The following is a 55,719-nucleotide window of genomic DNA, read 5'->3' as shown; positions in this document are numbered from 1 at the left end:
TGCACGGCGATTATCGACACCGTCTCGCCCACCAAACAGAGTGTTGTAAGTCAGCACAGTCAGTTTCACGGATTTCCCCTTTAAGTGTGGCTAGCGATTTTCATCCTGGGCCTCGAATACCCGTTGAGCGTAGGTATCGAGGAGCGATTCACAGGTCAGTAGCCGTTGCTCTGCCTCGTGGAACAAGGTGGCGCCGTAGAAATCGAGTTTTCGAATTTTTTCGAGCCATGCCTGCAACTTCTTCAGATCCACGTCGTTTTCTTCCAACTCGGCATAGGTGAAGTGCTCGGCGGCCGTTTCCTTTGCAATTTCAGCTTCGAAATCAGTGCACTTATCCAAAAGCTCCTGGTACTCCTCGTCTCTGTCTGCCTTGAAACGACCCACGACTTTTTCTTCTTGGGAACGATCAAGCGCAATAGTTTCCAAAATGACCGACTCGCCCGCCATCTCCGCAATATCGTTTTCCAGCATCTTCAGCCGTCGGACGTGGTCGTCACTTTTAGGCAGAAGGCATACCCCGTTTTGGAGATAGACAGCTCCCATACCCTTGAGTTTTCGCCACAATCCGATGCGTTTTTTGGCAGGCTCGGATGGGACCTTGTACGTAAGCAGTAACCAATTTTGTGTCTTCATTGCTCAATCCTAATGTTACGACCGTTACATTTCAAGTGTCGAATCAATGACTTTATAGTGCACCAAATTGACATTTCAGGCTAGCTCGCTAGCTCAAGGCCGCTCATGCGAGCGCAACGGTTACTGTTGGGGAGCATGAGCGTGGGTCGGCAGGGGGGCCTTGAGATGAACGGATCCATGTCGATAGCGAGAGAACTCTCGCGCGCTCGCCGAGATCCATAAAGGCTTTGGTCATTTCACATATCCTTCACGCGTAGTGAATCAAACTAAAAAAGCCGTAACAAACTACCACTGAAGTCCGCCGCAAAAACAAGGGCAGTTCATGATTGAAAAAACAAACCTTTTGATTACGCTACTGATCAGTTTTGCAGTGATCCTGACAATGCGAATAATATTTCAACATATAACTGCATACACAATTAAAAAAGGAAAAATATTAATTCAATCAGCTTATACAGCAGTCAACAAACAAAAAACCATACAACCTTTCCATCGCGTTCATTACATCGCCAGGAGACTAAACCCCAACCAGTTCTGCGGACTGCCGATAACAATTTTATTTTTTTTGGCGGCCATAATTGTTGCCTTGATGGTGGCGCTACTAAGTGCGCTGCTGCTCAGCGACAGCCTCGCAACTCTTGACCAGACGGTAAACTCTTTTTTCGCCCCCTTTCGCTCTCCATTGCTTGTTAAATTATTCGTAGAAGTGACCTCCCTTGGTACTATTGCAGTAATGGGCTTGACGGTATTTGTTTCGTCCGCATTGCTTTGGTCATTTAATCGTCGCCAAGCACTGCTCCCATTCTGGACAACATTCATGGGCGCGGAGATTACTACTTGGATCATCAAGTATGCTGTTGACCGCTCCAGACCATCATTCTTGGATGGCATCACTGAGTTGAACCCCTCTTTCCCAAGTGGACACGCAACTGCGGCAACTGCGGTTGTCGGTTTTATTGGATATATAATAGCCCGGGATTTACCGAATTTTAAACAACGATATGAAGCCAGTTTCTGGTCGGCAGTTTTAATCGGCGCCATCTGTTTCAGTCGAATATTTTTGAGCCTTCATTACCTGAGCGACGTTGTCGCCGGATTTTTAACCGGCTGTTTTTGGCTTTTGATAGGCTGCGTTATTTTTGAAATGAAGCGCGCGCAACAAACTCGAGCGTTGGCGTAACCAGCCCTATGAACATCTCATAGGAGCGCGCTTTGAACTGGTCAAGTAACACGGACACCGATTATGGTGTTTATGCCGCTTTTTCCTCCGGGATCTGAGATACAGATGGGTAGTGCCGCCACACCCATATGAACAAGGGAATTGCGAGCAGTTGGGTGACCACGCAAAACGCGATGGTTCCAGTGATTGATCGATCGTAGAGAAATCCGATCACCGCACTGCCGATAAACCAGAAAATGCCGTAGCCAGCGGTAAAAAGCCCGAAGGCAGCGGCGCGATGCTCGCTTGGCACCAGCGGTGTGACCGCCGCAGGAATGATCGACTCGTGCACCCCCATGCCCATCCCCCAGATCGCTGCGCCCAATAGCGCCAACTTGAAGCTTCCGAGAAACACGAGCGGAGCAAATAACGAGGCGAACAACGTGAGCACAACCAGCACTCGAAACCCAAAGCGGTCAAATAACCGACCAAATAGCAGCGACGAGCCACCGCTGACCGCCATTGCCACTGAGTAGAAAATGGCGATCCACTGCGAGGGCATCGCATCGGTGTGGGCGAAGTGATAAGCCAGCAGCGGGTAGTCTGCAAAGCCCATCGCCACGAGGCAGGCACCCATCAAATAAATCCAAAAAGTACGCGAAAAGCCCCTATTTCTAGCGTCCTGAGCTAAGCCTTCGTCCAGTTCCTGCGGCCGAGGGTAGATCAGTCGAGCAATCAGCACGAAAATCAAATTGAGTGCTGCGGGCACGAGCAGCACAGCAAAGGCCATTCGATAGCTACCGTAATGGGTCAGTACGATAGCCATCAGTAACGGGCCGAACATGGCGCCGAACTGGTCACACGCCTCATGGATGCCAAACGTCCACCCATAACCACCAATATGTTTGGCCGCATACGAGAGCATTACATCACGCGGCGGCATTCGAATCGCGCGGCCAATCCGCTCAAGGATTATAAACACGGCAGCGCTCTGCCAATTATGAGTCAGCGCCAGCATAGGCACTGCGGACATCTGAATCACATAACCGGTGATTGCCGTGGGCCAAAATCGGCCCGTTGCGTCGGCAAATCGTCCCGAGAAATAGCGCAGCCCATACCCGGCCAACTCGCCGAAACCAGTTACTACGCCGACCACAAAAGCGCTCGCCTGCATCGAGGCCAGAAACGGACCCAGGATGCTTCGCGAGCCCTCGTGCGTAAGGTCGGCGAAAAAGCTAAGTACGCCGATCAGCAGCACGAACCGCATCGCAAGGCGACTGCCAAGCTCTTTACGTTTCGCAAAAGTTTGGTTGGGTATAGCCATGGCGACTCACCTTTTTGATCATCAGCCGGACCCAATGGCCTTGGCTGACAATTTCTCAGACAAAAATGAATGAGTGACAACTTCAATAAATTCGATCTTCCATCAAGAGGTTTATTAAGTGCACTGCGATAATGCCCATTAAGGGTACCAACAGCACACCGATGATTAATTCGGGTAGTTCCCAAAAAACTGAGGCGTATTCGCCTTTCGAGGTCATGCTCAATAACTGCGACATCTTTTGCGAAAAAGCCAGAACGCCCAGGCAATAACAAGTCAAAGCCTCAAATCGAGTACTTCGATGAGGTATTAGGCGGCTGATCAAGAAGCTCATGACGATGCTAGCGAGAAAAAGCCCCACCAAGCCAGGCATCGAGCTGGTGCATAGACATCCGACTACAGAGCCAAGGGTGAGACTGGTCACATAAACTTTCATGACCAGCCTCCGCATAGCTCGGTCGCCCTAACTGTGAGCAAGGAGGACGACAATTCAAAGCTACTCAGAATCATTGCCCACCGTCTCCACACCTGACACACACGCGAGGGCACCACCCAATACATTTGCTTTGCATGCTTCCTCACTAATCATCTGTGTCAGAACCAATGCCCCCTCCACAGAACTGAGGGTATACCAACCCGTTTTGGTCACGTTTTGGCCTGTTCCGGCGATCCATAACATCGCGAATGCCCAGAGTAGTAACCCTACGAGTAGTCGCTGGTGTTCGCGGGCCCAATCGTTAACCGTAGGTTCAGGACGAAGGTATCGAACTCTTAACATGACGTGTCTCCTGTTGTTGTTTTATGAGATTGCGCATATTTACCACTTATCACGATGCCGCTCCGATGCGTCCGTACTCGACCGGAACTTTGACGTACGCCACATCGACATGCTCTTGTGCCAGGGCAGTCAGGAGTCTTTGGCAGCCTTTCTCGTCCATCGAAACGGTGACAGCAATAGGCTGATCAGCAAGCTCAAAAAAATGCGCTGAATGGAAGTGTCCTGCCTGATCAAAACCCTCTGCCCCCGTTACCAATGTGCCGCCCAGTGCACCTTGCTGCTTGGCAAAATCCAGTAGCCACTCGCCCATCGGTTTATGTTGGTGCCGGGCGTTTTGCTCAGTGAAAAACGTAAGTTGATAGCCTTTCATGGGTACTTCCTTTCGACGATTACGAATTAGAGAAGTGAGGCGGCTCTCGCAGCAGCGACTAGCGTTCCCTGCGGCTGGATTGCTCTTTAATCCAAAATTAATTCGCCCTGCTCAAGCGGCAACTCGCACAGCAACAGCACCGCTCTGACCTTGCGTAACTCTTCGGCGTGCTCATGCATGAACGCGCGCAGACGCTCCTCCGTGTCCAACAATTCCAGACATTGCGGATGGCGCATCGAACTCACTTCGGGGTGGTGGTGCGACAGACGTTGGCCCGGAAGGTAACCAGCGCTGATTGACCGCAGCATGGCCTGCTTGATATTTGCACGTCGGGCGACATTCAAAAGATGGTGGGCCAGTACCGGAGGGCTGAGGCGATGCCAGAACCGCGTAACCTTGGCGCGGCTCGCAGCAGGAAAGTACAGATGCAGCGCGGTAATGTGTTTCTTCGATGCTTTAATGGTCATTGTGCTTCGTCCAGGACGGTGATTTCTTGTTCGGTTTTCGGTGGGTTGTTCTTACGGAACTGCTTGATATCCGCCAGACGTAACTCTTCTGGCAGCTCGCGACGGTGCTTGCTGTGACCTAGTCGCTGCGCGTGGTAGATGCCGGTGTGTCCGGAGAAGAGATAGCTCGCTATGCATGCAATCGAGGCGAGGGGGCCGATTTCCGGCCCGAAGAGTTCCATGGCCATGACAGTGGTTGCCAATGGCGTGTTAGCAGCACCCGCGAACACTGCTACGAAACCAATTCCTGCCAGCATCGGAAATGGCAGATGTAACAGCGGTGCCAAGGCATTCCCCAGCGTTGCGCCGATATAGAAGAGAGGGGTTACTTCACCACCCTTGAAACCAGTCCCCAGCGAAGTGACGGTAAACACCAGCTTGCCGAGAAAGTCCCATGGAGCCATGGGCACCTCGAATGACTGAACAATGCTTGGAATGCCCAACCCAATGTATTGGTAAGTCCCAAGCGCCCATACAGCAGTCGCGATGACGACCCCGCCTGCAAAAGGACGTAAGGGTGGGTAGGTGATCCAGCGTTTAACAAATGCACTGAGCTTTTGCGTAGCTGTTGCGAAAATCAAACCGGTAAGGCCAAAGATGATGCCGGCAGCCACCACCGCCATTACGCTCCAGAACGCTACTGGTACAACCTCACCAATCGCATAGTGGGTGTGAAGCACTCCCCAAGCCTGACCTACCTGGTCGGCCACGATTGCGGCAACCACACACGGAAACAATGCGTCGTAACGCATACGTCCAATCGCAAGCACCTCCAGCCCAAAGAGCGCACCGGCCAATGGCGTTCCAAACACCGAAGCAAAACCAGCGGCAATACCCGCCATCAATATTATTCGGCGATCTTCACGGCGCATACGGAACAGGTGCGTGAGCTGATCTGCAAGCGCCCCCCCCATCTGCACTGCCGTCCCCTCACGACCGACTGAGGCACCAAACAAGTGGGATACGACCGTACCGCCCAATATCAGCGGGACCATGCGCAATGGCACAACCTTCTTGGGATCGTGAATCTCATCGATGATCAGGTTGTTGCCGGCGTCGACGGTTTTACCCATCAAGTGATACACAAGGCCGACGGCGAAACCTGCTATTGGAAGCAGCCAAATCGCCCAGCGATGAGTCTCACGCCAGTTGGTCGCATGATCCAAAGCAAACAGAAAGAAAGCTGAAGCGGTGCCAGCCAGGAAAGCAATCAGGCCTGCGAGGACAAGCCACTTGCCAATATAGGGCAGAAGTTCGAGTTGTTCAGGACGTCGGAATCGAGACATTGGGTCAGCCACACGAAGAAATCGGGGCCTGACCAAAAACAAGGAATGTGAACGCGAGCGCCTACAGACCTGGTCTATGATCAGGTGTCTGTAGGCATCATCAGCTGCGGCAAGCGCAGCGGTTCATGGAGGAATGCCATCTCCAGCGTGGCCGATCATACCTAGTAACAATTTCAAAGTAAAATGGCTTGATTACCGCCCATCTCACCTCTCGTTGTCGTTGCAGGTACGCCGTGCAGACTATTTCGGTACGTAGGCTGCAACCGACTTGCGAATTTCCTCCCGCGCTTCATCAGCGCTACCCCAACGCCCCATCTTCACCCACTTGCCCGGTTCCAGAGCTTTGTAGTTTTCGAAAAAGTGCTGAATCTGAGCCAGTAGCAATGAGGGCAAATCACTGCACTCCTTCACATCGTGGTAGAGGGAGCTGAGCTTGTCGTGAGGGACTGCAATGACTTTTGCGTCTGGGCCTGCTTCATCGGTCATGTACATCACGCCCACTGGACGGCTTCGGATGACTACCCCCGGAGAAACTGGATAAGGGGTGATTACCAGCACGTCCAGAGGATCACCGTCTTCACTGAGTGTGTTAGGGATAAAGCCGTAGTTGGCGGGATAGAACATCGGCGTGCTGAGAAAACGGTCGACGAACATCTGTCCGCTGGGCTTATCCACCTCATATTTGATTGGGGAGTGGTTTGCCGGAATCTCGATGACGGTGAAAAAGTCATCAGGAATCCCTTTGCCCGCAGGAACGTCGGCATAGCTCATATTCACTTCTCCATTTTCATCAGGATGGGTTGTTGGATTTGTCAGCTTTTTTGCCAATGGTGCCCAGCTCAATCGGTGCCTTTATGTAGAACAAGGAAATATCCTCAGCCTCCAGGCGCTCGAACAAGCGAACACATTCTTCTTGCGTGATGGCTAAACGAATTTCGGTTGGCTGGTCAGCAAGCTCAAAGAAGTGAGCTGAGTGAAGTCGACCGGTATGCCCAAAGCCTTCGATAGCGGTTGAAAGCGTGGCGCCACGCAGCCCCATCTGCTTCGCTAGGTCGATGATCCAGTCGCCGAGCATTTTTCCTTGATAGCGTCGATTCTGCTGAGTAAAAAAAATCACCAGAAAACCATTCATGATCAATCTCCTTTAGCGTGCGCTAAACAGTTGATACGAGAGAAGCCCTGCGGCCGTCATAGCCAAAGAGCCCATGACATGGAGCGCGATGGCTCCAATTGCCCAGCTGAACCGGCCCTCTTGAATCAATTCGACGGTTTCTGCTGAGAACGTAGAGAACGTGGTGAGACCGCCACAAAAGCCGGTGATGATCAGCAGTCGCCATTCGGGACTGAGTGATGGTGTCGCAGACAGAAAAGCGATGGCGAGGCCAATGATGTAGCCCCCGATCATATTAGCGATCAAGGTACCTGGAGGGACCGTTGGAAATAGGGTGTTGAGTTTCACGCCAAGCAACCAGCGCAGCCAAGCACCCAGGGAAGCCCCAATGGCTATGACTAGTAATGATTTCATCATCAACGCAAGTCTCCATGCCGTCTGTACAGGCCGGGAGATGCTGATTTGAGTACAAAGCGGGATGGTTGCTGATAGCTTTTCACAGTCTGTCCTTGCTTGAAGGACAGGTGTGCACGCCTACGCACCCTGTCCAGGGTTTACGTAGGCATCATCAGCGCAGAGGCGGTTATAAGGAGGAATGCCATCTCCTGCCCAGATCGTATAGCAGCAAGGTTGATTGTTTCAAGGGATTGTAGTTCAGCTTGTTGTAGCTTCCATGGCTTTTGCATCGGCACTGTCTTGGTGGACGTAACGTCAGGCCTTCATTGACGAATTGCCATAGGTGCTCACTGGCCCCCGAGTTTTACGCGTTTCAAGCAGATACTTACTGATCTTTGGTGTTCAGAGGCTGTCGTTACGTTAATTATGGGGCTCCTCCATCATCCAAATAAGCCTAGTGACCCTTCCGCAACTCTGATCAACCCGGCGTGTTGATCTACCTGCGTTGGTTGCGCCTCAGAAATTCCAGTGCCCACAAGCCATCACTCGGCTGTGGAGATTGGGTAGTAGTCAGAGCGGTTTCACCGCCGATCAAGAAATGGCGTGATTCTGCAAGATGGGAATGATGCAACGACAAGTTCGCTGGTCACTTCGAATGCAAATGACTGGTCAAGTCGAATGCAAACAGGTGGTCAGTTGCTATGCAAACGGTTGGTCAATTGATTGCAATTACACACCGAGGATCTTCCAGAGGATCTGGCCGTTCTGAATTATGTTCAGGGCGCCAGTTCGCATTTTGCATGGGCTAAAAATAGTGAGAGCGAAGTCGCCTTCGACGGCTCGACTCAGATTTCGATACGCCGGCCAACTCCTCAAATAGAGGGTGAAATATCCTTTTTAGGGGATATAGAGAGAAAAGGTCTCTACGAACTGGATATCTCTTCAAACTTTCGAACAGAGATTCTTGCTTATTATTGAATTCCGGCACCGCATGATGATTGCTAGTTCCTTCAGATCAACCAGAGCAGCCTTGAAGGGTGGAGACTGAAATGACGATGCCGTTTGAACGGACCAGATCTGTCGCACAGACCTATGATTTCTTAACGAAACTTTCTCGCGACACAGAAGTGCCCGAACGCGTTAGACAAAATGCTCAGTTTCTTTTACGCCACTTTCCTACCAAGCGCGATGTTCTCCAGGCTGGCCGGATAGAAGAGCAAGCGAAAAATCTAGGGATAGGTGCAATCGGTACCGTTTTTTGCTCCTCAACTGAAGACTGGTAACCTCGCCTTCAAACGCGGTGCTGGGTCAATACAGAACGCCGTCTTTCGCGCTCCGTAATCAAGGGAATGAAATGGACAGTGAAACGGACAGATTGCATTGCATGGCAACCCGGGCACCAAAATCGAGTAATCACGGCGGAGCGGTGATCACCGTATTTTTGACAATTTTTTGTGATTGACGTCTCAAACAGCAAAATTCCGGAATTTGATCGCAAGGTGTTGGAGGTACTGCGCGAACCTCTGGAATCCGGATATATCGTGATCGCCAGAGCCAAGGATCGCGTGCGATTCCCCGCGCGTTTCCAGCTGGTAGCAGCTTTTGTGAGCGAATACTCAGATCAGGGAGATAGAAATCACAGCCATCCCCGAACAATGCCTTCTCTCACTTTGAAACGACACCTGACGAGCGTTAGGGTCGCAGGGGGGGGAACAACCAAATCAAGGCGCGTACAACCAGCAACGCCACAGCTTAGGATGCGCCGGAGGCCATGCGCCAACCCATCAGATTTTCGAGCAATGTACCTGCCGGTGCGCCCGCTATGTTTCCCCTCGACACACCTGAAAATATTATGGACGCTGCTTTACCCGCTGCCTCGGGACGTAACCTTGGCCCTAGCGAACCGCCGATGGTCCAGAAGCCACTGACTGCAATGCCGAGAAACATTCCCCCCAGTAACAACACACTAAAACTGGTTACGCAGGCCACCAGAAGGTTAGACATAACGAGCAGGCTCAGTAGAAACCAGAGGACATGGTGTCGATCAAACCGACCTGTAACACCAATAGTCAGGAGCACGGCAAACGCTGCCAACACACCTTGAATGGTCCCCTTCAAGCCAAGTTGACCTTCACAGACCGAAAGATCTTTTGCGAATTCGGTAAAAGCCCAACCGGTAGGAACTCCGCCGTTACCAGTGCGATTGCACAGATACCGATGGCGGCTACTGCTGCCCAGGTTGCGGGGTTATTTCCAACTGCTCTCTTGGGATTGCGATTGCTCAGTGACAATGGCTTGGGTCATATGTGTAATTACATAGACATGGCCACCCTATTGCATTCGGCCTGATCATTTACATCGGATTTGACCATCAAGCTGCGTGGGCATGGCCGGCAGAGAACGGCAATAAAGCGGACGCTCGGAAGCGACTGCTATCGGCCATAAGCTGACGCTCAACCTCACGCCCTTGGAGATCGGATTTATAGCTCAATCAGCAAGGCCAAGCTTTCTGCTAAACCAGTAATAATCTGTATAGTCAAATGCGCCTCCAAACAATTCATCTATTCTCGCTTTGATGATTGTGTAATCATGACGAGCGCGACCTCTATCGTGGCATTGAGAGTTTTTTTCAATTTGTCCGGCCAGATATTTAATGGAGTTTTTATTAAATAGCTTTATGTACTGAGGGATCGATACTTGAAAGCGCGAATCCGCCTGATCATAGTTTGCGCTGACTCCATAGTAAGTTGAGGCAATCATACAGAACTTCTCTTGCCACTCTTCAGAATCGGAGAGTTTAAGTATGTAATCAAATTGGTATGAACTGAAAACCGGCTTGTCTTTTACAATCCACTCCTGTAGATCATCGCCATGCTTGAAAATATTCTCCTTTACAAACCATCCTGCAGTTTTACCTATAGGGTCGCTCTCTATATAATGTTCAACTTTTAGACGAGCAGCGTCGCTTAAAATCGGGAACAATTCGTGATTTTCAGAAAGGAAGAATATAAGATATTGCAAAGGGCTACCAGCGCTAGCCAGATTACTAAAGAAATCAACATCTCCTCGTATTGCTTCAGGAAGCAAAGCTTTATTTCTGGTAGCTATCACCTCAAGCACATGAAGGTTGATTAGTCTGTTAGTTTCACACTGCTCATTTTCAACTCTAAACACGATCTTCCATAGCGAGCGAAATATATTTAACTCAACTGGCACGGTAGTTCTATCAAAATACCGATTCACAACATATTTTTTTACTTTTGATCTGTCATTAAGTATTTCGCGAGATTCTGAAATATCATCAAGTAATTCTTGAAGAATATGCTGGGTATAGAAAGGAGGCTTGATTAAAACATCGGTCAAAGTATTTCGAATTAATGCTCTAACAGTTTCTTTGTTGGGTGAATGCAGCTCACGCTCCCTGTTCAAAACAGGATGCGCTGAAAGGTGCCTTTGCTTTTGCAGATATCTTAAATTTTCGTATTCGGAACTATCCAGCAAATTTGTTTTATCATTTACCTCATCAATCAACTTCAGCTCCCAAGCGGCAGATTTCTGATCTAGCTCTTGAATCTTACTGACCTCATCTAATATCGCCTTCGCTGACCCATCATCATACAGATCGATCAGATTTTGTAACTTATAAACAATGTCGCATATCGCTACCGACCAAAGCATCACGACTGCCGATCTATAATTTCCGTTTTGATATGAAGACAAAACCTCTCTGAAATACTCTTTTGTCCTGCCATAATGAATACTGTCTGACATTTTTTCTAACGAGAACTCGTCCATAAAATTTCCGCCTAGTAGTTTGATATCGTGGCGCATTAAATTACAGCACTTAGAATGCGCCAATAGAATTGAAGCAGGCTCCTTCCACTTCGTAGTTCTTGCATCCGCAAAGTCTCTCGCAAGCGCCTGCTATCGGCCAAAGGTATACCTCCAAATGAATCTACGAAACTACGAGTGACTCATGGATCTATGTCACGAGTAGCACATCACTACTGGAGCGGGATTGCTGGGTAAGTATTTCTTTTTAGCCCAATCAAATGCGGACGTCACTGGAGGCCAAAGACCCTGAATAACCATCAGCAATGCGAAAGTCAAAAATGCTCGCAATAGAAAAACATGGGTCATTTTTATACAGGTAACTTTTTCGTTCACCAACGGATAATTCAAGTGGATGGCAAGTGTGATTTCCTTGATGAGTATCGTTGGTGATTCGGAGCTACCTGCGAGGCGGACCAAATCACTCGAGTGAATTTGGTTAAATTGAGATACCCTCAGCGTATGAAATGCCCATAGGCCGGCGTTGACCAAGTAACAGACGGCCAATGCAAATATCAGTAGGGACGCACCCGAAAATATTGCGCTCGCCTTATCGTTCCAGATACTGGGGATAAGAGATGTCAAAACCGGCACAAGCGCAGTGATCGCGGCAAAGTAGATTCCAGCTTTTGTGTCAGCGCTTCTGCGGCGTTCAGCTTCTGCATCATAAAGACGACGTGCCTCATCAAGCGCAACAGCGGCGCCTGGTCTCCAATTATCCTGCTGAATGGAGGCCCGAAGCTTGCTCTCAGAATCGCTTAGGGCTTGGGCCTCCGCGACAGTTTGCTTTTCGAGAATGGGCCAAACAAACTCGCGAATTCTGTTCATCCGAAGGATATCTCTTCCAGCTCGTCAACAATGGCTTTGGAAATCGGATAACCCGTCAAGTTCTCTATCCACGCCCATTGCCCGTTCGGGTTGACCTCCAAAAACCAAAGCTTGCCCTCTTGGTCGCGCACAAAATCGATGGCACCAAATTTCAGCCCTAGCGCCCTAACGAGAGCAATACAGCGACGACTAATCGATTCCTCGAGCTCAATCCTCTCATGTTTCAAATCGGTTCGAGTGCCCTGACGCCAATCTACTTCAGTCTCTGCATTGGTCTGCGACCAAATTGCAGTCGCGAAAATGTTGGTACCGACCACCGTTACCCGCACATCGTAACGTTTAAGAATTTCCTTTTGAACAATGAAGGGAGCTAGAGCGACAGCTTCAGCATCGCTCTCACTCAGCTCATCGATGCGATGAGTGAACATTACGCGCTCGTTATCGCCAGAAAGAACGGCTTCTCGCAAAGGTTTTCCAATCGATCGGTGCTGATTTGTCAGCTTCTTCACCAACGTCCAATCATTAGTAACGAAGCCTTCTGGTATTTCGAAACCCAGTTCGTGAGCGAGGATTAATTGTCGAGGTTTGTCTTCAGCTAAAAATATCTGCGTAGGGCTACTAAACCAGACATCTTCAAGACGCATATACAAGCTTTTGAGAAAACTACCCCACTCGGACTCCACGTATCTCTTCTCGGCTTGATCCTTCACGGAATCCAAGGCATTAGGTGCTCCAGGACGGCGGAAGTAGGCTGCTGTGACCTCGTCTCCTCGAATCTCGTGGTCGCCGATGCGAATCGACCATTTTCTACGCTCTCGTCCCGACATGGTACTGATTGAATGCGGCAAGAGTTCAGTGTTGAGCCGGTAAAACGGTATCTCGCGGCGCCTTAGTTCGGCGACCACATAGTCCATCGTTATATCCCGTCGATTGGTAACCAATAAAATCATCGTCATTCCTTTGGCTAATCGTTGAAATACTGAGACTCCAAGCCAGACGCCGGATCGCCGTTATCATCTTTTTCCACCTGCACATTGGTCTTGGTAACGAGCTCCAAAAACTGGTTAAAATCGTTCGCAGCATCGTCTTTTTCGACAACGGTGTCTGTCTTGGTCACAAGTTCCAACAGATGGCTCATTGCAGAGTCAACATCATCACTTTCTGCCCGTACCTCAGTTATAGTTTTCAGCTCGTCCAGCGAATAAAGACCTTCGTCATCCTGCTCCGCGTTCACTTTGGTCTTCGTCATAAGCTCGGCTAAAGCAAAATGGTCAATAATGGGAACAGGGCCAGCTTCTGAATCTACGACCCACATCGCCATTTCGGTTGAGTAGTAACCGGGCAATCTGTCCTCGCCCGTTCTTGCAATCGCAAATCGCGCCAAAAATGGCATAGCCTCGTCAGATAATACTTTTTTCGCCACGCCCATCTTTTGCTCTCCCTGCTCAATGCTACTGTCTAATAGCCGTAACTGACGATACTGCTTTGACATCACGAAGTCGACTCACTAGCTATACGAAGCTGAGGTTCCTCCCGACCACTTTGCATCACTCCTAATTTTTTAGCACACGGAATGTCAGCTTCTGGCCGAAAGCGGACGCTTGGCACAAAGTGGCAGGCGTTGCTGAATGATTTCGCCATGAAAAGGCCCGGCCCCCCGATCAAGCTTCGTACACAACGCGAAGAGAGTGTGCGATGGGTGCAGGATTACGGTTTCCTTTTTCACAAGCGACCTGCGTACAGTGGCCTGCAGGGATCAGGGGCTAGGGGGGCGTCATGCCAACGCAAAAATTATCCATTTACGATTTGCAGGTGAACGTTTCCATTCGCGGTGACGGATCACCGCTGCTCCTGCTCAATGGATTGGGTGGTTTGATCCGCGCCTTCGACCCGCTGAGGAATGAACTGTCTGATTACACGACCATCACGTTGGACGTGCCCGGCGTCGGAAAATCTCAGGCGCCGCGTTGGCCGATGCGTTTACCCCGCCATGCCGACACGATTGCGCAGGTGCTCACGCAATTGGGTTTCGACCAGGTGGACGTATTCGGCGTGAGTTGGGGCGGTGCTTTGGCACAAGAATTCGCCCTGCGTTATCCCGGCATGGTACGTCGCCTCATACTCGCAGCGACCTCCGCCGGGCCGGCAATGCTGGTGAAACCCGCCGACGTTCTGGATTTTTTGAGCATAGGCAAAAGCCTCAAACCGCATGAGCCAAAGGGCCAGCGCCGTTCGGTAAAGGCGCTGATGTCCTTCGGGGTCGCGAACGGTATGCTCTCCGTTCACCCGCGAACCTATTACCTGCAATTGGCCGCATTGGTCGGCTGGACGAGTTTGCTTCGGTTGTACCGTCTTCGCCAGCGCACGCTGATTCTCGCCGGCGATCGCGATCCATTGGTGCGCCTTTATAACGCGCACATTTTACGCCGTGCCATTCGCGGTGCTGAACTGCATGTTTTGCAGGGTGAAGGTCATTTTTTCGTGGTGACCCGTGCGGCGCAGACGGCCGATGCGATACGCGAGTTCCTTCAGCAACCGCACGGCGAAGAAAAGCCTGTGGTCGATAAGCCGGCGTTCCGGATCTCGGCATAGGAAGTTGGCGTACTCGCAATCAATTTGGGCCGCCCTCCGGACAGGCATTTTGGCCAATCCGGTTTGCCTATGTCCTTGTGTCGGTCTTCAATCGTCTTTTACCGGTGTGACCTAAACTTACCGATGGGCTGCTGACACCACCCGTGCGGGCATTTGAGCGGATGCATTTCAGTCAAGGTTCATGCCGATGCGCAGTTAAATGCCGGGAAAATGTGAACCAGTCATTTGTTTGAGCCTTGAAAGCCAAACTTTTGTCGCCAGAAATGTATCGTCATGACCGCAGTGGCTCGAAGGGATCCTAGAGCCGATGTCTGAGACTCCACACTTAATACCTTGCTTCGGGAACACGACACTGGAGGAATGAATGATTTCAACCCTGGAGCTACGCCGGATTATTGAAGAAAGCTTCCGGCCGTTGGAGTGCCAATGCACCCTTACGCCTGGAAACTCACTTCAAGTCAGAGTGACGGACCCTGAAACCGGCCGGGTGGATTTGCTCGTCACCGGCATTTCCACGAACACATTGGTGAGTCCACGAGCAATCTCCGAGTTGATTGCCGAACTGCGCTACGATCTGGCTACGAACAAGCAGAAGAATCTGACGGGCACCGCCGCCTTTCGCAGATGGCCAGATGTGCCGAGGGCTTAGTCGATTCTAAGCCCTCGGCGCGTCTCTTACGGCATTGGAGTTTCAGCCGGAGGCAGTGCTGCGGCTTTTTGAATGTCCGCCGCCTGTACGGATGCAGTTTGCGTGCAGTCAACACTCACCTCTTCCTCTTCACCCATCGTGCAATAACGTTTGCGCAGCTCCCGTAATTCCTTGCTATCCAAGTGATCCAATGACAGGAAGGCGTTTTGCGCATCCTTCGTGGCCCGGATCAGTTCATCGAGTTTAAGGTGCAAGATGTCGTTATCTCGATTCTGTGTGTTCTGGATGAGGAACACCATCAGGAAGGTGATGATCGTTGTGGACGTATTGATAATCAGCTGCCACGTGTCGTTGTAATGGAAGTACGGCCCTGTTAAGGCCCAAGCGGCAATCAGCAGGATGGCCGTCAAAAATGTTTTCGAGCTGCCCGACCAGTTCGAGAGCGCTTGGCAAAACTTTGCGAATTTCATGGCCGTGAATCCTAGAGGTAAGTAACTTTTCGACCGTAACCGCGCTCTGAAATTCTTTGTTACATCTAGCCTTTTATCTCCTTGCGACGTGCTCGCTCCTTGGAGGCACTTTGCCTCCTTATCACCCAGCAAAACCGTCGGTCGCCGTGAGTGCAAATAAATTGCAATTACTCGCTCGGGATTCGCCTCAGAAGTCTGTGGGCTCGCATTCGATCTTTCTTGAATGAGCATCGGGCCTCGCCTGACCTGAGGAGATTTGTCATGTTTCTACATAACAAGCGACTTCAATACACCGTGCGTGTTGCTGAGCCCAATCCAGGCTTGGCCAATCTGCTACTGGAGCAGTTTGGCGGCGCCCAGGGAGAACTCGCGGCGGCATCGCGGTACTTCACCCAAGCGCTGGCCGAGGATGACCCAGGTCGCAAAGACCTGCTGATGGACATTGCGACTGAGGAGCTGAGCCACCTGGAAATCGTCGGCTCCATCATCGTCATGTTGAACAAAGGCGCCAAAGGCCGAATGGCCGAAGGCGTTGAGGAAGAAGGTGAGTTGTACCGCGCCATCAACGGTGCCGGCAACGATTCACACATCACCAGCCTGCTGTACGGCGCCGGCGCACCGCTGACCAACTCCGCCGGTGTGCCATGGTCAGCCGCCTATGTCGATACGATCGGTGAGCCGACGGCCGACTTCCGCTCCAATATCGCCGCCGAAGCGCGCGCAAAAATCGTCTATGAACGGCTGATGAACGTGACGGACGATCCTGGCGTGAAAGAGGCCCTGGGCTTTCTCATGACACGTGAAATTGCCCATCAGCTGTCCTTCGAGAAAGCCTTGCACGCCATCCAGCCAAACTTCCCACAAGGCAAGTTGCCCGGCATGCCTGAGTTCACCAACGTGTACTTCAACATGTCGCAAGGCGAAGGCAGCACCCGAGGTCCGTGGAATCAGGGAGATGACTGGGAGTTTGTGGAAAGCCCTACGCCCGCGGTGGACGGCGGCGACGGTACCGCCAGTGTTCAGCTCAGCGCTGAGGAAGATGCACTGCTGCTGGATATGAAGGCTCGAACCATGTCCGACCCGGACAGTAACCCCATCACCGGCGCCGATTTGGGTGCGGGTGTTCAGGGGGAAACGAAAGATTGATGGCCAGCACCGCACGCCGCAATGGCGTGCGGTTTTTTCTGCACAACCAGAGGTACACAACATGAATTCGAACACCGGCGTTTTCAGCGATGGTTTGGCGCGGTCTCTGTCTGAGCGATTTCACGCAACTGCTGCGTCCTATGATCGTACCGCCATGCGGATCGCCCGAACATTGCGCTCATCCATGGTGAGCTCCAATGGGAAGCCTGCAACGGGACGATAGGAGGCGACATGTCACTTTCCCCATCGCCTGCAAGAACCCCGCTGCGCAGCTGGTGGGGGATGGCGTCCAGTGGCGGCTGGCCTGCGGTGCTGTTCTGGGCGATCCTGCTGCTGGTCACGGTGCTGTTGTTGATCAGCGGTTACTCTGCGCTGGTCGGGGCTGAAAAGGAAAACCTTCGCCTGGCGGCGTTGGGCGGCCTGTCCGGGTTTGCGGCGACCGCTCTGGGCGCGGTGGTGGCGATCATCCTGCGTGATATCGCCTCACGCACCCAGGACATCATGCTGGGGTTTGCCGCCGGCATGATGCTGGCAGCCAGCTCGTTCTCGTTGATCCTTCCTGGCATCGAAGCCGCTCAGACACTGTGTGGTAACCAATTGCTGGCCGCCTGTGTTGTCGTGGTCGGTCTGGCTTTGGGTGTTGCGCTGATGATCGGGCTGGATCGGTTCGTACCTCACGAGCACCAGGAAAGCGGCAGGCGGGGGCCTGACTCCCAACGCATAAATCGCGTGTGGCTGTTCGTCCTGGCCATCACTCTGCACAACCTGCCCGAGGGTATGGCGATAGGCGTCAGCTTTGCCAATGGCGACATGAAAGTGGGCCTGCCGTTGACCACCGCCATCGCCATCCAGGACATCCCGGAAGGTCTTGCCGTGGCGTTGGCTTTGCGGGTCACCGGCATATCGGCGTGGCGGGCGGCGCTGATCGCCATTGGTTCCGGGTTGATGGAGCCGTTGGGCGCAATCGTGGGCCTGGGTGTATCGAGCGGTTTCGCCTTGGGTTATCCCGTCGCCTTGGGCCTGGCGGCCGGCGCGATGATCTTCGTGGTCTCGCACGAGGTTATTCCTGAAACGCACCGCAATGGACACGAAACGCCTGCGACCCTGGGTTTGATGCTCGGCTTCGGCGTGATGATGTTTCTCGATACGGCGTTGGGTTAGCTCAATGCCCTTCATCCGTGAATGGAAAAAAACTGGGAACGCTCGGGTAAACGCCTGAGTCAGTTTTTATGAACGCCAGGATGGCGGCCGGGAAACTCTCTCGCCCCGCCTCAGGTAAACATCCAAAGACCAGACGACCAGAAGGACTTAGACATGGCCAGAAAGACCGTTGAAGACTTGTTCATCCATGAACTCTCCGATGTTTACAGCGCCGAGAAGCAGATCACCAAAGCGTTGCCGCGTTTGGCCCGGGCCGCGACCAATCCACTGCTCGCCGACGCGTTCACCTCACATCTTGAAGAAACCCAGGGCCAGATCGAGCGCATTGATCAGCTGGTCGAGCTAACGGGCCTGAAGCTAAAACGCATGAAGTGCGTGGCCATGGAGGGCCTGATCGAGGAGTCCAAAGAGTTGCTGGATGAGATCGACAAAGGTGCGGTGCTGGACGCGGCACTGATCGGTGCAGCGCAGAAAGTCGAGCACTACGAGATCGCCAGCTACGGCACTCTGATTGCAATGGCCAAGCATCTGAAGCTCGACGACGCTGCAACGCTGCTCGCGGCTACCTTGGCCGAGGAGAAAGGCGCGGACGAGAAGCTGTCGAAGATCGCCGAACAGGGTGGGAACCAGGCCGCGACGCTTGAAAAGTAATTCTTATAACTCGGCAGTATCGGTATGAGCGCCACGGCGATTCTGGTCGCCGTGGCGTTTTAATCGGATCGAGGCCATGGCCTCTTCGGTCCCTGCGAATACGAAGACGGAGGTGGATCATGCAAACCGAGTATTTTTGGATTGCCCTTGCAGCCATTCTCTTGCTGCTCGACCTCTGGGCAATGAACAGCGTTTTGAGAAGCGATAAGTCTTCCGGTACCAAGGCGGGCTGGACGGCTCTGATCTTCCTGCTGCCATTACTGGGTGTGGTGATCTGGGGCGTGGCCGGGCCGCGCGGTGTCACTAAAGGGCCATCTTCACCCGAACACAGCAAAGGATGACCGGTATCTGCAGGTCATTTTGGGGTAATACGCTTTGCCACGGATCCTGACTTCCCAGACCAGCGAAGATGAGCTGACTGAACACAATGCCAAGATGTTTGGATCACCCAAGGAGCGTTTGGAGTTCTACCGGCGGGAGATTCACTACGAGACGGCGATATTGGCCAATCGAACCGATGCTTACCTGGCAGCGCAATCCTTTCTCGTGATCGCTTTTGCGTCCTGCATGGGCAACCTCAACCCTGAGTGGGGCAAGCTGTTCACGCTGTTTGTGCCGCCCTTTCTCGCGCTGCTGGGACTGTTGAGCACGCTTAACGCCTGGCCAGGCATCAGGGCGGCTTACGACATCATTGATCACTGGTATTACAAACAAAGTGAATTGCTGCGTAGCGAGCCGGTGATGGGCATGGCGTATGACGAATCACCGTTGTTCTGCGAGCGGGAATCCACTCACAAGGGCTACCGCAAGGCGCTGCTGTTCTCGGTACGCACACCGTGGATCTTTGCGACGTTCTGGATCGTGCTGGGTTTGTGGGCGATCGCCATCCAGCTCACTGATCCCTTTGGTTAGTCTGTAACTCGCCGGGCGACTCAGGCCCCGACGCGTCGCTGCTTGGTTCCGTCGGTGCAGCAGTCGAAGACTGACCGCGAATGCGCAACAGATCCTGCTGCGCCTCGCTGCGCTTGGCATCCGCCAACCTCTTTGCCTCGCTAAAGCGCTCCCACGACAGAGCACTGGTCGAATCGCCCTCGATCAGGCTGTAGGCATACGCTTCCAGGCGGTCTGCCTCGAAGAAGAGAGCGGCGTTACGTGCCAGCTCATCATCATTCTGGTCAGCTGGCGATGGCGTGGTCTGGCTCATGGTGAGGCCGCCTCAGTCCATTCCATTTTGGTGGTTTCACGCCATTTTACATCCGTCACGCCAAATCGTTCGGCCATCGGTTTGCTGAACACTTTGAGCGGCGGCTTTCCGGGTTTTGGAATGGGCGCCAGGTCCGCGTCGCAGCAAGCCCAATGCCAAGCATCGGCGTTACGCATTTTGGGAGCACGAATGACGAATGACTTCGGCTTCCCATGTAGCAGATATTCAATGACGTACAGATCGTTCTGACTCATGAGGCCCTCCTTATGCTCATATGCTAAGGAGCGATCCGGGGCTGATAAATTCCAAAAAAACATGCAGCACTCTTCTTGTCACGACCACTTTCAGCCGCCCCCTTTAACTGGTTGATGAAGGGCAGCGCTTCCTTTGGTCGACTCTGGTGAACTGTCTCTGATTTCTTAGGCTCAACCTTCAAACCGTGCCCGAGAACTCTCGCCATGAACACCTGCAGAAATGTTCTTTCCCCAGAACAGGAGGCCAAGCTGCGTGCCTACGCACGATGGCACAGGGCACTGGATGATTGCTCGCTGCGAATGGACTGTCCGGACGCGTACCACGAGGAGCTATTGCGCCAGGCTGATGAAATGGAACGGCTGGACGTCGTGACCTGGCAGGAGTGGCGAGAGTTGCGGATGACGGCGGACAAGGCCTACCTGCAAGCAGTCGCAGGTGCTGACTACCATGACTGGCAAGGAAGAATGCATGTCCACGGCTGACGTCACGGTCTCTTATCTACGCCAAAACGCGTTGCGGTTAACTACGGCCGAGTCGTGCACCGCCGGTAAAATCATCACGCTCCTGTCTGAGGTCGAAGGCAGTGGCGAGTTGATCGAGAGCGGCTACGTGGTCTATTCGCCGGAGGCGAAACAGCGCTTGTTGAATGTCAGCCCGAGCACCATCGAGACGTTCAACCTGACCAGCTGTGAGGTGGCGCGAGAAATGGCAGTTGGCGCCTTGCGCTACAGTCCCGCCAATGTCGCGTTGGCCACCACCGGCATTCTCGGCCCCGACGATGTCGACGGTATTCCGGCCGGGACCATCTGTTTTGCTTGGGCCTTTCAGACGAATCAGGGCCAGAGTGTATTCACCCGTCAGCTTCGGTTTTTTGGCTCTCGCTGTGAAGTGCAACTGGCGGCCGCCGAGCATGCTTTGGAGGCACTCGCTCATTTCCATCAGCGGGCCCTCGCCGGCGAGCAAGCCTGAGGACAGTGGCCATGGATGAGCATCAGCATTCTGATTTGGAAAGCCGCAAGCATCCGGTGTGCGAAGACATGCCTTATCAACTGAAGGTTTGGCGGTTTGAGCGATGGGGCTGGTATGCCCTGGTCGCCGTGGTGCTGATGGGCCTACTAGGCGTGTTTTCACGCGGGCCACTTAGCGCTCGGGAAGTCCACAGCGCAGACGGCAGGCTTTCGGCACACTACGAGATCTTTCACCGCAACGGTTCGACGAACCCGATGAAGATTGCTGTCAGTGGTCGGCCAGAGTCGCCGGTGGAGATTGAGCTTTCGGGTGATTTTCTCGACGGCTTCAGCATTGAATCCATGCAACCTGAGCCTGTTAAGTCAGTCAGCGCCGGGGACGGGATCAAGGTCTGGTTGCAAACGGATCCTCAAGGACGGGCGACGCTTTATCTGACGCTGCGAGGTGATGGCCTCGGCGGTTACACCAGCCGCCTATCGGTGCCGGGATCTTCGCCGGTGAACGTTACTCAATACATTCTGCCGTAGGTGCGCTATGGACTCGGTTTTACGTGCGGCCGCCATGTACGTGGCGTTGATGATCCTGTTCAAGATTGCCGGCCGGCGGTCTTTGGCGGAGTTGACGACCTTCGATTTCGTGCTGCTCATGATCATCGGCGAGGCTACGCAGCAGGCATTGCTTGGGGATGACTTTTCGCTGACCAATTCCATCGTCGTGATAGTCACGCTGATCGCCGTCGATGTCGGACTGTCGCTTTTGAAACGACGCTCCTCGTTCGTTTCCCGACTCATCGATGGCGAGCCCACGGTCCTCGTCGAACACGGCAAGATCCTGTACGAACGCTTGCGTCACGCGCGCCTAATCGAGGCTGACCTCATGGAGGCCGCACGTTCAAGCCAGGGCATCGAGACCGTGGAGGAGATCAAATTCGCGATATTGGAGCGAAACGGGAAGATTTCAGTGATCCCCAAGGAACACTGAAAGCCAACGGGTCAGATTTTGCGTAAGGGATAACCGGGTTGTAACACCCCTGCCACCGCGTCGATGAAATCATCCATGGACCAGGGTTTTTGCAGATAGGTCGTCGAATGAGGAATGGTCGCAGGTTCCAACATATACCCCGAAATGAGGATCGAACGCGTCGACGGCCATTTGCCCTTCACCATCTCGATAAATTCGGCCCCTTGGATTTGCCCTGGCAGCGCATGATCGACCACCACCAAGGGACACGGGACATGAGCTTCGAGCAAATGCGTGAGTGCATCATCCGCTGTGGCGAAGGCCAGAGAGGGGGCGCCAATCTCCGCCAGGATGTCGACCATCAGCGTGCGGAGCGTAGGGTCATCCTCTATGACAATGACTTTGCCGGATACGGGCAACAAACCTTCCCAATTGAGCTTCAATTTCCTGATCCCTACTCAAGGTCTATTGAGGAAGTCGAACTCGCATTGTAGACCGACAACTGACGAGCGCCAGCTAGCAAAGCCACTGTACGCCGGCGGTGGAAATAGGAGTCCGAAGAGCGCGATGTGTTCCCCGCGCCGCTGAGATTCTCTTCAAGCCCTGTCCAACTTTCGGTTCTTTCCTTACCAGGGCTGATGACAACTTTGCGCTGTGGAATGTTAAGGGGGGGGATGAAACACTCCAATGTGGTGTCGCACGTCGCGGACGTTCCCATGTGGCTTGAATACCGCCGGCCGGAGCCGGAATGCCGGTCTCGGCGGTAAGCCAAGTGTTCAGAGGACGCGAGGGTCGAGTTGCTGTTCGAATCTCGACGCTTTGAGCAGCTTTGCAAACGTCGTCTTGTCCAGCGGCCTGCTCATCAGGTAACCCTGGACTTCATGGCATTCATCTTTGCCCAGAATACCCAGTTGCTCCTCGGTCTCAACGCCTTCGGCGGTGACGGTCAACCCCATGGCTTTGCCGAGGCTGATGATGGCCTGCACCACCGCGCGGTCATTCTCACCGTTGCCGATGGAGGCGATAAATCGCTTGTCGATCTTGATACCGTCAAAGGGGTAGGCTCGCAGATAGCCCAAGGACGAATACCCGGTACCGAAATCATCCATGTTCAAACGCACCCCTAACTGCTTAAGGGCGTTCATGGTGTTCAAGGCGCCTTCTGTATCGTTGAGCATGACGTTTTCGGTGATTTCAAGTTCCAGCCGGCTCGCTGGGAACCGGGTGCCCACCAGGACCTCGCGTACATCTTCCACCACATCACTGTGGGTAAACTGCGCCGGTGACAGGTTCACCGAAAGCAACACGTCGTGAGGCCATGTCAACGCGGTCTCGCACGCTTCGCGCAATACCCAACGCCCTAAAGGAACAATCAGGTCGGTTTGTTCTGCCAGCGGGATGAACAGATCCGGTCCCAGCAACCCCTGAGTGGGGTGCTGCCACCTGACCAGTGCCTCCACGGAAACGATTTCTTTGCCATCCACCTTATAGCGTGGCTGGTAGTGCAACAAGAACTCATGATTCTTGACGGCCAAGCGCAGGTCATCTTCCATCTGACGGCGCGACTGGATCTGGTCGCTCATGTGCGATTCGAAGTAGCACCAGGTGTTTTTGCCATCGGCCTTGGCCTGGTACAGGGCGATGTCCGCGCAGCGAATCAGCTCACTGGCGATATAGCCCTGTCGACGGCTGACCGCCACCCCCACGCTGGCCCCGATGTGCAAGGCGTGCCCCTCATGATCGATCGGTTGATGCAGGCTACCGATCAGTCGGGTGCAGAACTTGTCGATCTCGCTATGAGTGTCCATCCCGTTGAGCACGACGACGAACTCATCGCCGCCTAGCCGCGCGACCAGATCGTGTTCGCGTGTGCAATCCCGCAGACGATGGGCGACCTCCTGCAACACTACGTCTCCTACCGGGTGCCCCAGGGAGTCGTTGATTGGCTTGAAATTGTCCAGATCAATCATCAGCACGGACAATGGCATGGAGTGCTCATTGAGCAGCAGGGCTTCCTCCAGAAAACGGCTGAGCTTGTTGCGATTGGGGAGCCCGGTCAGTGCGTCGTGCATCGAAAGATGCTGGATCTGAGCGTGAGCGGCGACTTCATCGGTGATGTCGCTGGCCGTGCCGCGATATCCGATCACACCGCTCTTATCGACTATCGGGCGTGCTGAAACCCGGCAGTAACGCGTTTGTCCTGATTGATCCCGATACGTGCAACGAAGGTCACTGGCATGGCTCTCCTCGGTCAGTTTGCTGAACCACAGGGAAAGCGGCGTGGTGTCACATTGCAGCAGCTCTTCGAAGTTCTGCCCCAACCACTGCCGATCGGAAAATCCAGTTACCGCACTGAAGCGACCGGACAGGTAGGTAATGACCAGGCGCCTGTCCGTCTCCCAAATCCAGTCCGAGGCCGCTTCGGCGACCGCTCGGAAGCGCTCTTCGCTGGCTTCAAGGGCATGATTGGCATCTTCCAGCGCTTTGTTGGAGCGTTGCATGGCGTCAAAACTGGTGTCCACGTATCGGGATGAGCGCAGTGCGTGCCGGAAGAGAAACGCCGTCAGCAACGTCAGGACCACGAGGACACCGGCCAGGATGGGCAACAATGACCACAGCAGGTGATGGCCCGGGCGCTCCAGCTCGGCGATCAGGCTGTAACCGGTGCTGTCCAGAGGGACTTTTTGTGGGCTGTCCGTGATCGTTTCATCAAGCGCCAAGGTCAGGTTGGTCAGGCCGTAGGCACTGCCCAGTTTGCGCAGTTTGGTGGGGGTCAATTTGTCGACGAAAACCAGGACGGATGTCGTCTTGGGATCGCCCAGCGGGCGCTCATCATTGGGCAAAATTGCCGACGCGGTGATCAGCGCAGGCCACCCCTCAAAGAGCGAATAGGTGCTGATGGGTTTGGTGAGATCGCTTTGAGTCTGTACCTGATCGACCAGGGCAGACGCCGATGCCTGAAGGTAGGCTGAGATATCGGACTTGACTAGTTGGCCTTTAACCAAGGCGTATTTGGTGTGCTCCCGATCCAGGACGAACACGCCATCGTAGCCATCCGTGGTGAACAGCGTCTTGCCCATGTTCTGGTCGGTATAGGCCCATCCCACGTCAACTTCGCCACTAAGGTGTTCGAAGGCGGTGGTCCAGTACGCATAGCTGGTGATGTAGTTTTTTGACGCAGTGATTCTGTTTTCCAATGCGCGAGCAGAATAAAACTGCGTTTCGTGCACATCGTCGCTATCCAGATGATTTGCAATGGTGAACAGGGCGCCGGCGGCCGAGATCACTCCAACAACGAACAACAGGCCTACCGCGAATGCCAAGCGTCGAGTTACAGCACTTTGACGTGAAGGGAGGGGAATTGCGTACGTGGAGATGTCCATTCGCTCGTCCTTGATCCAGTGTCACTTCATGTAGAGGTACTCACTGAGGCAATGTTCAGACTTTCAGGACAACTCCCCATGCCGACGTGAGTCCATCTGGAGTATAGGCAATCACGTCGGTGTCGCTTGTCGGCATTTAGGTGAAGGAGAATTGGCCAGCCCAATGTATTGAGCACTAGTCATGAAGTTGGGCCTGTGTCTTGATCTTTTTCAGCCAACGACTCGAAGTCGTTGAGCAGTACCGTCCAAGCTTCAAAGGCGCGCTTCTGGCGTGTCGCCGCCTCGTCCCAACGTGGTCCTGAGACTTCTTTGGCGACTACCAGCATCATCAGGCGGTTGGTTGCGGCATCCAGCTCGATGAGCAGGTGGTGGGAGGAAAAGCGAAATTCTTCGTGGGTGGACATGCAGGCACACGGCATAAAAAAGAGAGAGGTCCGGGCTATGAATGTACTTGTCCGGTGCTGGCAGTGTGTCATCAATGGGCACTGCTGACTGACCGATTAGACGATCGGTAATTCGTTTGAAATAGGCAGCGAGGGGCCCAGCCTACAGTCTGGGGCTTAACTCAGCCCTGTAGATGCGTCCTTAGTGCGTGTATTGCCAGCGCGATGACATACGTCGTATATGTACCACCATGTCTCCATCAGGCGTGCGCAAGATGGGCACGAAGCGGCCAAGGGAATGTGTGGCCGTACAGATAATTAAGGGCGCATCATGCCTCATCAGAGTTTCGCAGCGGGCATAGCCAAAGTTAAAGAAGCAGTGTTCACATCGTCCGAGCACGCAGTGACGAATGACAGAGTGCAGGCAGCCGTCCGCTTTCTGTTAGCGGTGTGCTTGTCCCTTATGCTGGTCGCCTTGTGGGAGGGATGGAGCTCACGACAATACCGGTTGCACGACAAAGAAGTGGCGATGGCGAACCTTGCGCAAACCTTGTCGTCACAGGCTCAAGCGTCGATCAAGCAAGCGGACACCGTGCTGTTCAGTCTGGTCGACCGTATTGAAGCAGGAGGGATGGGCCCGGATCAGCTACCGGTCTTGAAACGTCTGCTCAATGCCCAGCGCAATGAGTTATCGCAGTTGCACGGGTTGTTCATTTACGACGCAAGTGGTGCCTGGATAGCAGACTCCAGCGGTATCTTGCCTGCCCACGCGAACAACTCCGACCGCGAGTATTTTATTTACCATCGCGATCATCCTGAGCGCGGCCCACACGTGGGGCCATCGATCCAAAGCCGCTCCACGGGGGAATGGGTGCTGCCCGTCTCGCGCCGAATCAATAACCCGGATGGCAGCTTTGCCGGCGTAGCGTTGGCCACGATCTACCTCGACCATTTTCTCAAGCTCTACAACAGCATCGACATTGGCAACAACGGGGTCATCAACCTGATTTCCGCCGATGCCCGGATCGTCCTGCGGCGTCCTTTTAATGAAGCGATCATCGGCACCAGTGTCGCCAACGGCCCGCTCTTCACCCAACTTCTACCCAAAGGCGATTCAGGAACGGCCACCGTCAGATCATATGTGGATGGGGTCGAGCGCGTCGTCGGGTTTCGCCGCGTCAATGATTATCCGCTCGTGGTTTTCACAGCCATGAACAAAGAGGAGGTCTTGGCGAGCTGGCGACAGGAAACGTTGATGAGCACCATCATCGTCATCTCGCTCATGACCGTTTTGGGTGCTATCGGGTACCGCTTCATCCGATTGATGAAACAACAGCATCGAATTCAACACGAATTGCTGGGGACCCAGGACAAGCTACTGGAAGTCAATCGCACCCTGGAACTGCTTGCTCTGGAAGACGCCCTGACCGGATTGGCAAATCGTCGCCAGTTCGATCTGTTCACTCAGGCCGAGATTGGCCGGGCCAAGCGCGGGGAAACTCACTTGGCCTTGCTGATGATCGATGTCGACCACTTCAAACGCTTCAATGATCGCTATGGCCATCTGGTGGGCGACGAATGCTTACGCAACCTGAGCAGAATCATCCAGGAAAACATCAGACGGCCCGGCGACCTGGCCGCACGATTTGGTGGTGAGGAATTCGCAGTGGTGCTTCCTTCCACTGACTACGTCGGAGCCTTTATCGTCGCGGAAAAGATTCGCAACGCTGTCCTGCTCGCGCACATCGAACATAAAGACAGCGACCAGGGCATCGTCACCATCAGCATCGGGGTCAGTGCGTATAACCCCAAAGCCGAAGAGACGCCGGACGCGCTGATCGGTGCTGCGGATAAAGCGCTCTACATCGCCAAAACCAGCGGGCGAAACATGAGCGTGATCGCCAATTGAAAAACAGGGCTTCACGGCCTGACTCTGCAGCAAGTGCCACAGCTTATTCGCGGGATCAGGTTCTGGACGGTGCGCCCGCCTCCTCCAGCTGACGCAAACCTCTCTCAGTCACCGCATCGATGTAGCTCAGATCACCGTAGATGCGAGCCAGCAAAATAGCCCCCTCATAGTCGGCTACCAGTTGCCTTGCCAGCCGCTGCGCCTGCTCTTGGCTGTAACCGGCGCCAAACAGCTGGGTGAACGCGGCCGCCCAGTCATCCATAAAGCGCCGGATCGGCTCCATGAGTTCCACCTTGCCATAGGTGGAATCGACGGCCATAACGCCCATCAGGCAACCGATAGAGTCATCCTGAAAAAGCTTTTTAGCTTTGCGCCCCATGCGTATGAATCGCTCTGGCACAGGCAAGGCTTCATCGAAGGCGATCGAAAACAACGACTGCTGTAGCCGCTCATGCGTCCAGGCCAGCACGTCCACCAGGAGCGATTCCTTGCTGGGATAGTGATGGTAGAAGGACGCTTTGGTCAGTCCGCACGCAGTGGATAGCGCGTCCATGGTGGTGCCGTGATAGCCGAGGCGCTTGAAGGTATTGGCGCAACGCTGCAGCAGCTCGTCGCGTGGGATTTTTAAAGGGCGCACGGGCAGCTCCTGATCTAAATCATGCAGATTGATTCTATGCCATAAGAGATAGCGTCTCAATTTGACGGTTACCGAATGTTTGTTTAGTTTCTTTAAACCGAACGATTGGTAAGTAACTAAGCTCTTTTCAAATTCAGGCAGCACCTTACAAAAGGAAAGTCCCCATGAGCGAAGCAAACAGCGGTGCAGGTCGCGTCACTCGAGAACAGCGTGGTCATCTGTTCCTTATTGGCCTCGACCGGGCCGGCAAACGTAACGCCTTCGACAGCGCCATGCTGACTGATCTGGCCTTGGCCCTAGGTGAGTACGAGCGTAATGATGAGATGCGCTGCGCCGTTGTATTTGCGCATGGGGATCACTTCACTGCGGGCCTGGATCTGATGGAGCTGACGCCGAAGCTGGCCTCGGGTGGATTCAAGTACCCGGATGAAGGCATCGATCCCTGGGGCGTCGCTAAACCGCGCCGCACCAAACCAGTGGTGGTTGCTGTGCAAGGCACCTGCTGGACCGCCGGCATTGAACTGGTACTCAACGCCGATATCGCCATTGCCGCGCGCAACACCCGTTTCGCTCACCTGGAAGTGCTGCGCGGCATTTCGCCGTCCGGCGGTTCCACGGTCCGTTTTACGCAGGCCGCCGGTTGGACTAATGCCATGCGCTACATGTTGACCGGTGAAGAGTTCGGTGCTGACGAGGCGTTGGCCATGCATTTACTGACCGAAGTCGTCGAACCCGGCCAGGAGCTGTCGCGTGCCATTGAGTATGCCGAGCGCATCGCCAAAGCCGCACCTCTGGCGATCAAGGCGACCTTGCAGTCTGCCTTCCAGGCGCGTGACGACGGTGATGATGCTGCGCTCTCCAAGCTCAACGAATTGCTGTTCTCACTGATCAAGAGCGAGGACGTGCGCGAAGGAGTGATGGCGATGATGCAAAAGCGTGAGCCGGTCTTCAAAGGCCGTTGATCCATCCAGCAGGGGCAAGGAGATGCAGGAGGCCCAGCATCACTGGAAGGGTCAACGACCTCGCTCAAATGAGTGGGAGGCTTGCAGAGCCATTGCCTCTGTTGTCAGAAAACCTATCGGAACCACCGTGAACGCATTTTGCGAAAAACATCGGGTCGCCGAACAGCAGGAGTTTTTTGAATGACCCAGTCTGTTTCAGCAGCCACCTCGACGATTGAACAATTGATGCTCGTGGCCGACGACGGCTATGGCCTCGCCGCTACCCGCTATAACGCACAGGAAAATCTGAAAGGCAACCTGATCATGGCGGGGGCAACAGGCGTGCAGCAGCGCTTCTATCGCCGCTTTGCCGAGCACGCCAGCCAGCAGGGCTTCAACGTTCTAACCATCGATTACCGAGGTATCGGTGACTCCCGGCCTCAAACGCTGAAAGGTTTCGAGATGTCCTATTTGGACTGGGGGATCCGCGATCTGGCGGCGGCCGTTGAGTTCATGGACAGCGACGATGTTCCGCTTTTTTGGATCGGTCACTCCTTTGGCGGGCACGCTTTGGGCTTGTTGCCCAACCACCACAAAATCACTGCTGCCTACTGTTTCGGCACCGGCGCCGGATGGGCTGGATGGATGCCTTGGCATGAGGCGTTGAAGGTTCGCCTGCTGTGGTCTTGCGTGCTACCGCTCATTGTCTCGTACAAGGGATATATGGCCTGGAGCATGCTGGGGATGGGTGAAGACCTGCCGCTGAGCGTCTACAAAGATTGGCGGCGCTGGTGCGCTCATCCGCATTATTTCTTCGATGATCCGACCATGGCCGCGGTCGCACGCCTTTACGCGCAAGTGCGCATGCCGTGCATTTTTGCCAATGCGGTGGACGATCCCTGGGCGCCTCCCATATCGCGCGACGCCTTCATCAAAGGCTACCGAAATCTGCCCTTTTTGACCGTCGATCTTCATCCCAGAACGAAAAGACAACCTATTGGGCATATGGGTTATTTTCGCACCGCCAGTACGGATTTCTGGAATGAGGCACTCGACTGGTTTGTGCTACAGCGGGAAAACGCGGCGCTGCCGGCGACCGGCCGCTGACTTGGCGGAGCCCAACCAAGGGCGTACGTTCTGCAATAATGAAGCATACGGCGGGTACGGCGTGATTCATGGCTCGTGCCTGCCAATGACGTTCTCTTGGAGGCATTTCATGCGAGACATTATCGACGGATTCCTGCGCTTTCAGCGTGAGGTCTATCCGCAACGCATCGAGCTGTTTAAACAGCTTGCGACTGAACAAAACCCCAAGGCGTTGTTCGTTACTTGCTCGGACAGTCGCGTAGTGCCCGAACTCCTAACTCAGCGTGAACCTGGTGAGCTGTTTGTGATTCGTAACGCCGGGAACATTGTGCCCTCCTACGGCCCTGAACCGGGCGGCGTCTCGGCCACCGTCGAATATGCGGTCGCTGTGCTCGGCGTAAAGGATATTGTGATCTGCGGTCATTCGGACTGCGGAGCGATGGGTGCGATTTCGCGCTGCACGTGTCTGGACCATCTTCCGGCGGTCGCCAACTGGCTTCGTCACTCGGATGCCGCGAAAGCGATCAATGCCGCGCACGAGTACGACACCCCTCGGGCGAAGCTGGATGGGCTCGTGCGTGAAAACGTGATTGCGCAGCTGGCGAATCTGCGTACACACCCCTCCGTGGCCCTCGCGCTGGAGCAAGGACGTCTGAATCTACATGGGTGGGTTTACGACATCGAGGCCGGCTGTATCGATGCGTTGGATGGTGCAACACGACGCTTCGTTTCACTTGCCGATTCGCCGAACACTGTCGCGATTACTGCACATGGTAGAAATCAGATGTAGCGGCAGTTTAACCGCCTGACAGGCCGGGAGCCATTCGTGGAAGCCCTCGACTCAGCCCTCATGGCGGCGCGAGCCCAGTTCGCGATCACCATCAGTTTTCATATCGTGCTGGCAGCGTTCACCATTGGTCTGGCAAACTTTCTGCTGGTACTAGAGGCGTTGTGGCTCAAGAGCCGTCGCGAAATCTATCTGGATGTCTATCGCTACTGGCTCAAGGTGTTCGCCCTGAATGTTGCGGTGGGCACGGCCTCAGGGCTGATTCTGGAATATCAGTTTGGGCTGAACTGGTCGCGTCTGGCGGTGCAGGCGGGCGATATCCTCGGGCCGTTGATGTTCTACGAAGTGCTGGCGGCATTTTTCCTTGAAGCCGGCTTCTTGGGCATCATGCTTTTCGGGTTGAAGAAGGTCGGCCCACGTCTGCATTTCTTCGCCACCGGCGCGGTAGCCATGGGCTCGCTGATCAGCGCGTTCTGGATTCTGTCAGCCAGTTCGTGGATGCATACGCCCGCCGGCTATTCGATGACGGCGGACGGGCGCTTTCTGGCCGAAGACTGGTGGGCGATCATTTTCAATCCCTCGTTTCCCTATCGCCTGACGCACATGATACTGGCCGCGCTGCTGGGCTCGGCGACGCTGGTGGCGGGGGCCAGCGCCTGGCAGTTGCTCAAGACCTCGCACAATCCCCGCGCTCGCCTGCAATTGTCCATGGCCTTATGGACGGTCGTGGTTCTAACTCCCGTGCAAATCCTGGTCGGCGATCTGCATGGCGAACACACGTTGAAGGTGCAACCTCAGAAGGTTGCCGCCATTGAAGGTTCATGGACACGTCCACCCCCAGGTGCAGGTGAACCGCTGCGACTGTTCGGCTGGCCGGATATGTCCGAGCGGCGAAACCACTGGGAAGTGGCGATCCCGCGCATTGGCTCGCTGTACCTTCGCCATGACCTGAGCGGCACCATCGCCGCACTGGACGAATTCGCGCCTGGGGACATTCCGCCGGTACCGCCGGTGTTTTTCGCGTTTCGCTTGATGGTCGGGTTGGGCTTGATGATGTTCGCGCAAGGCATCGTCAGTCTCGTTCTGCGCTGTCGCAAGCGACTGTACATTGCCCGCGGGTGGTTATGGAGCTGTGTGTTAATGGCCCCTGCAGGGTTTGTAGCGATGATCAGTGGCTGGACGGTCACTGAGGTGGGGCGTCAGCCCTTTACCGTCTACGGGTTGCTGCGCACGGCCGACAGTGTGTCACGGGTCTCACGCGAGCAGGTGATGGCCTCGACCTGGGTGATCTTACTGTTCTATGGGCTGGTGTTCGGCATCGGTTTGTGGGTGCTGATGCGTGTGCTCCGTGAGCCACCGCGCCGTGGCGAGCCGGGACCACAGCCATCATTGCCTGACGAAACCGGACAAACTTGAGGATACGAGTCGATGGACACTGACTGGTTGACCCTGTTGTGTGCAGCAGCGCTGGCATTCTCGGTGATGAACTACGTGCTGCTCGACGGAACCGATCTGGGTGTCGGCATACTGCTGGGCCTGACGCATAGCAGCCGCGATCGACGCGCCATGGCTGTGACCATCCTGCCGATTTGGGACGCCAACGAAACCTGGCTGGTCCTCGGCGGCGGCGGGCTTCTGGCCTTGTTTCCGTTGGCCTACGCCATTTTGCTCCCCGCGTTGTACTTGCCCTTTATTGCGATGTTTCTGGCGTTGATACTGCGCGCCATGGCGCTGGAGTTTCGTGATCACGCGCCCAGCGAGGGCATCAAGCGGCTGATCGATGGTGGGTTGCTGTGTGGCTCGCTATGCACCGGACTGATTCAAGGTGTGGTGCTTGGCACCCTGGTCAAAGGCGTTCCTCACCAGGGCAGCCAGTACAGTGGCGATGGCAGCGAATGGCTCGAACCCTTTCCGCTTTTTTGCGGCTTGGTACTCGTGCTGGGCTATACATGGCTGGGCGCTTGCTGGCTGTATTGGCGAACCGTTGATGAACTGCAACGTCGGTCTGCGCGTCAGGCGAAGCAGCTGGCCTGGGTCACCATTGGGCTTTTGCTGGTGTTGATCGGTTGGACAACGACTTTGCACGGTCAGTACTTGCTGCGGCTGACGGCGCCGGTGGTGTGGCTGCCGGCGCTTTCAATTCTGACTGGTTTGCTGGTGACGTTCAGAGCGGGGTTTCGCAGTCGTTTTGACTGGATGCCGCTATTCTGCGCCTTGGGGGTATTCGTATTGGCGTTCGCCTTGATGCTCGTCGCGCTGTATCCCCTCATCATCCCGCCGGATCTGACGTTGCAAGCCGCCACCTCAAAGCCCGACAGCCAGATCTTCATGCTCGTCGACTTTGCGGTGTTGATACCGGTGACGCTGATTTACAACACGTACGGCTTCAGTGTTTTTAGCGGCAAGGTTCGCGCACAGGAAAAAAGCTGAAAGACGCAGGATCCCGAATTGCCGTCGATCGCTGTCCGGTCAGTGCTTGGCGGGTTGAGGTGAGCTACGGATCATTCCTTCGCATTTTTTCTGAATCCACGAAGATTCATCGCGAACAGGAAAACCTGAAGGATGATCAGCGCATACGCATGGGTGTGATACCCCCACACGACTCACAATGCATTGCTGATGATAAAAAGTATGAATCCCGCCATACGGCGACTCGGCCGTTGGGAGCCAATCCACCAGGCAGCAAGTACAGTCACGACCATCGCTGGCCACTGTACCCAGTCAAGATCGAACTGGCTCATGACAGGTCACCACAAGACTGTTTTGCATACTTCTTCGTACCAGTCCGTTGATCTGACTTTGCGAAAGCATAGTGAACTCATGTCGGCCCAAGTCCTTCCGTATGAAGACAAATGTCTGTCTTTCCAAAGTACGAGGACATCACCATGCGAGCAATGACCTACCACGGCGCCCATGACGTCAGAGTTGAAAGCGTGCCGGACCCGATACTGGAAGCCCCTGACGATATTATTCTGCGCGTTACCGCCACGGCCATCTGCGGTTCGGATTTGCATCTGTACCGCGGCAAGATTCCCACCGTCGAACATGGCGATATCTTCGGTCACGAGTTCATGGGTATTGTCGAAGAGACCGGTTCTGCTGTCACGGCCGTGCAGCGTGGTGATCGGGTCGTGATTCCCTTCGTCATCGCCTGTGGTGATTGTTTTTTCTGCCAACAGGAGCTTTACGCCGCGTGCGAGACCACCAATTCGGGCCCGGGCGCTGCGATGAACAAGAAGCTGATTCCGCCGCCGGCGGCGCTGTTCGGGTATAGCCGAATGTACGGCGGTATTCCGGGCGGTCAGGCTGAACTGGTGAGGGTGCCCAAAGCCAATACCGGGCCATTCAAGGTTCCAGGCACGCTGGCGGACGAGAAGGTGCTGTTTCTCTCCGATATTCTTCCAACCGCCTGGCAAGCGGTCCTCAATGCCAACATCAGTCAAGGATCCAGCGTGGCGATCTACGGAGCCGGCCCGGTGGGGCTGTTAAGTGCTGCCTGCGCCCGCATGCTCGGGGCGGAGCGCATTTTCATGGTCGACCATCATCCGTATCGTCTGGAGTACGCGCAGCGTACCTATGGCGTGATACCCATAAATTTCGATGACGACGATGATCCGGCTGACACCATCATTCGCCAGACACCGGGCAGCAGGGGTGTGGACGGCGTGATCGACGCGGTCGGATTCGAAGCCAAGGGCAGCACCACCGAAACGGTGCTGGCCACGCTCAAGCTTGAAGGCAGTAGTGGTAAAGCACTGCGCCAGTGCATCGCCGCCGTGCGGCGCGGGGGTGTGGTAAGTGTGCCGGGAGTGTACTCAGGGTTCATTCACGGCTTTCTATTCGGCGACGCTTTCGACAAGGGGCTGACGTTCAAGATGGGTCAGACCCATGTACAGCGATTCCTGCCTGAGCTTCTGGAACACATCGAGACGGGACGTCTGCAACCTGAAGCCATTATCACCCACAGGTTGTCCCTGGAGCAGGCGGCTGAAGGTTACCGGATCTTCGACAAAAAACAGGAAAACTGCCGCAAGGTTATTCTGACTCCCGGCAGCACCGACGTCCCCCTCTCCGACGTCAATGAAACTCCGCCAATGGTGCCAGTCGCCTGAAGGTAAGCATAGGTGTCGGCCGCTGAGCGTGGCGGAACTGGGAAGTGAATGAGGCCTGTCGTCGCAACGGACGACAGGCCTCGCACTTAAGCTGGACCACGGTAGTTATAACCGGCAATACCCTCTAGGTCCCTTGGCCTATGCCTTCGACTGCCCGCCGATAATTTGCCGTCGCTTTCTCAATCATTGCCCGGCGCTCTTCCCTGGTGATGAACCCCTCTTCGCAATACTCCTCGGCAAGACGCAGTAATTCATCGTACTGCTCAGGTGCGCTCGTTCGTATCTCGGAATGATTGAGCAGTCGCTCCCAAGTTTCCAGTGCATTCGCCTTTCTATCTTCATACATGACGCAGCCCTCAGTATATGACCGGTAGAAACGGACGGTACGTATAGGGTTCAGCGCCAGTGACGAGTGGGTGGTTGGGCGTCCGCTTTTGACCGGTAGCTGCTCTTCATAAGGCCCAAACATAAAAACCCCGGCTCGCGGCTCCAGATCTAGTACCGAGTGCTCAAGAACTTGCTTGGCCATCTATTGGGCCAATTGGGGGCGTAGGAAAATTTCCGTCAGCTCGTCATTATGAGGCAGCTCAGAGGGAAGAACTCAGCATGCGCCCTTACCCGCACATTGACTGGCGTGACATCTAATTATGAATTTTCACATAATTTTGCATAATTCCATTTATTGACATCTCCTGTGCCGTAAATGTCCGCCACTTGGCGATTTGTTGCGAAAAGTGATGCTTTCATAAAATTATCCCTTGGCAAACTTACGATCCAAATGCCAGCCGACAGCCCTGACGAGTTCTGATTCCAAACGTTGGCTCTGGTCATGATGGATTCCGGCTTATGCCGTTTCCAATAGCTCCATCGGAACCGTCGGCCTGCATCACTCATGTATTGCGCTCATCGCCACCCAGGCCCTGCCGGCAGCAACTGATGCCGTCGCGAGATTTTAGCGGCCGAACAGCAAGGACTGGGGGCAGATCTACCGACCTAGATACCCATTTTCAAAGTGCTCCATCTTTCTGAAGAACTTCAGCCAACGTGGGGAGCTGACGCCGAACCTGTTCGCACCTAACCCTCGACCTTGTGCATACCAGTTGATGGCTGCGGTCGACCGAATCAACCTGAAGGAAGGCCGTGGTGCCATACGCATAGGACGAATTCCCGAAAAGCCCAAATGGGCTGTGCGCCGTGCGATGCTGAGCCTGCGCTACACAATATGCTGGCATGAACGGATTGGGGTGAGAGGCTGACTCGGCTCTAGCGAACAAAATTGTGCTTCTGAAATTCCGACAAGGGTTCTTCCAAACTTTTGCCCAATTCCATTCCAATTTCCGCTCCAAATTCATTACCAATTTCGTTCCTAAAAATCTGCACAAATTTCTGTTCAAAAAATTGCTTTCCCTGTAAGCCTTTAAATTCGAGGAGTTGCTATAAAAATATTGTGCGCGGAAATTTGCACCCCGAATGCCATTTCCAATAGAAGGTGTGCGATGTCGGCTCAGTTTATTCAAGGCAACCATTGGCTTGAGCCCCTTACTCCATCCGGCGGATATCCGGCGGATGTGCTTGCGATCGCTGACGAACTACCTTTGCTCGTTGGTCGCCTGCAGGGCTCCATTGCGCCGGAGACCGCCAAGCGCGTCGGCGAGCTCATGCGCATCACGAACAGCTACTACTCTAATCTGATCGAGGGGCAGTTCATCGAGCCAGCCAGTCTGGCTCCGTGGGTGAAGGTTCGTGTACCGAAGGAGCTTCGCGAGCTGGCATTTACTCACGTCGTGGTTCAGGAGGTGTTGGAGCGGACGGTTAATCGGTATCCAGACCTCACATGGAAGATGCTTTTCTCTCGCGAAGTACTCGGCGCAGTGCACAGGCGCCTCTTCGAGGGCGCCTCTGATGACGACCTGCGGGTTGAGGCAGGCCAGCTGATGATGCCTGGGAAGCTTCGTGATGAAGCGCAGAAGAACGTCTTCGTCGGCGACCATGCTGCGCCTGGGTGGGAATCAGTGGGGGCGATGATTGCACGCATGAAAGAGGTCTACGGGGCGGCCCAGGATCCTCGGAGCCAATTGCTCGGGGCTGTGGCTTTCCACCACCGCCTAGCCTTCACGCACCCGTTCAAGGACGGAAACGGGCGACTGATTCGGATGATGACGCACCTGCAGCTGGTGAAGATCGGCCTGGGTTCGCCGCTATGGTCCATTTCCCGAGGCCTCGCTCGGCGCCGGGATGACTACTACGCCAAACTTCGCGCTGCTGATCAGCCTCGCCGGGGAGACCTTGATGGCCGCGGCCAACTAACGCAGGCCGGGCTAATCAACTTTGTTCGCTTCATGCTCGAGGTCTGCAAGGAACAGGTCCTCTACACGACCGAAGCCATGGCCGTGCACACCCTGCGTGATCGACTGGAGCGCATTGTGCGCTACGAGCCGCGGTTCATTGACGCAGGGGTCAGACCGGAGGCTGCTCGTGCACTGCACATGCTGCTGATCCAAGGCCAAGCATCGCGGTCAGATTTTAAGGTCTTTCTAGGACTTGGTGATCGAGCGGCTATCGAGCAATTGAAGGTCCTTATCCAGCTCCAATTGGTTGAAGCACCAACACCGAAATCTCGAGAGGTGTATCCAGGGCTTCCCGTGTGGTTTGCGCAGCTTGTTTTCCCTGACTTGCATCAAGGTCTCAGCTAGCACTCGGCTCGTTGACCCGTCAGCCACTAAGGCGTGGCTCTTAGAGGCCAAGGCAATCAGGCAGAGGTGCCCCCCTAAAAATCACTCTCCATGCGACACCAAGTAAAAGAGCGCGAAGCCCTTGGCAGCGTCCTGTTTCCAGTTGGGCTCCCGTCACTACTACACTCAAACTGAGTTTGGAACGCATTGACTTAGCATGTCGGGCGTGAAAATCCCGACACGCTGCGCATCAGTACGCGTAGAGACCTCAGGATCTCCTTCGATGTATGCGCGACCACTTTCAACAGAATAAACGTAGGCAACGGCATCAGGTGCTACGACTTTATCGATAGAGACAAGTGGTTCCATCATCCACCGACCTGATCGATTCATGTGATCCGGAGTCACCAACAAGATGCTTTCCACCTGTAGCCCGCTGCCCTGGTCTGAAAGAAGAGACTGGAGAAGGTTAACGTCTCCGATCATCAGCATCGGCCGCAGATCAAAATCTTGATTCTTCTCTACAGCAGCCACATAGAGCCAAGGTCGATGTATTGAATGCTCGACGTATCGCCACGTAATGACGTCGCTGAACAGATCTGCGTCCATCACTCGCGCCTGCAAATGAGTCAAAAACATCGCTGATCCCCCAAATATGCTGTGTATAGCATAGCCCAACTTACTCCGAGAAGGCTTCATCGTTCCTTTTGTGAGCAGATGAAATGCGATCGGTACTGAAGAAAGCCTTAGGGGCGGCCCTCCGGGCTTATCGAATCAAGCGCCAGATTCCGCAAGAAGGAATGGGCCCAAGCCAGAGCTATATCAGCAACTTAGAGACAGGAAGGTGGAGTCCTTCATTGGAGAAAATTGAACAGATGGCCTCTGTACTCGGCGTCCATCCAGCTACCATCATCGTTGCTGGGTACATCTACGCAGAGGAAAACTCAAACGCTGCCGAGGTCCTCAAACGGATTGAGTCAGAATTACAAGAGATTCAGTTACGTTGAGTGTTTGAAACAAGCAATCCGCAAAGGCGCATGCGCAGTGCTCAATCTCGAGACTTGTTCCCAGAGCCGCGGAGGGAATGCGCCACAACACTTGGTAACTCGTAGCTCTTTGTTCTCAGCTGTGACAAAGCCTCTTTCACTATAGAAAATGACTCTGCTAGTTGACTATCGTTGTTTTGCGCATCCCCCATCAAAGCTTCGACGACTCTCAGTGCCTCGTCCGCAATCTTGGCTGAATCGTTATAGTCAGACTCGAGCTGTTCGTAGGCCCAATCTACATAGCGCCACATACTATCGAGCGAAGAGTGACCACTGAGACTCGCAACTTTCGAAAGCACAGTGGTCATTGCCTCAACACCAATTGATCCCCGTTGACTCAACGATCGCAGCCTTGCGACAACCTGCAATGTGATGAACCGATGCCTAAACATGTGAGCAGACACCCGCTCAGTAATACTTGCCGTAGCCCGAAGATCAGAAAATAACTGGGAAACCGTCGAGGGAGCCATCTTTAGTCCCTCCCTAGTGCAAAAAAGCCATCCCAAATCCTCGTAGCCAATTTTCCTTCTCTTTAATTTTCTAACCTGAATGCTACGAGTAACATCTATATACTCCATAAGCATTCTATGTGTCACATCAGAGATAGGAATTAGCCTGAAAGGATTGCCTTTTCTCTTTGATGTTCTGACAGGTAATCTCCGATCACCAGATGCGCCTATTACATCAGAAACGCTGATCCACGTTAGCTCCTCCCTACGTATACCTGTATCTGCGAGGAGAACAAGCATGCACCGATCACGGTTTCGACGAAAATTAGTTTTCGCTGTCCATTCACACGAATCTAGTAAAGCTGATACCGAGCCAGAAGAAACAGGATGAACTGAACGAGGAATACTTGCAGGCACCATCGCGTGATGCTGCGTTCGAATTCTTACAGGACCACGCCCGCCCTTTAATAGCCGCAGGGAAATTGTTACTTGAGCACCCTGCCCCAATGCACCTACCAAAACCCTGTCAATCAACAAGGTTTGATACCATTCAAGAAAGGATATAACACGCAATATAATTCTATTTATATGATTTCCTGAAGACTTCTTTCTCCGAAGCAACCATTCTGAAAAGAAAACAAGCACATCATCACTTATTTCTTCAATCGAGATTTCAAATTCAAACAAGAAACGAATCAGCAAAGATAGCTCTGAGGCGTAAGTATTAACTGTGGAAATAGTGCTACCTGAGCGCCTGACATGCAATAAATACAAGTTTAGCTGCCAGCTAATACAACCATTTGGCCAATAAACAACCCTCATCTCAGGTGCGGCCCATCGAGGTGATCTCCTCAGATTCGGATAACCTGGCAAATAAAAATCTTTAGAGGAAGTTAACCAAAGCCTGCCAGCAGCGATCATTTTACAACCTTAATGTGAGGATGCTTATCGTATCGCTGATAATGACGCTGCAACTCAGCCCCAACAGCATCTGACCGAATAGATAATCTCTTCATGCGTTCAAGTAAATCCAAGTAACGCGCAGTCATATCTAGGGCGGCATCAACAGCTAGTTGAGCATTAAATTTAAGCTTTTTATCGTTAGCAGATAGTTTAGTCAGCGGCCGCTGCGAATCCCCCGAAAGCAAGGCAGCATCGCGTAGTAGCTGCGCTAGACCGCCCTCATAGAATCCATTAACATACTTTCGCAAGGTTTTAGGACTTACAGGAGTAATCCCTAGTGATTCATTATTCCAATCAGCTAGGCTGGTAACAGTTTTAAATACTGATATATCAGTGCGGGATAGAGAAGACAACCCTCTTAGCCTATGGAATTCATAAATTCTATTTGCGACACTACTAGCAGCATTAGCAGACAGATTTTTGACGCTTGGAGCAAGCTGCCCCTTACAAAGTCTAGCCACAGGCACTCTCCTTGACCGAAATCATAACCGTATATCTTTTTCTCTTCCCCGCACTTATCTGAATTGGTGTAGCAGTGTAGACACCTCGCTCAGATAACATCTCTAAGTAATCTCTTAGTTCATCTTCGTGCATGACGTTAATCTTATCTGTGCCGAAATGCTTAACAAGGATACTTCTGAGCTTTTTCACTCCATGAGATTGATCATCAGAGCAAACAGCTGAAGTAGCTAAAGCAGCTTCAGACGCACTTATTTCTTTACCTGATAAACCTTCCTTAATGTAGCGCCAGGTTTCACCTATATCATCATGACCCATAAACCAAGAAAGCGCAGGCAAAGAGTTCTCCAAACCTCCGAAGTGAAAAAATGTCATGGCAAAATAACGTCGAAGTTGGTGAGGAAGCACCACCCAGCGTACTCCGGAGTTATCAACAAGCCCTAGAAACTCACTCAGTTCTTTAAGAACCACATACGAGTCAGCAACATTGAATGGGAAAGCCCCCCGGAGATTAACTTTAAAAAACGCCTGTGTACCGAACAAGATGTCATTTGAAGGTGAAATCTTTATCAACATGTCCTTCAGCGAGCTTAACGAAGACAGACACTCGTCAACAAGTTTTGGAACAGGTTTCTGCATAGGCTCTCGAATGTTATCAAAGCCAGTTTTTCTCAATAAAACAGAAAGGTAACATTTCCCATCAACCCAATAACTGGCGCTGCTTTCCAGCTCCACCAACTCACTTCTGCGGCAACTAGAAAGTACACCGATCAAACAGAAGCAAACTGCTGCATGAAGCCTCAACATAAAAATCGAATAAGGAAACTTAGTTCTAACTCTTGCCTCAGGTAAAAGCGGATCCGCCTGCATTCGCTTGTACACGTCAAAAGATGAGAGCAGACCAAATGGGAGCGGAACAATCTCTTCTGATATATACAGTGCTGAAAATGCCGAAACTTTAGAGCCCTCCATTATCGAGCATGAAACAGGAATAATTTCATTGTAATAGTTTAGAAGCACAGGATAAGTATCGATCATCCACTTAGCACAGCCGAACATCAGGCTTCTTCCAGTGGACAAAGGCAAAGTCTTTGTACGTCCGCTTACTCCAATACGGAATGGGCGTACAACATCTGATACCAGGCTAGAGTCAGACAGCTCAACGCTTGAATTAATAGGAAGTGAGGCTAGCACCTCACAAAACAAGACTATCCAATTTGCGAGAGCTGATACTTTTCTGTCTGCTCCGCAGTCTTTTCGCCGAGTCTCCGGCTCATCACTAACATCACGAGATAAGTGGAGCTTAAAATCGGCAGACTGAGATAAGCGAAAGTAATCAATGCTCAGAGCGTCTGCTGCGAAGCGCAATTTGACTGCGCCGGCTTTGTCCAGCGCACCTATATTTCCTAAATGCTCTTCAAGCGAACCCGACACAACCCCCTTCTGAGAAGAGGCGAGGAAATTTTCCCACCGCTGAATGAAAGCCCCTGTGCCACAAACACCGCCCTCTTCAGCGGCCCCGAGAAACTCAGTTATGTCATCCACTCCAAAAATAGAAAATCCTTCATTAATAAAACTCTCCCTATAACGAACGGCAAGAAACTCAGCAAGCCATAAGAGATACAGATGAAAGTGACTGATACCTCTTAATGACTTGGAGAGCAATATCGCCCCATCATGAGCGTATACAACCATCATTCTTGCCTGCTCCAAAGGCACCGCATATATAGGGCTTATGAAGCTGCCCTCTGGCAACAATCTGTCCCAGTTAAGACGAACTCCGCCCTTGATAGCCCCATCTACAGTTCGAACAGCGGCACCCGCATCAACGATCCATGAATGACTGTCTATTTCACTAAGCAACCATGCCGGTTTGTATAGATTGTCTATCTTCCTAGTTGTCCTCTTAAAAAAGTCTACAATCCCCGCCGGGAGCTCCCTTTTGCTCATCACCCTATCTCTGGTAGTACAATCACTGAAGATATTGCTGCTTTCCTGATAAGCGCCTTATTGACAAGCTTACTTAGATCGTTTAGCGCTAAAGGAAGAGGAGCCATTACAGCATCAATAAAATCCATCCAAAATTTTGGCGCAACCCCAGTAACATTATCTGGTTTGTTGATAAACGAGGGAGTTGCCTTATCGAGAGAATCACGGTAAAGCATTGCAACTGCAAGAGCTTCGGGATCGTTTGCTACTACGAGGCGGGACATAACAGCTGCATCGACAACAGGCTTCTCGCTCTCCCTTTTTTGCGCCTCCAACTCAGGATCAAATAAGTAATTACTACATGACCGGAGGAATTCATGGAGTTGTTCTACTGTTCTGAAATCTGACGCCATCAGCATTTCGCCTTCTTCGTTCATCGCCGACGTTATTAGAAAATTCTGATGCCTACGGATTTGCCGCTCAAATATGGCACGCTGCAACGCGAGCGGGATATAATTATTAATCGTAGTTTTAATATTCTTGTGACCAAATGCCTTTGCTGTAGCAACCAAGTCTCCATCCGAATTCAGATATGCTGCCACACCAGCGTTCACACGAATTGCTTTGAAATTTATTTTATCCTTCCAAGGTATAAGATCAGTATGCCTATCTACAAATGAATACACCCTTGTATTCACCTCCTCCTTGCCTCTCTTACGCCAAGACGGGTTGGTGTAAAGCCCGGCTACAAGCGCTTTCTCGGAGAAAGCCTTCAAGTCGTAATTTAGAGAGCTTATTCCCACCCAAAGGTTAGAGGCCTCTTGCTCACGCCCCTGTCTTCTCATTTCTTGCCTAATTGGCGAGGTCCATTCCATTACTTTCGTAATAACATCTTTCGCCACATCACTCAAAATCTCCGATTTCTCTTCCCTAGCTCTCGGTTTCTTAACTGTGAGGCGTAGCTTATCCCCCTCAGCGGAGGACAATAGGACTGAGAAACCATCTTCATCTTCTATTTTTGCTCTATACAATGAAGTCGAGTTAAATTTAGGATGCTCCAACATTAACAACAACATGCAAACAGATGCAGCCTCACTATTCATTATCCCTAAATACGGAATTAGTTTGTTTTTCCCATATTTGGCGATATATTGCCAATGGGAATTTCCGCTGTGAGATACCGCATGCTTTGAATCCCCCTTGAATTTCCGATGTGGTTTAGGAATCCCCTCCATTTCATGGTGAACCACTGAAAGCAAATTGCCCAACAAGTTCGGGTGCCCACCATCAGACTCGAAATAATGCCTCCTTGTAGTGAAGTCGTAATATCTCACCAACCACGGATTTTCTTTCATGTCGGTTTGATAACCACAGCCAGTCTTCTCTATTAAAGCAGCACCCTCAATCTGTTTAGACTTCAATATATTAAAATCAGCTAGCGCACATGACCTAATTGCAGCCATAGCGCTATTTAGCTTAGCAGTATACTCGATCAGGTAGCTTTCATCGGAGGCAGTTAGGGATATCGGCTCTAGGAGATCGTCATTGAACGAATCTTTATCAGGCCTAAACGATTTAGGTATGGTAATAACCTCCACACCATCAACAGCAGATTGCCTATGGGTTAATATTTCTGGGCCTCTTGGAGCTAGCACATATGCTCCTTTGCCAACTATTGGGACTACGCCAGTAGTTGATAAGTACTCAAGAAGCGTTACGAAGGCAGTCCATTTATTTGTTGTTGTTGTGAGGGCCAATCCTTTAGCTGTTTCTTCTGTGTAGAAGCTTTCCCGAAGCTCCGAAAGCAAGAATTTGAAGTCATTAGCATCTGTATCTTTTGGATTACTCCAGCCTCTTTTTTTATGCATGCCGGCCCAGTGCTCGAGAACACGCCGAACAGCGTATGTTGGAGCTGCACTTGAGTAGCGTCTAGAGAACCGCGAAATTCCATTCAAAAAGCTAGCAGCGTTTTCACCCAACCAATCAAATAGGAAGTCAAAGCAAACAACAGAAACCCCTGATTGGCGCCCATCGTTCCTTACCGTCAGTTCCAGCCTTGATTTCTTTTTCCCGGATGAACCTTTTCCCTGGGTGGAGCTTGTGCACTCAGCCATCTTTTGACCTCCAGAAGACGAATTCGCGCGTATGCTCGACTACGTTTCTATTTCCCTCAATAACGTTCGCTCACAAAATTTCACGATGAACCCCTGCCCCTGTGGATATCTGGGCGAGCCGAGCGGCAAGTGCTCGTGTACACCGGACATGGTGCAGCGCTACCGCAACAAGCTATCGGGGCCGTTGCTGGATCGGATCGATCTGCACCTGACGGTGGCGCGGGAAGCGACGGCGTTGAATCCATTGGTCAAACCGGGCGAGGACAGTGCCAGTGCGGCAGCCGTGGTGGCCGAGGCACGAGAACGCCAGCAAAAGCGCCAGCGTTGTGCCAACGCCTTTCTTGATCTACCGGCGCTCAAGCGGCACTGCCAGTTATCCACAGCCGATGAGAAATGGCTCGAGTCAGCCTGTGAACGGCTGACACTCTCACTGCGTTCGGCACATCGCTTGCTCAAGGTCGCTCGCACACTGGCGGACCTTGAGCAAGTGGATGCGATCAAGCGTGAGCACTTGGCCGAGGCGCTGCAATACCGCCCGGCAACGCCTTAATGCTCGGTCAAATCCACCAGCGGCGCCTGCCGTACTTCGGTTTCGCGCCCGGCCTGAATCTCGGTCACGCGCTTCAATGCGTTATCCACAGCGCTTTTGTCTGCCAGCAGGCTGTAGCTGATCTGAAACTGTTGGCTGGCCTTTGGCGCAATGGTCGGTACTAGGTTCAGCGGACGCTGATAGCGGCGGTTGTAGGAAAAACTGGTTCCCGGCTCAAGGCCCGTGACATAGCCCTGCCCTTGGGTGTCGGTGTTTTTCCACAGAGAAAATACCGGCAGCTGCCGGGTATTGAAGCCGACGGAGACACCGAGGCTGCCAGCCTTGTCATGCAGCACGGTCAAGGTTTCGCCTTTGGCGTCGGCGTAGGGTATGACGTTGTAGACGGTTTCGTCATAGTCCTTGGTCGGCCCGCGATAGGTCTGCCAGTCGGCCAACTCGGCTTTGGCCTTGTCGTTGAAGGGCGAGACCTGTTTCACCGGTGCCGCGAACCGCGAGCCCTGCTCGAGGAACGGCGTGCTGAAGTTACTGTGGTACAGCGCCTGGTATTCCTTTGGATAATCGCCGTTGTTGGTCAGCGTATCGTTAAGGGCAAAACGGGTGCTGCCGGGCTCAGTGACAAGCTCCGTCATCACCGAAAAGTCGACTTTCTTGAACGCCTGCTCTTTGAGTTCGCCGCGCAGGCTGATGGCATAGGGTGGTTTTTCATCGATGTGCAGCGTGACGCTGCTGGCCGGGATATTGGCAGCGCGGCCGTGCAGGGTCAGCAACTCGCCATTGTCCATGCCAGGATGGCCGACCCATTCGTAACCGCAGCGGGTCACCAGTTCATTGAAGCCTTCCAGCCAGCCCAGACCACCGCGCCCATTGAGTTCGATGAACGCCGGGTTGACCACGTCCTTGACCGGCGAATCCCAACCCATGCGTACATTGCCGACGGAGGCCTGCAGGACATTCATGCCACGGGTTGGCACCACCGAGAGTTTCATCGTGCCGTTATCGATATCGACGATGCTGACACCTTCCTGTCGCCCACCGTGCAGGGTGCGCAGGCTTATGGAGAAAGGTTTTCCGGTTTTCACACCGAGCTGCTCACTGGTGATCGTCCAGTTTTGCGCGGGCTTGTTGGTATCGAGGAGTACGTAATCCCAAGCCATCGCGTGGGAAGCAGCAGAGAGTGCGCCGAGGGCAACGGCGAGTTTGAGCAGGGTCATGGCAGCAGCCTTTATTGGAGTTGTGCCATTTTTATAGCGCTGCGGAAACGTTTCAGCAAGTGCAATGGAGCTTGCGATCGTGTGATTTCCCAAGAATTGGCGGGGATCCATTCGCGAGCAAGCTCGCTCCCGCAGGGATCTCGGGTGTTCACAGAATCTGTGATTCACGCCGGAAACTGTGGGAGCGAGCCTGCTCGCGAAAGCTATATCAAGGCTGTATCAACGAAAGCGATCAACCTCGGAACGCAAGTCCGCCGCCAGTTTCTCCAGCTCTTTAGCCGTAACAGCCAGGTTCGACACAACCTCACGCTGCTCACTGTTGGCCAGCGCAATGCTCTGCAAATTGCTGCTCAACAATGTCGCGGTGCTGCTCTGCTCCTGAGTCGCCGTGGTAATCGCGGCGAACTGCTGCCCTGCCGAACGGCTCTGCTCATCGATCCGCGCCAGCGCCGACGCCACGTTGGCGTTGCGCGACAGGCCTTCCTGCATCAGCACATTGCCCTGCTCCATGGTGCTGATGGCGTTGCCGGTTTCCTGCTGGATGCTGTGGATCATCCCGGAGATTTCATCGGTCGCCTGACGGGTGCGCGACGCCAGGTTACGCACTTCATCAGCCACCACAGCAAAACCACGCCCCTGTTCACCGGCCCGCGCCGCTTCAATCGCCGCGTTAAGCGCCAGCAGGTTGGTCTGTTCGGCAATCGAAGTGATCACACTGACGATGCCGCCAATTTCCTGAGAGCGCTGACCCAGCGTGTTGATCACGGACGCCGTGGTGTTCAGCGCGCCAGCGATTTGCTCCAGCGAGGACGAAGCTTCTTCCATCGAGCTGCGACCGATCTGCGTTTGCTGGGCATTTTCCTGCGCCAGACGCTGAGTCGCGCCCATGTTGTCGGCAATGTTCAGCGAGGTCGCGCTGAACTCTTCCACCGCGCCGGCCATGCTGGTGATTTCGCCGGACTGCTGTTCCATGCCTTCGTACGCACCACCGGACAAACCGGACAGCGCCTGGGCGCGGCTGTTGACCTCTTGCGAAGCGCGGCGGATGTGCTCGACCATGGTCGACAGCGCCTGGCTCATCTGGTTGAACGCGCGGGACAGCTGGCCGATCTCGTCATTGCTCGACACGTTCAGGCGCACGCTCAGATCACCGGCGCCCAAGGCTTCGGCCTGACGTACCAGATCGCTCAATGGCGCCAGTTTGCTGCGCAGCAGCCAGACCACCGAACCGACCGCCAACAACATCGCCAACAGACTGCCGATAGCCAGTTGCGTACCGACGCTCCAGGTCACCGCGCGGATCTCGGTTTTCGGCATGCTCGCCACCACCGACCACGGCCCGCCCTCGAACGAAACAGCAATGCTGTAAAAGTCCTCAGAGGTGTCGCTCCAGAACTCACCCTTGCCCGGTTTCGCCGCCAGCCCCTTGATCACCGGAACGGCCTGATCCAGCGCTTGCACGCCGGCCGGCGCCACCAGCCATTTATTCTGCTCATCCAGCAACGCCAACGAACCAGTCTGGCCGATGCGGAAACGCTTGAGATTGGCAAACTGGGCGTTCTGCGCATCGGTGTAGTCAAAACCAACGAACAACACCGCAATCACCTTGCCGCTGCTGTCGCGCACCGGGGTGTATTGGGTCATGTAGGAACGATCGAACAACAAGGCACGGCCGACGTAGCCCTGCCCCGCCATCAACCTGGCATAGGCGGGGTGCGCATGATCGAGCAAGGTGCCGATGGCGCGCGTGCCGTCCTGTTTGGTCAGCGAGGTGCTGACGCGCACGAAGTCTTCGCCGCTGCGCACGAACAGCGTGGCGACACCAGCGGTCATCTGCTTGAACTCGTCGACTTCCTTGAAGTTGTTGTTCAGCACTTCACTGCCCAGGTGCAGGCCCGGGGTCTGGGTGCCGGCGACGTTCACCGGTTCATCCGGATGAATGCTCAGGCCCGCGCTGAAGCGCTTCTCGAACAACCCGCTCAGGCGCTGCGTGCTCTCGCGCAGCGTGCCGTGGAAGGTGCTCAACTGGTCAGCCAGCAGCCGCGCCTCACTGGCGAGGTGTTCCTCACGGGTGGCGAGATTGGCGGAATCCAGCGAACGCAGGGCGAATACCGTACTGCCGCTGATGACGATCGCCAGTATCACAGCGAGCGCGAGGCCCAGCTGCGAAGCGATCCGAGCGCGAGGTTGAGACATGAACAGCTCCTGGCCGAGCCACCGGATCCTCCTTGATCGCAGCACCTGCTCGGAAAATTCTAATAATGGGGGTGGAATCGTGGAGACCGGCACGACGGTCCCACATGCTCATTTTCGGCGGTCAAACCGAATACTTGAGTAAATAGCGGGGTTATGGCGCAAGGCCGGCATTGTGGCGGCTCTAACGTTTCAGCTCAAGCGCTTGACCTGCGGCAGCGACATGGCGCGCACTTCGCCTTGCAGAAAATCACTGAGGCGGCGCAAACGTTCACCTCCCGGACGGGTTTTCGGCCACACCAGGTAGTAATTCAGGCCACTGGCGACGGCAGTCGGCCACGGCAGGCTCAAGCGGCCCTGCGCCACATCCTCGGCGACCATCAGCAGATCCCCCATCGACACCCCATAGCCTCGGGCTGCAGCGATCATGCCCAGTTCGAGGGTATCGAACACCTGCCCGCCCTTGAGCGAGACCTGATCGGACAGCCCCATGTGCTCCAGCCAACTGCGCCAGTCACGCCGGTCCGGGGTCGGGTGCAGCAACTCGGTGGAGGCCAGCCGCGCCACATCCCAGGGTTGATCGTTCAGCAGGTTCGGCGCGCCGACCGGGATCAGTTCTTCGGGAAACAGCAGGCTGGCCTCCCAGTCCGGCGGGAAGTGCCCGTCACTGAGCAGTACCGCGCAATCGAATGGCTCATTGTTGAAATCCACCGAATCCACGTCCATCCAGGCACTGGTCAGTTGCACTTCGTTGCCCGGTTGCAGATGGCGGAAACGACTGAGTCGCGCCAGCAGCCAGCGCATGGTCAGGGTCGATGGCGCTTTCATGCGCAGGATGTCGTCCTCGGCGCGCAAGGTGTTGCAGGCGCGTTCAAGGGCTGCAAAGCCCTCGCGAATGCCGGGCAACAACATCCGCGCCGATTCCGTCAGTTGCAGGTTGCGTCCGCTGCGGTGAAACAGCTTGCAGGCAAAATGCTCTTCCAGCGTCTTGATGTGCCGGCTGACGGCACTCTGGGTGATCGACAACTCCTCGGCCGCCCGGGTGAACGAGCTGTGCCGCGCCGCCGCTTCGAATGCGCGCAGGGCATACAAGGGTGGAAGACGACGGGACATACACAAAGCTCCTTTGGCGGCATCCGGCCACCCCGGCGAGGTTTATTCATGATGAGTTTTAATCATGCCACCCATCCTTTTTATCCTTTTGTGCAAACCCTGCCAAGCGCCGAGAATCGACGGTCTCTTGTTCCCTTTGATTGATGGGTGGTGATGACCATGCAGCATCCTGTGCGTACCGAACTCTGGGCCATCCTGCGGCTGGCGGGGCCGTTGATTGCTTCACAGTTGGCGCACATGCTGATGGTGCTGACCGACACCCTGATGATGGCGCGCCTGAGTCCCGAGGCGCTGGCCGGTGGCGGACTGGGCGCGGCAAGTTATTCGTTCGTGTCGATTTTCTGCATCGGCGTGATCGCGGCGGTCGGCACCCTGGTGGCGATCCGTCAGGGCGCCGGCGACATCATCGGCGCGGCCCGCCTGACTCAGGCCGGATTATGGCTGGCATGGCTGATGGCGCTGGGCGCCGGTCTGCTGCTGTGGAATCTGAAACCGGTGTTACTGCTGTTTGGCCAAACCGAAACCAACGTCCAGGCCGCCGGGCAATTCCTCATCGCCCTGCCCTTTGCCCTGCCCGGCTATCTGAGCTTCATGGCCCTGCGCGGCTTTACCAGTGCGATCGGCCGGGCGACGCCGGTGATGGTCATCAGCCTGGGTGGCACCGTGGCCAACTTCCTGCTCAATTACGCGCTGATCACCGGCCTGTTCGGCCTGCCGAAACTGGGGCTGACCGGCATCGGACTGGTCACGGCAATCGTTGCCAACTGCATGGCGCTCGCGCTGGCCTGGCACATCCGCCGGCACCCGGCCTACGACGCTTACCCGTTGCGCGCCGGCCTGTCGCGGCCAAATCGTCAGTATCTGAAAGAACTGTGGCGACTCGGCCTGCCGATTGGCGGCACCTATGCCGTGGAGGTCGGTTTGTTCGCCTTCGCCGCGCTGTGCATGGGTACCATGGGCAGCACGCAACTGGGCGCACACCAGATTGCCCTGCAGATCGTTTCGGTAGCGTTCATGGTGCCGGCGGGGATGTCCTACGCGATCACCATGCGCGTCGGCCAGCACTACGGCGCCGGGCAACTGAGCGATGCACGCCTGTCCGGCCGGGTCGGCATCGTCTTCGGTGCAGTGGTGATGCTGGGTTTCGCCATGGTGTTCTGGCTGTTGCCGAATCAACTGGTCGGGTTGTTCCTCGATCACCACGACCCGGCGTTTGCCGAGGTGATCCGCCTGGCGGTGAGCCTGCTGGCGGTGGCGGCATGGTTTGAGCTGTTCGATGGTACGCAGACGATTGCCATGGGTTGCATTCGTGGACTCAAGGACGCAAAAACCACGTTTCTGGTCGGCCTCGGTTGCTATTGGCTGATCGGCGCGCCGGCGGCGTGGTGGATGGCGTTCCACCTGCATTGGGGGCCGACGGGCGTCTGGTGGGGTCTGGCGCTGGGTCTGGCGTGTGCGGCGGTGAGCCTGACGCTGGCGTTTGAATGGAAGATGAAGCGGATGATCCGGTTGGAGCCTGTGTCACAGAGGTTTGAGGCCGTTCGCGCAGATTAGGATCAAAAGATCGCAGCCTTCGGCAGCTCCTACAGGGATTTGTGTAGGAGCTGCCGCAGGCTGCGATCTTTTAAACGGCCTCCACAGAAACCTGCTGGCTTGAGCCAAACGTCAGGTACTCAACCAACTCCGCCAACGGCAACGGCCGGCTGATCAGATACCCCTGCACCTGGTCGCAGCCAAAGCCGCGCAACAACTCCAGCTGTTCCGGTGTTTCCACGCCTTCGGCCACCACTTCCAGATGCAGGTTGTGCGCGAGGTTGATCATCGCGTGCACCAGTTTGCGGTTCTCTTCGCGCTGTTCCATGCCGCCGACGAAGCTCTTGTCGATCTTCAGCAAGGTGATCGGCAGGCTGTTGAGGTGCACGAACGACGAGAACCCGGTGCCGAAGTCATCCAGCGAGAAACGCACGCCGAGGCGGCCGAGGGCGTCCATGGTCTGTTTGACCAGATCGCTGCGGCGCATCACGGCGGTTTCGGTGAGTTCGAACTCCAGCCACTGCGCCTCGACCCCACGCTCGGCAATCAGCCGACTGAGCGTCGGCAGCAACTGACTGTCCTGAAACTGGCGGAACGACAGGTTGATTGCCATGTGCAGCGCCGGCAGCCCGCGCTCGCGCAGCGCCTGCATGTCACGCAGGGCGCGGGAAATCACCCAGTAACCCAGCGGCACGATCAAACCGCTTTGTTCAGCCAGCGGCACGAATTCGCTCGGCGGCAGCAGACCACGCTCGCCATGACGCCAGCGCACCAGCGCTTCAAGGCCGACGATTTGCCCGTCCGCCAGATTCAGGCGTGGCTGGTAGTGCAACTCCAGCTCATCACGACGCAAGGCCCGGCGCAGTTCGCTTTCGAGGTCGGCCATGCTCCGCGCGTTGCGATTGATGCGTTCGTTGAAGATATGGAACGTGCAGCCCTGGGTGCTCTTGGCCTGCTGCATGGCGATGTGCGCGTGCCACATCAGCGGATCGGCGCCACCTTGTGCGCGGGCATGGGCGATGCCGAGGCTGGAGCCGATCAACAGGCTTTCGCCATCGACCCAATACGGTTCGGACAAGGCTTCGGTGATGCGTTCGGCCATCCACTCGGCGCGTTGTGGCGCACGGCGGGTGTCGATCAGCAGGGCAAACTCATCGCTGCCCAGGCGGGCCAGCTGATCACCGGCCTCCAACTGACTTTTCAGCCGCGCAACGACCTGCAGGATCAGCCGGTCGCCGGCCTGATGGCCGAGGGCGTCGTTGGCGTGACGGAAGTTGTCGAGATCCAGATGCCCCAGGGCCAGACCGCGACCGTCGTTTTCCGCCAGGCGCGCCGCGAGCAAGGTCTGGAAACCCTGGCGGTTGGCGATGCCGGTCAGCGGATCCTGTTCGGCGAGGCGTTGCAGGGTGTTTTCCAGCACGCCGCGCTCACGCACGTGGCGCAGGCAGCGGCGCAGCATGCCGGCGTCGAGCGCGTCGAACACCAGCCAGTCACTGACACCCACCGGCGCGGTGGAGGGTTCGTGCTCCAGCAGCAACACCGTCGGCAGGCTGCAACGGCCCGGGGCCGGCTGCAGCGCGGGAACGGTCAACAACACCGCATGGCGATTGTCTTCGAACAGACTGCTGACCGACTCCCAGCTCGGCGCGCTGATCAGCACCGCCGCGCTCCCCATCGGAGCCAGACACTCGCGCAATAACGCTGTCCACGCTGGCTCTTCGGCCAGTAGCAGCAAACGCAAGGGTTCGACAGGCGTAGACAAGCTAGCTCCCTAGACTCTGCAATGATGTGGGCGGGGCATTATGCCGTTGCGATGTTCAATGACAACGATTATCAGAACGTTATTTTGTGTCACGAATGAGAACATTAGCCGCAAAATCACCGTGTATCCTCCGCGAAAGTAACAAAACCGGCAAATTTGAATCGCGTGGTGCGTCACAAGTCGGAGAGAGCAGCACAAATCGCTGAGCCTGTTAAAATGCCGGCCCATTTCGTCAACGACTCCCGAATTTTCGTATGTCCCGACTCAATCCCCGGCAGCAAGAAGCCGTGAACTACGTCGGCGGCCCTCTATTGGTGCTCGCCGGCGCTGGCTCCGGCAAGACCAGCGTGATCACCCGCAAGATCGCGCACCTGATCCAGAACTGCGGCATCCGCGCCCAGTACATCGTCGCCATGACCTTTACCAACAAGGCTGCGCGCGAGATGAAGGAGCGGGTCGGCACCCTGCTGCGTGCCGGTGAAGGTCGCGGCCTGACGGTCTGCACCTTCCACAACCTGGGCCTGAACATCATCCGCAAGGAGCATGCGCGGCTGGGCTACAAACCCGGTTTCTCGATCTTCGACGAGACCGACGTCAAAGCCCTGATGACCGACATCATGCAGAAGGAATACGCAGGCGACGACGGCGTCGACGAGATCAAGAACATGATCGGCGCCTGGAAAAACGACCTGATCCTGCCGGCCCAAGCGCTGGAAAACGCGCGCAATCCCAAGGAACAGACTGCCGCCATCGTTTACACCCACTACCAGCGCACGCTCAAGGCGTTCAACGCGGTGGACTTCGACGACCTGATCCTGCTGCCGGTAAAGCTCTTCGAAGAGCACGCCGACATTCTCGAAAAGTGGCAGAACAAGGTGCGTTACCTGCTGGTCGACGAATACCAGGACACCAACGCCAGCCAGTACTTGCTGGTGAAGATGCTGATCGGCAAGCGCAACCAGTTCACCGTGGTGGGCGACGACGACCAGTCGATCTACGCCTGGCGCGGCGCGCGGCCGGAAAACCTGATGCTGCTCAAGGACGACTATCCGTCGCTGAAAGTGGTGATGCTGGAGCAGAACTACCGCTCCACCAGCCGCATCCTGCGCTGCGCCAACGTGCTGATTTCGAACAACCCGCACGAATTCGAAAAGCAACTGTGGAGTGAGATGGGCCACGGCGACGAGATCCGCGTGATCCGCTGCCGCAACGAGGACGCCGAAGCCGAGCGCGTGGCCATGGAAATCCTCAGCCTGCACTTGCGCACCGACCGCCCGTACAGCGATTTCGCGATTCTCTATCGCGGCAACTACCAGGCCAAGCTGATCGAGCTGAAGTTGCAGCACCACCAGGTGCCGTATCGCCTGAGCGGCGGCAACAGTTTCTTCGGGCGTCAGGAAGTGAAGGACCTGATGGCCTACTTCCGCCTGATCGTGAACCCGGATGACGACAACGCCTTCCTGCGGGTAATCAACGTGCCGCGCCGGGAAATCGGTTCCACGACGCTGGAAAAGCTCGGCAACTACGCCACCGAACGCAAGATCTCGATGTACGCCGCCACCGACGAAATCGGTCTGGGCGAGCATCTGGACAGCCGCTTCACCGATCGCCTGTCGCGCTTCAAGCGCTTCATGGACAAGGTCCGTGAACAGTGCGCCGGCGAAGACCCGATCTCGGCCCTGCGCAGCATGGTCATGGACATCGACTACGAGAACTGGCTGCGCACCAACAGCTCCAGCGACAAGGCTGCGGACTACCGGATGAGCAACGTCTGGTTCCTGATCGAGGCCTTGAAGAACACTCTGGAAAAAGACGAAGACGGCGAGATGACCGTCGAAGACGCCATCGGCAAACTGGTCCTGCGCGACATGCTCGAACGTCAGCAGGAAGAAGAGGACGGCGCCGAAGGCGTGCAGATGATGACCCTGCATGCGTCCAAGGGCCTGGAATTCCCTTACGTGTTCATCATGGGCATGGAAGAGGAAATCCTCCCGCACCGCTCCAGCATCGAAGCCGACACCATCGAAGAGGAGCGCCGCCTGGCCTACGTGGGCATCACCCGCGCGCGTCAGACCCTGGCCTTCACCTTCGCAGCCAAACGCAAACAGTACGGCGAGATCATCGATTGCGCGCCCAGCCGCTTCCTCGATGAACTGCCGCCGGACGATCTGGCGTGGGAAGGCAACGACGACACACCGACCGAAGTCAAAG

General features: G+C 54.6%; 58 protein-coding genes, 3 pseudogenes and 2 riboswitches (2 of these 63 running past the window's edge). Of the genes and pseudogenes, 28 read left to right on the top strand and 33 right to left on the bottom strand.

Features of this window, described 5'->3' with window-relative positions; genetic code table 11:
* Positions 1-69, bottom strand: partial view of an endonuclease/exonuclease/phosphatase family protein gene (locus KVQ82_RS01585; protein ID WP_222017689.1) — the 5' portion only. Its footprint begins 738 nt before the window's first position; 69 of the gene's 807 nt are visible here — the first part of the coding sequence; its start codon is at positions 67-69; the stop codon falls past the left edge of the window.
* Positions 70-90: 21 nt separating this feature from the next.
* The gene (locus KVQ82_RS01580; protein WP_222017686.1) at positions 91-633 is read right to left on the bottom strand and encodes a Chromate resistance protein ChrB; all 543 of its coding nucleotides are present in this window, start codon (positions 631-633) and stop codon (positions 91-93) included.
* Positions 634-955: 322 nt separating this feature from the next.
* Here KVQ82_RS01580 and KVQ82_RS01575 point away from each other — a divergent pair, with 322 nt between their 5' ends.
* Positions 956-1,813, top strand: a complete 858-nt coding sequence (locus KVQ82_RS01575; protein ID WP_222017684.1) for a phosphatase PAP2 family protein — start codon at positions 956-958, stop codon at positions 1,811-1,813.
* 70 nt (positions 1,814-1,883) lie between these two features.
* On the opposite strand, the gene KVQ82_RS01570 is transcribed toward KVQ82_RS01575, so the two are convergent.
* The 8 genes from KVQ82_RS01570 to crcB form a co-directional block, all read right to left on the bottom strand.
* Entirely contained in the window at positions 1,884-3,116 is a 1,233-nt protein-coding gene (locus KVQ82_RS01570; RefSeq protein ID WP_222017682.1) for an MFS transporter, read from the bottom strand.
* An 82-nt stretch (positions 3,117-3,198) separates the two neighbouring features.
* A complete protein-coding gene (locus tag KVQ82_RS01565; protein WP_222017680.1) occupies positions 3,199-3,549 on the bottom strand; it encodes a hypothetical protein in 351 nt (116 codons plus the stop codon).
* A gap of 391 nt (positions 3,550-3,940) precedes the next feature.
* Positions 3,941-4,261: a DUF190 domain-containing protein gene (locus KVQ82_RS01560; RefSeq protein WP_222017679.1), complete on the bottom strand. Its 321-nt coding sequence runs from the start codon at positions 4,259-4,261 to the stop codon at positions 3,941-3,943.
* A gap of 86 nt (positions 4,262-4,347) precedes the next feature.
* A complete protein-coding gene (locus KVQ82_RS01555; protein WP_222017677.1) occupies positions 4,348-4,728 on the bottom strand; it encodes a DUF190 domain-containing protein in 381 nt (126 codons plus the stop codon).
* Complete coding sequence (locus KVQ82_RS01550) at positions 4,725-6,053, bottom strand: voltage-gated chloride channel family protein (protein ID WP_222017675.1); 1,329 nt, start codon at positions 6,051-6,053, stop codon at positions 4,725-4,727. The genes KVQ82_RS01555 and KVQ82_RS01550 overlap by 4 nt, the downstream gene beginning before the upstream one ends.
* A gap of 84 nt (positions 6,054-6,137) precedes the next feature.
* Positions 6,138-6,206: riboswitch (Fluoride riboswitch) on the bottom strand.
* Between the two features lie 87 nt (positions 6,207-6,293).
* Positions 6,294-6,824 carry an inorganic diphosphatase gene (gene ppa / locus KVQ82_RS01545; RefSeq protein ID WP_222017673.1) on the bottom strand — a complete coding sequence of 177 codons (531 nt, stop codon included), beginning with the start codon at positions 6,822-6,824 and terminating at the stop codon, positions 6,294-6,296.
* 19 nt (positions 6,825-6,843) lie between these two features.
* Positions 6,844-7,185, bottom strand: coding sequence for a DUF190 domain-containing protein (locus tag KVQ82_RS01540; protein WP_222017671.1), 342 nt, complete (start codon positions 7,183-7,185; stop codon positions 6,844-6,846).
* 12 nt (positions 7,186-7,197) lie between these two features.
* Positions 7,198-7,581, bottom strand: a complete 384-nt coding sequence (crcB, locus tag KVQ82_RS01535) for a fluoride efflux transporter CrcB (RefSeq protein WP_222017669.1) — start codon at positions 7,579-7,581, stop codon at positions 7,198-7,200.
* A 135-nt stretch (positions 7,582-7,716) separates the two neighbouring features.
* Positions 7,717-7,779: riboswitch (Fluoride riboswitch) on the bottom strand.
* A gap of 504 nt (positions 7,780-8,283) precedes the next feature.
* Here crcB and KVQ82_RS01530 point away from each other — a divergent pair.
* The 3 genes and pseudogenes from KVQ82_RS01530 to KVQ82_RS01520 all read left to right on the top strand — a co-directional run.
* The gene (locus tag KVQ82_RS01530) at positions 8,284-8,538 is read left to right on the top strand and encodes a hypothetical protein (RefSeq protein WP_222017666.1); all 255 of its coding nucleotides are present in this window, start codon (positions 8,284-8,286) and stop codon (positions 8,536-8,538) included.
* A gap of 71 nt (positions 8,539-8,609) precedes the next feature.
* Positions 8,610-8,843, top strand: a complete 234-nt coding sequence (locus KVQ82_RS01525) for a BPSL0761 family protein (RefSeq protein ID WP_222017664.1) — start codon at positions 8,610-8,612, stop codon at positions 8,841-8,843.
* 192 nt (positions 8,844-9,035) lie between these two features.
* A pseudogene (locus tag KVQ82_RS01520) lies at positions 9,036-9,161 on the top strand (ATP-binding protein); the annotation flags it as partial.
* 151 nt (positions 9,162-9,312) lie between these two features.
* On the opposite strand, the gene KVQ82_RS31850 reads toward KVQ82_RS01520, so the two are convergent.
* From KVQ82_RS31850 to KVQ82_RS31470, 5 genes are all read right to left on the bottom strand, one after another.
* Positions 9,313-9,771, bottom strand: a complete 459-nt coding sequence (locus KVQ82_RS31850; protein ID WP_224788064.1) for an MFS transporter — start codon at positions 9,769-9,771, stop codon at positions 9,313-9,315.
* Positions 9,772-10,047: 276 nt separating this feature from the next.
* The gene (locus KVQ82_RS01510) at positions 10,048-11,355 is read right to left on the bottom strand and encodes a hypothetical protein (protein WP_150631399.1); all 1,308 of its coding nucleotides are present in this window, start codon (positions 11,353-11,355) and stop codon (positions 10,048-10,050) included.
* 192 nt (positions 11,356-11,547) lie between these two features.
* Positions 11,548-12,219 carry a hypothetical protein gene (locus tag KVQ82_RS01505; RefSeq protein WP_222017662.1) on the bottom strand — a complete coding sequence of 224 codons (672 nt, stop codon included), beginning with the start codon at positions 12,217-12,219 and terminating at the stop codon, positions 11,548-11,550.
* Positions 12,216-13,169, bottom strand: a complete 954-nt coding sequence (locus KVQ82_RS01500) for an MvdC/MvdD family ATP grasp protein (RefSeq protein ID WP_150631397.1) — start codon at positions 13,167-13,169, stop codon at positions 12,216-12,218. Before KVQ82_RS01500 ends, KVQ82_RS01505 begins: the two co-directional genes overlap by 4 nt.
* A 14-nt stretch (positions 13,170-13,183) precedes the next feature.
* Positions 13,184-13,648: a hypothetical protein gene (locus KVQ82_RS31470; RefSeq protein WP_260687905.1), complete on the bottom strand. Its 465-nt coding sequence runs from the start codon at positions 13,646-13,648 to the stop codon at positions 13,184-13,186.
* Positions 13,649-13,995: 347 nt separating this feature from the next.
* Here KVQ82_RS31470 and KVQ82_RS01490 point away from each other — a divergent pair, with 347 nt between their 5' ends.
* Together KVQ82_RS01490 and KVQ82_RS01485 are read left to right on the top strand one after the other, a co-directional pair.
* Positions 13,996-14,811, top strand: coding sequence for an alpha/beta fold hydrolase (locus KVQ82_RS01490; RefSeq protein WP_150631396.1), 816 nt, complete (start codon positions 13,996-13,998; stop codon positions 14,809-14,811).
* A gap of 364 nt (positions 14,812-15,175) precedes the next feature.
* On the top strand, positions 15,176-15,460 hold the full coding sequence (locus KVQ82_RS01485) for a DUF1652 domain-containing protein (protein WP_150631395.1): 285 nt from the start codon (positions 15,176-15,178) through the stop codon (positions 15,458-15,460).
* 26 nt (positions 15,461-15,486) lie between these two features.
* Here the strand turns inward: KVQ82_RS01485 and KVQ82_RS01480 are convergent, their stop codons facing one another.
* Positions 15,487-15,930: a low affinity iron permease family protein gene (locus tag KVQ82_RS01480; protein ID WP_150631394.1), complete on the bottom strand. Its 444-nt coding sequence runs from the start codon at positions 15,928-15,930 to the stop codon at positions 15,487-15,489.
* A gap of 261 nt (positions 15,931-16,191) precedes the next feature.
* Between KVQ82_RS01480 and KVQ82_RS01475 the strand changes: the two genes are divergently transcribed.
* The 5 genes from KVQ82_RS01475 (at position 16,192) to KVQ82_RS01455 (ending at position 19,800) form a co-directional block, all read left to right on the top strand.
* The gene (locus tag KVQ82_RS01475; protein WP_150631393.1) at positions 16,192-17,076 is read left to right on the top strand and encodes a manganese catalase family protein; all 885 of its coding nucleotides are present in this window, start codon (positions 16,192-16,194) and stop codon (positions 17,074-17,076) included.
* A 282-nt stretch (positions 17,077-17,358) separates the two neighbouring features.
* The gene (locus KVQ82_RS01470) at positions 17,359-18,237 is read left to right on the top strand and encodes a ZIP family metal transporter (RefSeq protein ID WP_224788063.1); all 879 of its coding nucleotides are present in this window, start codon (positions 17,359-17,361) and stop codon (positions 18,235-18,237) included.
* 153 nt (positions 18,238-18,390) lie between these two features.
* Positions 18,391-18,888 (top strand): ferritin-like domain-containing protein, encoded by a 498-nt coding sequence (locus KVQ82_RS01465; protein ID WP_150631391.1) that lies wholly within the window; start codon positions 18,391-18,393, stop codon positions 18,886-18,888.
* 119 nt (positions 18,889-19,007) lie between these two features.
* On the top strand, positions 19,008-19,229 hold the full coding sequence (locus KVQ82_RS01460) for a PLDc N-terminal domain-containing protein (protein ID WP_150631390.1): 222 nt from the start codon (positions 19,008-19,010) through the stop codon (positions 19,227-19,229).
* 34 nt (positions 19,230-19,263) lie between these two features.
* The gene (locus KVQ82_RS01455) at positions 19,264-19,800 is read left to right on the top strand and encodes a hypothetical protein (protein ID WP_222017660.1); all 537 of its coding nucleotides are present in this window, start codon (positions 19,264-19,266) and stop codon (positions 19,798-19,800) included.
* On the opposite strand, the gene KVQ82_RS01450 is transcribed toward KVQ82_RS01455, so the two are convergent.
* Both KVQ82_RS01450 and KVQ82_RS01445 read right to left on the bottom strand, forming a co-directional pair.
* Positions 19,781-20,092, bottom strand: a complete 312-nt coding sequence (locus KVQ82_RS01450; RefSeq protein ID WP_313902817.1) for a hypothetical protein — start codon at positions 20,090-20,092, stop codon at positions 19,781-19,783. The genes KVQ82_RS01455 and KVQ82_RS01450 overlap by 20 nt on opposite strands.
* Complete coding sequence (locus KVQ82_RS01445) at positions 20,089-20,346, bottom strand: DUF6555 family protein (RefSeq protein WP_150631388.1); 258 nt, start codon at positions 20,344-20,346, stop codon at positions 20,089-20,091. Before KVQ82_RS01445 ends, KVQ82_RS01450 begins: the two co-directional genes overlap by 4 nt.
* 204 nt (positions 20,347-20,550) lie before the next feature.
* On the opposite strand from KVQ82_RS01445, the gene KVQ82_RS01440 reads away from it, so the two are divergent.
* Genes KVQ82_RS01440 through KVQ82_RS01425 form a run of 4 tightly spaced genes read left to right on the top strand, consistent with a single transcriptional unit; the run spans position 20,551 to position 22,297 of the window.
* A complete protein-coding gene (locus tag KVQ82_RS01440) occupies positions 20,551-20,829 on the top strand; it encodes a hypothetical protein (RefSeq protein ID WP_150631387.1) in 279 nt (92 codons plus the stop codon).
* Positions 20,816-21,316, top strand: coding sequence for a CinA family protein (locus KVQ82_RS01435; RefSeq protein ID WP_150631436.1), 501 nt, complete (start codon positions 20,816-20,818; stop codon positions 21,314-21,316). Before KVQ82_RS01440 ends, KVQ82_RS01435 begins: the two co-directional genes overlap by 14 nt.
* A gap of 11 nt (positions 21,317-21,327) precedes the next feature.
* Complete coding sequence (locus tag KVQ82_RS01430) at positions 21,328-21,843, top strand: hypothetical protein (RefSeq protein WP_222017658.1); 516 nt, start codon at positions 21,328-21,330, stop codon at positions 21,841-21,843.
* 7 nt (positions 21,844-21,850) lie between these two features.
* Positions 21,851-22,297: a DUF421 domain-containing protein gene (locus KVQ82_RS01425; protein ID WP_150631385.1), complete on the top strand. Its 447-nt coding sequence runs from the start codon at positions 21,851-21,853 to the stop codon at positions 22,295-22,297.
* A gap of 11 nt (positions 22,298-22,308) precedes the next feature.
* On the opposite strand, the gene KVQ82_RS01420 is transcribed toward KVQ82_RS01425, so the two are convergent.
* From KVQ82_RS01420 to KVQ82_RS01410, 3 genes are all read right to left on the bottom strand, one after another.
* A complete protein-coding gene (locus KVQ82_RS01420) occupies positions 22,309-22,719 on the bottom strand; it encodes a response regulator (protein WP_150631384.1) in 411 nt (136 codons plus the stop codon).
* Between the two features lie 333 nt (positions 22,720-23,052).
* Positions 23,053-25,659, bottom strand: a complete 2,607-nt coding sequence (locus KVQ82_RS01415) for an EAL domain-containing protein (RefSeq protein ID WP_150631383.1) — start codon at positions 25,657-25,659, stop codon at positions 23,053-23,055.
* A 179-nt stretch (positions 25,660-25,838) separates the two neighbouring features.
* Positions 25,839-26,063 carry a hypothetical protein gene (locus KVQ82_RS01410; protein WP_150631382.1) on the bottom strand — a complete coding sequence of 75 codons (225 nt, stop codon included), beginning with the start codon at positions 26,061-26,063 and terminating at the stop codon, positions 25,839-25,841.
* 310 nt (positions 26,064-26,373) lie between these two features.
* Here KVQ82_RS01410 and KVQ82_RS01405 point away from each other — a divergent pair, with 310 nt between their 5' ends.
* Positions 26,374-27,951: a sensor domain-containing diguanylate cyclase gene (locus tag KVQ82_RS01405; protein WP_222017656.1), complete on the top strand. Its 1,578-nt coding sequence runs from the start codon at positions 26,374-26,376 to the stop codon at positions 27,949-27,951.
* A gap of 55 nt (positions 27,952-28,006) precedes the next feature.
* Here KVQ82_RS01405 and KVQ82_RS01400 read toward each other — a convergent pair whose 3' ends face one another.
* A complete protein-coding gene (locus KVQ82_RS01400) occupies positions 28,007-28,588 on the bottom strand; it encodes a TetR/AcrR family transcriptional regulator (RefSeq protein WP_150631381.1) in 582 nt (193 codons plus the stop codon).
* 164 nt (positions 28,589-28,752) lie between these two features.
* Here KVQ82_RS01400 and KVQ82_RS01395 point away from each other — a divergent pair, with 164 nt between their 5' ends.
* The 5 genes from KVQ82_RS01395 to cydB all read left to right on the top strand — a co-directional run bounded on the left by KVQ82_RS01395 (position 28,753) and on the right by cydB (position 33,832).
* Complete coding sequence (locus KVQ82_RS01395; protein ID WP_150631380.1) at positions 28,753-29,550, top strand: crotonase/enoyl-CoA hydratase family protein; 798 nt, start codon at positions 28,753-28,755, stop codon at positions 29,548-29,550.
* 180 nt (positions 29,551-29,730) lie between these two features.
* Entirely contained in the window at positions 29,731-30,636 is a 906-nt protein-coding gene (locus KVQ82_RS01390) for an alpha/beta fold hydrolase (protein ID WP_150631379.1), read from the top strand.
* 109 nt (positions 30,637-30,745) lie between these two features.
* A complete protein-coding gene (locus KVQ82_RS01385) occupies positions 30,746-31,405 on the top strand; it encodes a carbonic anhydrase (protein ID WP_150631378.1) in 660 nt (219 codons plus the stop codon).
* Between the two features lie 36 nt (positions 31,406-31,441).
* Complete coding sequence (locus KVQ82_RS01380) at positions 31,442-32,818, top strand: cytochrome ubiquinol oxidase subunit I (protein WP_150631377.1); 1,377 nt, start codon at positions 31,442-31,444, stop codon at positions 32,816-32,818.
* Positions 32,819-32,830: 12 nt separating this feature from the next.
* Complete coding sequence (gene cydB / locus KVQ82_RS01375; RefSeq protein ID WP_150631376.1) at positions 32,831-33,832, top strand: cytochrome d ubiquinol oxidase subunit II; 1,002 nt, start codon at positions 32,831-32,833, stop codon at positions 33,830-33,832.
* Between the two features lie 71 nt (positions 33,833-33,903).
* Here cydB and KVQ82_RS31465 read toward each other — a convergent pair.
* Positions 33,904-34,143: pseudogene (locus tag KVQ82_RS31465) on the bottom strand (hypothetical protein).
* Positions 34,144-34,287: 144 nt separating this feature from the next.
* Here KVQ82_RS31465 and KVQ82_RS01370 point away from each other — a divergent pair.
* On the top strand, positions 34,288-35,514 hold the full coding sequence (locus tag KVQ82_RS01370) for a zinc-dependent alcohol dehydrogenase (protein WP_150631375.1): 1,227 nt from the start codon (positions 34,288-34,290) through the stop codon (positions 35,512-35,514).
* A 124-nt stretch (positions 35,515-35,638) separates the two neighbouring features.
* Here the strand turns inward: KVQ82_RS01370 and KVQ82_RS31460 are convergent, their stop codons facing one another.
* Entirely contained in the window at positions 35,639-36,043 is a 405-nt protein-coding gene (locus KVQ82_RS31460; RefSeq protein WP_224788061.1) for a hypothetical protein, read from the bottom strand.
* A 574-nt stretch (positions 36,044-36,617) separates the two neighbouring features.
* On the opposite strand from KVQ82_RS31460, the gene KVQ82_RS31455 reads away from it, so the two are divergent.
* Positions 36,618-36,770 carry a DUF4113 domain-containing protein gene (locus KVQ82_RS31455; RefSeq protein WP_224788060.1) on the top strand — a complete coding sequence of 51 codons (153 nt, stop codon included), beginning with the start codon at positions 36,618-36,620 and terminating at the stop codon, positions 36,768-36,770.
* 240 nt (positions 36,771-37,010) lie between these two features.
* Positions 37,011-38,207: a Fic family protein gene (locus KVQ82_RS01355; protein ID WP_224788059.1), complete on the top strand. Its 1,197-nt coding sequence runs from the start codon at positions 37,011-37,013 to the stop codon at positions 38,205-38,207.
* 165 nt (positions 38,208-38,372) lie between these two features.
* On the opposite strand, the gene KVQ82_RS01350 is transcribed toward KVQ82_RS01355, so the two are convergent.
* Positions 38,373-38,795: a hypothetical protein gene (locus KVQ82_RS01350; protein ID WP_150631374.1), complete on the bottom strand. Its 423-nt coding sequence runs from the start codon at positions 38,793-38,795 to the stop codon at positions 38,373-38,375.
* Positions 38,796-38,908: 113 nt separating this feature from the next.
* Here KVQ82_RS01350 and KVQ82_RS01345 point away from each other — a divergent pair, with 113 nt between their 5' ends.
* Entirely contained in the window at positions 38,909-39,193 is a 285-nt protein-coding gene (locus KVQ82_RS01345) for a helix-turn-helix domain-containing protein (protein WP_150631373.1), read from the top strand.
* Between the two features lie 41 nt (positions 39,194-39,234).
* Here KVQ82_RS01345 and KVQ82_RS01340 read toward each other — a convergent pair whose 3' ends face one another.
* From KVQ82_RS01340 to KVQ82_RS01325, 4 genes are read right to left on the bottom strand one after another with little or no spacing between them, the layout of a single operon-like run.
* Complete coding sequence (locus KVQ82_RS01340; protein ID WP_150631372.1) at positions 39,235-40,602, bottom strand: site-specific integrase; 1,368 nt, start codon at positions 40,600-40,602, stop codon at positions 39,235-39,237.
* A complete protein-coding gene (locus tag KVQ82_RS01335) occupies positions 40,599-41,105 on the bottom strand; it encodes a hypothetical protein (protein WP_150631371.1) in 507 nt (168 codons plus the stop codon). Before KVQ82_RS01335 ends, KVQ82_RS01340 begins: the two co-directional genes overlap by 4 nt.
* The gene (locus KVQ82_RS01330) at positions 41,098-43,053 is read right to left on the bottom strand and encodes a site-specific integrase (RefSeq protein WP_150631370.1); all 1,956 of its coding nucleotides are present in this window, start codon (positions 43,051-43,053) and stop codon (positions 41,098-41,100) included. Before KVQ82_RS01330 ends, KVQ82_RS01335 begins: the two co-directional genes overlap by 8 nt.
* The gene (locus KVQ82_RS01325; protein WP_150631369.1) at positions 43,053-45,146 is read right to left on the bottom strand and encodes a hypothetical protein; all 2,094 of its coding nucleotides are present in this window, start codon (positions 45,144-45,146) and stop codon (positions 43,053-43,055) included. Before KVQ82_RS01325 ends, KVQ82_RS01330 begins: the two co-directional genes overlap by 1 nt.
* Before the next feature lie 85 nt (positions 45,147-45,231).
* On the opposite strand from KVQ82_RS01325, the pseudogene KVQ82_RS01320 reads away from it, so the two are divergent.
* A pseudogene (locus KVQ82_RS01320) lies at positions 45,232-45,696 on the top strand (ATP-binding protein); the annotation flags it as partial.
* Here the strand turns inward: KVQ82_RS01320 and KVQ82_RS01315 are convergent.
* From KVQ82_RS01315 to KVQ82_RS01305, 3 genes are all read right to left on the bottom strand, one after another.
* Positions 45,693-46,907, bottom strand: coding sequence for an aldose 1-epimerase family protein (locus KVQ82_RS01315; protein WP_222017654.1), 1,215 nt, complete (start codon positions 46,905-46,907; stop codon positions 45,693-45,695). The pseudogene KVQ82_RS01320 and the gene KVQ82_RS01315 sit on opposite strands and share 4 nt — an antisense overlap.
* A gap of 219 nt (positions 46,908-47,126) precedes the next feature.
* Positions 47,127-49,103 carry a methyl-accepting chemotaxis protein gene (locus tag KVQ82_RS01310; RefSeq protein WP_222017652.1) on the bottom strand — a complete coding sequence of 659 codons (1,977 nt, stop codon included), beginning with the start codon at positions 49,101-49,103 and terminating at the stop codon, positions 47,127-47,129.
* Between the two features lie 189 nt (positions 49,104-49,292).
* Positions 49,293-50,213: a LysR substrate-binding domain-containing protein gene (locus KVQ82_RS01305; RefSeq protein ID WP_041071969.1), complete on the bottom strand. Its 921-nt coding sequence runs from the start codon at positions 50,211-50,213 to the stop codon at positions 49,293-49,295.
* A 159-nt stretch (positions 50,214-50,372) separates the two neighbouring features.
* Between KVQ82_RS01305 and KVQ82_RS01300 the strand changes: the two genes are divergently transcribed.
* A complete protein-coding gene (locus tag KVQ82_RS01300; RefSeq protein WP_222017650.1) occupies positions 50,373-51,767 on the top strand; it encodes a NorM family multidrug efflux MATE transporter in 1,395 nt (464 codons plus the stop codon).
* 70 nt (positions 51,768-51,837) lie between these two features.
* Here the strand turns inward: KVQ82_RS01300 and KVQ82_RS01295 are convergent, their stop codons facing one another.
* Positions 51,838-53,508 carry a bifunctional diguanylate cyclase/phosphodiesterase gene (locus KVQ82_RS01295; protein ID WP_222017647.1) on the bottom strand — a complete coding sequence of 557 codons (1,671 nt, stop codon included), beginning with the start codon at positions 53,506-53,508 and terminating at the stop codon, positions 51,838-51,840.
* Positions 53,509-53,762: 254 nt separating this feature from the next.
* Here KVQ82_RS01295 and rep point away from each other — a divergent pair, with 254 nt between their 5' ends.
* Positions 53,763-55,719, top strand: the 5' portion of a protein-coding gene (gene rep, locus KVQ82_RS01290) for a DNA helicase Rep (RefSeq protein ID WP_027610430.1). It continues 53 nt past the right edge of the window; only the first 1,957 of its 2,010 coding nucleotides appear in the window; it begins with the start codon at positions 53,763-53,765; the stop codon falls past the right edge of the window.

The organism is Pseudomonas sp. AO-1 (assembly GCF_019775695.1).
Classification (GTDB): Bacteria; Pseudomonadota; Gammaproteobacteria; order Pseudomonadales; family Pseudomonadaceae; genus Aquipseudomonas; species Aquipseudomonas parakoreensis.
The sequence above is the reverse complement of the archived record's forward strand: the minus strand, read 5'-3'. Positions and strand labels throughout refer to the sequence as shown.

Excerpts from the sequence above, each read along its gene's own strand:
- KVQ82_RS01480 (WP_150631394.1), bottom strand. The coding sequence starts at position 15,930 with ATGAAATTCGCAAAGTTTTGCCAAGCGCTCTCGAACTGGTCGGGCAGC.
- KVQ82_RS01525 (WP_222017664.1), top strand. The coding sequence starts at position 8,610 with ATGACGATGCCGTTTGAACGGACCAGATCTGTCGCACAGACCTATGAT.
- KVQ82_RS01475 (WP_150631393.1), top strand. The coding sequence starts at position 16,192 with ATGTTTCTACATAACAAGCGACTTCAATACACCGTGCGTGTTGCTGAG.
- cydB (WP_150631376.1), top strand. The coding sequence starts at position 32,831 with ATGGACACTGACTGGTTGACCCTGTTGTGTGCAGCAGCGCTGGCATTC.
- KVQ82_RS31460 (WP_224788061.1), bottom strand. The coding sequence starts at position 36,043 with ATGGCCAAGCAAGTTCTTGAGCACTCGGTACTAGATCTGGAGCCGCGA.
- KVQ82_RS01540 (WP_222017671.1), bottom strand. The coding sequence starts at position 7,185 with ATGAATGGTTTTCTGGTGATTTTTTTTACTCAGCAGAATCGACGCTAT.
- KVQ82_RS01340 (WP_150631372.1), bottom strand. The coding sequence starts at position 40,602 with ATGATCGCTGCTGGCAGGCTTTGGTTAACTTCCTCTAAAGATTTTTAT.
- KVQ82_RS31455 (WP_224788060.1), top strand. The coding sequence starts at position 36,618 with ATGGCTGCGGTCGACCGAATCAACCTGAAGGAAGGCCGTGGTGCCATA.
- KVQ82_RS01435 (WP_150631436.1), top strand. The coding sequence starts at position 20,816 with ATGTCCACGGCTGACGTCACGGTCTCTTATCTACGCCAAAACGCGTTG.
- KVQ82_RS01440 (WP_150631387.1), top strand. The coding sequence starts at position 20,551 with ATGAACACCTGCAGAAATGTTCTTTCCCCAGAACAGGAGGCCAAGCTG.
- KVQ82_RS01305 (WP_041071969.1), bottom strand. The coding sequence starts at position 50,213 with ATGTCCCGTCGTCTTCCACCCTTGTATGCCCTGCGCGCATTCGAAGCG.
- KVQ82_RS01575 (WP_222017684.1), top strand. The coding sequence starts at position 956 with ATGATTGAAAAAACAAACCTTTTGATTACGCTACTGATCAGTTTTGCA.
- KVQ82_RS01500 (WP_150631397.1), bottom strand. The coding sequence starts at position 13,169 with ATGATTTTATTGGTTACCAATCGACGGGATATAACGATGGACTATGTG.
- KVQ82_RS01505 (WP_222017662.1), bottom strand. The coding sequence starts at position 12,219 with ATGAACAGAATTCGCGAGTTTGTTTGGCCCATTCTCGAAAAGCAAACT.
- KVQ82_RS01570 (WP_222017682.1), bottom strand. The coding sequence starts at position 3,116 with ATGGCTATACCCAACCAAACTTTTGCGAAACGTAAAGAGCTTGGCAGT.
- KVQ82_RS01310 (WP_222017652.1), bottom strand. The coding sequence starts at position 49,103 with ATGTCTCAACCTCGCGCTCGGATCGCTTCGCAGCTGGGCCTCGCGCTC.
- KVQ82_RS01355 (WP_224788059.1), top strand. The coding sequence starts at position 37,011 with ATGTCGGCTCAGTTTATTCAAGGCAACCATTGGCTTGAGCCCCTTACT.
- KVQ82_RS01485 (WP_150631395.1), top strand. The coding sequence starts at position 15,176 with ATGATTTCAACCCTGGAGCTACGCCGGATTATTGAAGAAAGCTTCCGG.
- KVQ82_RS01430 (WP_222017658.1), top strand. The coding sequence starts at position 21,328 with ATGGATGAGCATCAGCATTCTGATTTGGAAAGCCGCAAGCATCCGGTG.
- KVQ82_RS01565 (WP_222017680.1), bottom strand. The coding sequence starts at position 3,549 with ATGAAAGTTTATGTGACCAGTCTCACCCTTGGCTCTGTAGTCGGATGT.
- KVQ82_RS01390 (WP_150631379.1), top strand. The coding sequence starts at position 29,731 with ATGACCCAGTCTGTTTCAGCAGCCACCTCGACGATTGAACAATTGATG.
- ppa (WP_222017673.1), bottom strand. The coding sequence starts at position 6,824 with ATGAGCTATGCCGACGTTCCTGCGGGCAAAGGGATTCCTGATGACTTT.
- KVQ82_RS01510 (WP_150631399.1), bottom strand. The coding sequence starts at position 11,355 with ATGGACGAGTTCTCGTTAGAAAAAATGTCAGACAGTATTCATTATGGC.
- KVQ82_RS01385 (WP_150631378.1), top strand. The coding sequence starts at position 30,746 with ATGCGAGACATTATCGACGGATTCCTGCGCTTTCAGCGTGAGGTCTAT.
- KVQ82_RS01415 (WP_150631383.1), bottom strand. The coding sequence starts at position 25,659 with ATGGACATCTCCACGTACGCAATTCCCCTCCCTTCACGTCAAAGTGCT.
- KVQ82_RS01350 (WP_150631374.1), bottom strand. The coding sequence starts at position 38,795 with ATGGACGCAGATCTGTTCAGCGACGTCATTACGTGGCGATACGTCGAG.
- KVQ82_RS01325 (WP_150631369.1), bottom strand. The coding sequence starts at position 45,146 with ATGGCTGAGTGCACAAGCTCCACCCAGGGAAAAGGTTCATCCGGGAAA.
- KVQ82_RS01445 (WP_150631388.1), bottom strand. The coding sequence starts at position 20,346 with ATGAGTCAGAACGATCTGTACGTCATTGAATATCTGCTACATGGGAAG.
- KVQ82_RS01345 (WP_150631373.1), top strand. The coding sequence starts at position 38,909 with ATGCGATCGGTACTGAAGAAAGCCTTAGGGGCGGCCCTCCGGGCTTAT.
- KVQ82_RS01465 (WP_150631391.1), top strand. The coding sequence starts at position 18,391 with ATGGCCAGAAAGACCGTTGAAGACTTGTTCATCCATGAACTCTCCGAT.
- KVQ82_RS01490 (WP_150631396.1), top strand. The coding sequence starts at position 13,996 with ATGCCAACGCAAAAATTATCCATTTACGATTTGCAGGTGAACGTTTCC.
- KVQ82_RS01300 (WP_222017650.1), top strand. The coding sequence starts at position 50,373 with ATGCAGCATCCTGTGCGTACCGAACTCTGGGCCATCCTGCGGCTGGCG.
- KVQ82_RS01460 (WP_150631390.1), top strand. The coding sequence starts at position 19,008 with ATGCAAACCGAGTATTTTTGGATTGCCCTTGCAGCCATTCTCTTGCTG.
- KVQ82_RS01580 (WP_222017686.1), bottom strand. The coding sequence starts at position 633 with ATGAAGACACAAAATTGGTTACTGCTTACGTACAAGGTCCCATCCGAG.
- KVQ82_RS31470 (WP_260687905.1), bottom strand. The coding sequence starts at position 13,648 with ATGGGCGTGGCGAAAAAAGTATTATCTGACGAGGCTATGCCATTTTTG.
- KVQ82_RS01370 (WP_150631375.1), top strand. The coding sequence starts at position 34,288 with ATGCGAGCAATGACCTACCACGGCGCCCATGACGTCAGAGTTGAAAGC.
- KVQ82_RS01410 (WP_150631382.1), bottom strand. The coding sequence starts at position 26,063 with ATGTCCACCCACGAAGAATTTCGCTTTTCCTCCCACCACCTGCTCATC.
- KVQ82_RS01405 (WP_222017656.1), top strand. The coding sequence starts at position 26,374 with ATGCCTCATCAGAGTTTCGCAGCGGGCATAGCCAAAGTTAAAGAAGCA.
- KVQ82_RS01315 (WP_222017654.1), bottom strand. The coding sequence starts at position 46,907 with ATGACCCTGCTCAAACTCGCCGTTGCCCTCGGCGCACTCTCTGCTGCT.
- KVQ82_RS01395 (WP_150631380.1), top strand. The coding sequence starts at position 28,753 with ATGAGCGAAGCAAACAGCGGTGCAGGTCGCGTCACTCGAGAACAGCGT.
- KVQ82_RS01330 (WP_150631370.1), bottom strand. The coding sequence starts at position 43,053 with ATGAGCAAAAGGGAGCTCCCGGCGGGGATTGTAGACTTTTTTAAGAGG.
- KVQ82_RS01450 (WP_313902817.1), bottom strand. The coding sequence starts at position 20,092 with ATGAGCCAGACCACGCCATCGCCAGCTGACCAGAATGATGATGAGCTG.
- KVQ82_RS01470 (WP_224788063.1), top strand. The coding sequence starts at position 17,359 with ATGGCGTCCAGTGGCGGCTGGCCTGCGGTGCTGTTCTGGGCGATCCTG.
- KVQ82_RS01560 (WP_222017679.1), bottom strand. The coding sequence starts at position 4,261 with ATGAAAGGCTATCAACTTACGTTTTTCACTGAGCAAAACGCCCGGCAC.
- KVQ82_RS01550 (WP_222017675.1), bottom strand. The coding sequence starts at position 6,053 with ATGTCTCGATTCCGACGTCCTGAACAACTCGAACTTCTGCCCTATATT.
- KVQ82_RS01555 (WP_222017677.1), bottom strand. The coding sequence starts at position 4,728 with ATGACCATTAAAGCATCGAAGAAACACATTACCGCGCTGCATCTGTAC.
- KVQ82_RS01425 (WP_150631385.1), top strand. The coding sequence starts at position 21,851 with ATGGACTCGGTTTTACGTGCGGCCGCCATGTACGTGGCGTTGATGATC.
- crcB (WP_222017669.1), bottom strand. The coding sequence starts at position 7,581 with ATGATGAAATCATTACTAGTCATAGCCATTGGGGCTTCCCTGGGTGCT.